Genomic DNA, 57,671 nt, shown 5'->3' with positions numbered 1-57,671 from the left:
CGATCGGCAGGTAGAAGTGGCACCCGGCCAAACACTGCTGCAAGCCATACAAGCCGACGGCATCGACTGGATGCACGCTTGTGGAGCGAAGGGGCGCTGCACCACCTGTCGCATTGTCGTGCAGGAGGGGCTGGAGCACTTCGGGCCCCTTACCGAGAGCGAAGAACGCTACCGGAGCAGAGGCCGCCTACAGTCTAACGAAAGATTAACCTGCCAGTGTACATTGGTGAGCGGAGACGCCAAGGGACGTGTGCCCCGGCAGACCATGCTCCCGCACATGAAGTATAGCAACTAGCCAATTCAACTATTTAGCCATTCAGCAATCACAGAGTAGTACATGTTTATAGAACCGCGCGTAGGGAATGAAAACCACGCAATCAGAAGAGGGTGGATAGAGGTGATCTGCGGATCGATGTTTTCGGGAAAGACAGAAGAGCTGATCCGGCGACTGAACAGGGCCAAAATCGCCAGACAGAAGGTAGAGATATTCAAGCCAACCATCGACAAGCGATACCATGAAGAGGATGTGGTGTCGCACAACGCCAATGCGATACGTTCTACACCGATAGACTTTGCGCAGGATATGCTGCTGCTGGGCGGCAGTTGCGACGTGGTAGGTATAGATGAGGCGCAGTTCTTTGACGACGGCCTGGCCGAGGTATGTGTGAAGCTCGCCAACAGCGGGGTACGTGTGATCGCCGCCGGTCTGGACATGGACTACCTGGGAAAACCCTTTGGCCCGATGCCGGCCTTGATGGCGGTTGCCGAGTATGTGACCAAGGTCCATGCTATCTGTGTGCAGTGCGGTGATATTGCGACTTACTCTTTCCGCAATGCCTTATCAGAGCAACAGGTACTATTGGGGGAAACAGAGTCTTACGAAGCCCGCTGCCGCCACTGTTTTCAGGAAGGCATTAAACAAAAGAAGTAACGTTGATGCTATACCGGTGGCTTGCCTGCTGCAGTGCCTTTTGTGTGTTAACTGAACTGATTAGAGTGAATCATTCCTAACCTCTATACCTGTGCCGAAACTGCTTATGTGTCTGCTATACCTTTCGGTACTCTTGCTCGGATGGCCGGCACTGGTGCAGGCGCAGAGCCCGGTAGGTATAGGACAGTGGCAGCTACACGTACCTTATACACAGGGCAGGGCCGTAGCCGATGCCGGTGAACGGGTATACCTGGCCGCTGATCAGGGTCTTTTCTATTATGACAAAGCGTTCCGGAATGTGCAGCCTGTCACTCGCATCGACGGACTGAGTGAGCAGCGCATCAGCACCATCGCCTACGACCCTGAAACAGCCACGCTTGTCATTGCTTACGCCAACGCCAACATCGACCTGCTGCAGGAAAACCGTATCGTTAACCTAACCGCTTTGCTTCGACTGGCCATCGACGGTGACAAGTCCATCCATCACATTCTCGTCCATCACAAAACAGCCTATCTCTCCACCTCTTTTGGTGTGGTGGTGGTTGATTTGGCTCGTCAGGAGATAAAGGATACTTATACCAACCTCGGACCAGGTGGTCAGCGCATGGCGATAAAAGCGAGTGCTGTGCAAGGCGACTGGCTATACCTGATGACGGACCGGCAGGTATGGCGCGCCAACCGATTGACGAGCAACCTCAAGGATTTCCGCAGTTGGCAACTTGTCTCGACTGGCCTTCCGCAGAATACTACGCTTACTGCCATGGCCGCATTTCAAGACCAGCTATACCTGGCGGCGGCAGGTCACGGCCTTGGTATACTCCGACAAGACGCTCTACAGCCGATAGTTATACCTGATGTTGGTACTATTTTTCATTTACAAGCTTCCGCCCAGAGCTTGCTTGGCGCTGCGGAGCAGGGCGTTCTGCTGCTGGACAACCGTGGCGTAGCTTCCTTGTTGCAGCACCCTAATGCACAGGCACCGCGCATGGCAGTGCAGGACGCCAACGGCACGACCTGGGTAGCTGACAGGTATAATGGCTTAGTCGCTTGGGGGCTAGGAAGTGATGTAGTGGCCTTTGCGCCTCCGGGCCCTGCGTCGAGCAACAGTTTTCGGGTGGCTGCTGGCAATGGCGTGGTCTACGTGCTCAGCGGAGGCTACAACGAAAATTACCAGCCGCTGAACCGAACAGAAGGCTACTATAACTACAAGGGAGGGCAATGGTATAACTACAGTCCCATGCTGTCACCGGCAGGAGGGATGCCGCTCCGTGACTTTGTGGATGCCGTCTATAATCCGGTGACGGGGCATGTCTACATGGCCACTTACGGACAAGGCTTGCTCGTCTGGAAAGGAGAGGAGCAGCCGCTGCTCTACAATGCCACCAACAGCACCCTGCTCAGCACACAGCCAGCCACCGACCGCACCGAGCAGGTACGCCTAACGGATGTGGACGTGGATGCTGCCGGACAGGTATGGGTTGTAAACCGCCATCGGTTAGCTGGTGCGCCGGGCCTGTATGTGCTGCGACCTGACGGGGAGTGGCAAGGCTTCAGCATACCAGGTATAGCCGATAACAACAATCTGGAGCGATTGGCGATAGATGACAACGGGTATAAATGGCTCAGCATTAGTCGGGAAGGCAATGTGCGAAACGGCTTGCTGGTGTATGACGAAGTCAGGCAGCAGGCACGGGAACTCAGGGCCGGAGCTGGCAATGGCAACCTGCCGAGCGGAGCCGTGTACAGCATTACCAAAGATAGGAATGGCGACATGTGGATTGGGACTGCATCTGGAGTCGGGGTATTCTATAGCACGGCTGCTGTGTTTGCAGGTCAGGTATACGATGCCCGCATCCCAATCATCGAAGGGCGACCGTTGCTGGGCGGGCAACTCGTGCGCGACATTGCCGTGGACGGCGCCAATCGCAAATGGATGGCAACTGACAACGGCTTGTGGCTCTTCAGTCCGGATGGTGATCGCTTGTTGCAGCACTTTACAGCCCAGAACAGTCCTTTGCCTTCCAACAAAGTATTATCGGTAGCCATAGAGCACCGCTCCGGTGAAGTGTTCGTGGTGACAGATGAAGGAGTCGCTTCTTATCGAGCCGGGGCGACGATCACGGAAGGAAAGCCTGATTGCGCCCAGGTATACCCGAACCCGGTACGGCCTGATTATACTGGCCTGATTGGCGTATCTGGATTGCCGAACAATGCTGATGTGCGCATCACCGACATCAACGGCACATTGGTGTACAAAGCAAAAGCTACTGGCGGAACCCTCACCTGGGATGCCCGCGGGTACAACGGCAAGCGTGTCAAAGCTGGCGTATACCTGGTCTTTGCCGCTGACCGCGATGCACGCCAAACCTGTATCACTAAAATAGCCGTACTGGAGTAAATGTTAGTCAAGACAAGAGGCATCGTACTCAACTATATCAAGTTTCGCGAGTCGTCGATCATCGCCAAGGTATACACCGAGCATTTGGGCGTGCAGTCGTATATCGTGAACAGCGTGCGCAAGAAGGGCACAGGCTCCCGCATTGCCCTGTTTCAGCCTTTTACGCTGCTGGATATGGTGGTCTATACCTCGCATAAAGGCGGTCTGACGCGCATCTCAGAGTATAAAAGTGCCTATCCTTACGCCACCATACCCTTTGATATCCGCAAGAGCAGTATTCTGTTGTTTCTGTCTGAAATGGTGTCGCGCACGATTAAGGAAGAAGAAGAAAATCCAGCCTTGTTTCACTTCCTGTTCAATGCCATCATCGAATTTGACGAGTTGCAGGAGCATTTCGAGAACTTTCACCTGATCTTTCTGTTGCACCTGAGTCACCACCTGGGTTTCGGGCCGAGCAGCGGAATGGAAATTGTAGAGCAAGTGGCCTTCTCGCCTAATGCACAGTCGCTCACTGACGCCCCGCCGGTACTGGCGCTTCAGGCTTACGAGCAACTTTTTGATCAGCTACTGCATACACCAGCGCAGGCGGCTATACCGAACGGTAAGGTGCGTCGCGAAATGCTTTCCATTCTGATCCGGTATTACCAACTCCACGTAGAGCGGCTGGGCGAGATAAAATCACTGGCTATCCTATCAGAAGTACTTAGCTAAAAAACAGAAAAGGCGATGCATTTGCATCGCCTTTTCTGTTAGTATTAAAATAGCTGTTAGCGTACCTGCAGTACATCTATCTCGAAGATCAGCACGGAGTTTGGCGGAATACTGTTGCTACCATAGTAGCCATATCCCAGGTAAGATGGAATATACAGGTTCGCTTCCTCGCCTTTACGCAATTGCTGAAGTCCTTCATCCCAGCCCTTGATCACCTGACCAGCACCTACCAGCACCGAAAAGGGTTTACCTGTTCTGAAAGAGCTATCGAACACATCGTTGCTGATGTTTCGACCAATGTAGTTGACCTCTGCATACTGCCCTGCCTTGATCTTGTCTCCTTCACCTTCTTTCTTAGTTAGGATATAAAGACCGCTGTTCAGGCGCACTACCTTGGTTGTGTCTACATTGTTAGTCCTGAAATACTTCCTGATCGTCTCCTCATCTATTTTTTTCTGCGCTTCAATTTGCTCAGGCGTTACATAGTAAGGGTTCCTGTTATCTTCTTTGCAAGATGCAAAAGAGACCAGTACAACGAACAAGAAAAGAGCTTTTGCAAACCATATGCTCAGTTTCTGCTTTTTGTGTGTCAGGTTCATGATATTCAGGTTAAAGGTAATCTGATATTAGTTTTTAATGTCAACAAGCTCCACGTCGAAGCGCAGAATCGAGTTAGCTGGCATTTGTTCGCCACGAGCCTGCTCGCCGTAAGCCAATGTAGATGGAATCAACAGGATAGCCTTGCTACCTTCGTTCAGCTGCGCGATGCCGTCATCCCAGCCCTGGATCACCTGACCCTGGCCAAGCGGGAATGTAAATGGCTGACCGCCGTTCATCGGGTTGTCATAAGAAGACTCCAGCTCTTTGCCATTCAGGAAAGACAGCTTGTAGTGTACCGATACGTTGTCACCAGCTTTGGCCTTCGGGCCTTTGCCAGGCTGTGTTACCACATAGTATACACCAGCATCTGTTTTCTGTACATTTGTCAGACCCTTCTCTTTGATGTATTCCTGAATTTTAGCATCATCAACTTTGATCTGCTCCTTAGCGCGTTCCTGCTGGCCGAGCATCTGCTCTTCAAACATCTTCTGCTGATCCGCAATCGCCTCTTCCTCAGACTGAATTTTGTCAGCTTTCAGGAAGAAAGTGAAATGCGTGCCCGGCTTGATGAACGGAGGCATCGGCTGGTTGAATGTGTTAGCGAATAGGGAGTCTACGCTGATCTTGAATACGCCACTGTCACCAGCACGCATCATCGTCAGGGCATCCTCAAGGCTACCTTTGAAAGTTGGCTCCATTACCGGAAGCATTACCGGCTGGCCCTGCTGACGAGAGTCGAACAGCACAGAGTCATCTGCCGTGCGGTACGACATGTGCATCGTGATCACCTGACCCAAGCGTGCGCCAGTTGTGTCGTTTGCATCAATCTCGCCACGGTTCACATACTCACCGTCTTTCTGCTCATATATTTTATAAGCCAGGCCGTCGGCCGTCGTGCGAAACTCGTCGTTTTTGTTTTTGTCGCCACAAGATTGCAGCAACATAGCACCGGCTAGTACCGGCAGTAAGAACTTTGATTTAAATAGCATGGGTTATAGGTTGGATAAAATGTTTTTTACTAAACAGAAGCCTGCAACTGCTCTTTGTATTGTGGCAGCAGGCTTTCAAACTTGGCCACGGTGGTCTCGAGGTTATCGAGGGACATGCCGCCGGCTGCATTCTTGTGACCACCACCATTAAAGTGGGCGCGGGCAAACTCGTTAACAGAGAAATTGCCTACCGACCGGAATGAAATCTTCACGGCCTGCACACGGTCAATGATCACGGCTGCAAAAACAATGCCTTCGATAGACAGGGCGAAATTCACCAAGCCTTCGGTATCACCAGTCTTGGAGTCGTAAGCCTTCAGTTCCTCTGCCGAAATAGCGATGTAAGCTGTCTTGTATTCGGGGCGTACCACCAGCTTGTCCTTGAGGGCATAACCCAAAAAGCGTAAACGCAGTTCCGAAGAGCTGTCGTATATCAAGCGGTGAATATTGGAGGTGTTCACCCCGATGTGCAGCAGGTCAGCTATGATCAGGTGAACATTCTTGGAAGTGCTCGGGTGGCGGAAAGAGCCTGTGTCGGTCATGATGCCGGCATAGAGGCACTCGCCTATACCTGTGTCGATCTTGTCGCCATCGCCCAGTGCCTTGATCAGGTCATATACCAGTTCGGCTGTCGCGGCGGCCTGTGGGTTAGAGAAATCCAGATCAGCAAAATCTTCTGGCTGCAGGTGGTGGTCAATGAGTACCTTGGTGCCTTTGGCATGGCGGATATACTCACCCATCTCGTTGATGCGAGACAGAACGGAAAAGTCAAGGCAGAAAATCATCTGCGACTCTTCAATAATACGGCGCACTAAGGCGTCGTTTTTCTCGGAGTACACAATTACATCGTCGTTGCCCTCCATCCAGGTCAGGAAGCTCGGATAATCGGAAGGGGTGATCACAGTAACACGGTGTCCCAGTTTTTTGAGATAGCCAGCCAGACCCAGTGACGAACCCAGTGCATCGGCGTCCGGTTTGTGGTGTGTGGTGATCATCACCTCATTAGGTTCTCTCAGAAGCTCTTTGAGAGCATTAATATCGTGCATAAAGCTTGTTATAAATCCGCTGATTAATAGGGATATAAGGCGCGAATTTCTGAAAAAATAACTTCTAAAGCAATAAAATAGCGTTTTAAGACGCCGTAGGGAGACCTGGGAACAAAAAGCAGGCATTACTTACAGGTATAGCATAATGCTCGTCAGCATAAATATTTGCAGAAAGTATAGCCAAAGTGCTGCTATAATTAAGCTAAATGCGCTAATTTTGCACCTTCAATACGAAACATACACACATTAACAGAATAGACATGGCTGGAAACATCACATTTACCATGATTAAGCCGGATGCGGTTGCAGATAACAACATCGGTGGCATTACTAAAATGATCGAAGAAGGCGGCTTCCGCATCGTGGCGATGAAGAAGACAAGACTGACTGAGGAGCGTGCCGGCAAGTTCTACGAAGTACACAAGGAGCGTCCTTTCTACGGAGACCTGGTGAAGTACATGTCATCTGGCCCAATCGTAGCCATGATCCTGGAGAAAGACAACGCAGTAGAAGATTTCCGCAAGCTGATCGGTGCTACAAACCCAGCGCAGGCTGAGGAAGGCACGATCCGTAAGGTATACGCGAAGTCTATCGAGGCCAACGCTGTACACGGCTCTGACTCTGACGAGAACGCACAGATCGAAGGTGACTTCTTCTTCTCTGCTGACGAGCGTTTCTAAGCAAATAAAGAGTACTTATTGATTTCTCAAAAGCCCGCCGGACTGTATGTTCAGGCGGGCTTTTTTGATTATGTTTGCCGCCGGAATTTATTCTTTTATGAAACACGCTATACTTTCTGTTTTCTTTATGCTATGGCTAGGTACAGCCTATGGGCAGCAAGAAAAGATCATATTCTACAACACGAACTGGTTAATCACAAAGCAGGAACATGCAGCATTTGCCCGCTCAGTTATGATGCCGGACACAGTAGCCAAACTTAAGACATTGCGAGGTTTTAGCTTTGATGGCGATGTGATTGACTACTATTCGAACGGCAAGGTGCTGGCAAATGGCTTTTATGATAAGGGGGTAAAGAGAGGACACTGGCAGTTTTTTCATTTTGATGGAAAACCAGAGAGCAGTGGCGCTTACGAAAATAACCGTCGTGCAGGTGAGTGGAAGTTCTGGTGGCCCAACGGCCAATTAATGAATGTGCTGCTGTACGATAGCCTGGGTGTAAAAGTGATACACAGCTGGAGGGAAACCGGTGAGCAGTTGGTGCAGAATGGGAACGGCAAAGTTACCATCAAACTGGAAGAGGACGAAAACAGCAAGGCAATGTTAGAGGGGAGCTACTGCAACGGCCTGAAAGATGGACTTTGGCGCAGAACCAATAAAAAAGGACAGTCAGAGATAGAGCAAGTATTCTCTAATGGAGAGTTAGTAAATGACCAGAAATTCAAGCCAAGTTTGGCTTATCTTAATTCGGGCATTGATAGATTTGAAGTAGGAAATGAGCCTTACTACTTGCACAAAGTAGAGAGGTGGATGGTTGATCCGCAAATATATGCAGGGAATTATCCTGTAGTAGCTAGCGTGATGGGATGGGAGGTAGAAGCTGTGAAAGTTAAATCGAAGCCGGACTACTATAAGGTATATGCGCAACTGGAGGGCAAACCATTCATATATGAAGAGCATCCAACAACAGCGCCTAAGTTTCCGGGTGGTGATAAGGCTTACCAGAGTTACATGAACAAGTACATCATCAACCCTTTGAAACTATCAGGGGTTAAATTTGAGAAGGTAGTTTATGTAGACTTTGATATAACGGATAAAGGGAAGGTAGAAAATGTGATCCTTCCAAAAAGTCTTCAGGAAGAAATAGTAAAAGATATCATCACAAAAGGGTTTACTGCAATGCCTGTATGGAAACCGGCGACCCGTAACCTTGAACCCATTTACACGCGGTATAGGTATCCGCTCAATCTTTAAAAAACAAAAACAGCCGGCATCTGCAGAAGCCGGCTGTTTCTATTTTATAGCAAATGCTGTTTAGGTTCTCGGAATTCTAAAGCGCTGTCCCGGACGGATCAGGTCTGGATTTCCGCCGATAGTATCCTTGTTTGCTTCATATATTTTGTTCCAGGCGTTGGCATCACCGTAGAGTTTCTTGGCGATCTTGGAAAGTGAGTCGCCACTCTGCACGGTGTATACATCCTGGTTGGCACTTGGATCTGTTACCTGCTGCTCGTCTTTGTTGGTAAAGAACTTATGGTCCTCGGACTGGCCGGGCACCTTGTTTACCTGGTCAGAGCTTTTCTTGACAGGCTCTTGTTCCCCTTTTTTAAAAAAATCACGCAATCCCATATCTTAATTTCTTATGATGTCAGTAAATAGTTTTCGGTTGCAGCCATAAAAGCGCAGCTGCTTAAATAGATACGCCAAATGGTGCGCATAGTTGTACCGCCAGATGACAGGTATAGTGTATCAACTTTCATGTACTTTAACCGTAATCAATGCACGTCTCTTTGCATAAGCAGGCGCAGGTATGTATAACTATAAACTATGAATAAAATGAACAGGAATCTGAAACAGTTAAAAGGTCTCTTTACTTTTATGATGGCCTTCGTGCTGATGGCTTTTATGGCGAGCTGCGGCGGCGACAAAGACAATGCCGGCAATGCCAACATGATCTCAGGTGGCAGCAGCAAAACCTGGAAAGCTGACAAAGAGTTGACAGCCGCTGGCGACAAAGACAAGCTGACACAGGAAGAAAAGCAGGAAACGATGCAGTTTTACTCGGACGGCCGCTTTGCGATGGGCGGTGGTGGCTCACTCCAGACGGGCACCTGGACCTATGACCAGGCAGGCAGACGTTTATCCCTTACTTTTGAAGGCGCCGATGTATCGCAAAACTTTACAGTAGAGAAGCTGACAGACAAAGAAATGCACCTTGTGGCGGGCGATGGCTCGAAAATGGAGCTGAAGGCCGAATAAGGTACAGACTTCAAGTATATTTTGAACAGGAAAGCCGGTCTGTCATAGGGCTGGCTTTTTTGTTGGGTAGACAAACAAAAGGTATAAGCTTTCAAATCAAGTGTAGCGGTGGAAAGGCATTGCCTATTATACCAAGCGGCGTAGTGCCAGTAAACCAAGCGCCGGACCGAAGGCCAGCAACGCGAAGGTATAGTACAATGGCATTTGTGTGAGTAGAAAGCCTGTTAGTTGAATGCTGACTACTGTAATCGCAAAACCAATGGCCACTACGATGGTCAAGGCTGTGCCAACTAGCTGGGGAGGGGCAGTCTGGGCGGTTAGAGCTGAGAACTGCGGCGAATCCCCGGCCACTACGATTCCCCAGAAAAGCAGAAAAGGAATGATCAGTTGCGGCACATCCAGCTGCAGCACGACCAAGGAAAGCAGGCAGCACAGACCGGAAAGCAATAACTGCACAAAAGCTACCCGGGCACTTCCCCATACCTGTGATAGATAGCCCCCACCTATACAGCCTACGGCCCCAGCTGCAATCACGGCAAAGCTATAAGCCGACACTTCACTGGTGGTAAGCTGTGGAACTGCCAGCGTCAGAATCAGGGGCGTGAAAGCCCACAAGGTATAAAGCTCCCACATATGGCCAAAGTACCCAAAAGCGGCCGACCTGAAGCTGGGATCCCGAAAAGCCAGCAGCATATTGTCGATTTTGAAGGTGGCTCCTTTCTTCAGGTGCGGTCCGTCGGGCACAAACAGGTATAGTAGCAAGCCGCCTGCCACTGCCAACGTGCTTACTGCAATCATGACCTGCTGCCAGGGCAAGTCAGCGCCCAGTGCCCGGATCAGATGAGGAAAAGCAGTCCCCAGTACCAATGCGCCTACCAGGTAACCAATGGCCTTGCCCAATCCGGTACTATACCAACTGGCTGCTATTTTCATTCCGACAGGGTAGATGCCCGCTAAGAGAAAACCAGTCAGCGCCCGCAATAGCAGGACAGCATATAGGTCTTTGGCGGCAAACACGACCAAGACATTGGCTGCAGCGCCCAGCAAAGCACAGAGCATAAAGAGCAGTCGTGGCGATACCCGGTCGGCCAGCGAAAGAAAAGCGAACACGACCGTGCCCGCTATAAAACCCAGCTGTACCGCCGAAGTCAACAAGGCCAATGCGCCATCCTGCAACTGCAAAGAAGCCTGTAGCTCGGGCAGCACAGCATTGCCGGCAAACCACAGCGAAGTACCCGCAAACTGCGAAAACACAATGGTAGGAAGAATGCGGGAAGGAGGCATGGGGAAGTTAAAGAGTTTTGGAGTTGAGGAGTTTGAGGGTTAAAAAGGTAGAGCGTCCGGATATTTACATAGGGGCCTTATCCCAAAGTATTTTCAGGATTGTTAATGCTGGGGGAGTAGTTCTAAAGGTCTACTATGGCATATTGAAATTTGGGGTTGTTTCATTTTGATGTCTTCGTGCCGCGTTGCAATCCGGTTTCCGGGACCTACCAATTCGTGCTCCCAGCAGTGAGCTATTCACTCAATCTACCACTCACCCGTAAATGGTTTCTGCGAATTTCTCAAGCGCTTTGCGGGTTTCGTAGGTGCGCTCGAACATGCCCATATGACCGGTTTTGCCGAGGAAATAGACCATGCTATTGTCTGGCAGATGACATTGCTCCAAGGCTTTGTCTAATGGCACAGCACCGTCGTCTTTTCCGAAGATGAACAGGACAGGAAACCTGACCGCTGCCAACACATCTGTTCTGTCTTTGCGGTCGCGCATAGCTGCAAGACCTTCGGTCACGCTCTCTTTTGGTGTATTGGTGCCGATTTTCTTCATCAGCGCGATTTCCTTTCTTAGCCTGTCACGATTTTCGCTGTAAAAGAGTGGCTCAATAAAGGACTGCATGAACTTCTCGACACCGTGTTTCTCCACAAAATCAATGGTCTTGTTGCGGTTTTCTTTCTTCTCGTCGGTGTCGGGGAGGGCAGAGGAGTGGAAGAGACAGAGGCCGCTGAGCATGCTGCCGTACTTCTCCGCAAAGGCCATGCTCACATAGCCGCCCATAGAATGGCCTACCAAGATGCACTTTTTCACGTTGAGCTCATCCAGCTTTGTTTTCACATAGTCGGCCATACCTTCCATGCTATAGTCGGCTATCTCTTGGGTGTTTTCACCGAAGCCGGGTAAGTCTAAGGCTATGGTCCTAAACTTCTGCTGCAATGGTTTGCTGAAGTCAGTCCAGACCTCTGTGCTCTCGCAGAAACCATGCAGAAAAACAAGTGTGTCGCCAGAGCCAGCGGAGGTATAGGTGGTATGCTTTGTCATAGTTAGTGGTAGTCATGTGTAGGGACAGGTCGCGACCTGTCCAAATCGTGCACAAATATGCTTGGTGGTATAAATGTATAGGTTGGAACGTGTATCGCAAAGGATAATTTCTTGTTTCATCAAATAGGCTATACCACGGACAGGTCGCGATCTGTCCTTACAGCAGAGGCGGTTCATTCTACTTTTTTGTCATCCCAGAGGGATCTTGGTTGAGAGGCCCCCTGCCTCCGGACGTAGCAATGGCTTAACCTCCTTGGGGTAGAAGCCCTATCTTTTAACCAAGTTTCTTTACAGAATGGCAGTGAGTTTTGAGCCTATTCCCCCAAGAAAAAATCGGACCTGTCCCTACAGGAGAATAAAAGACAAACCCCGCAGCTCCTAATGAACTGCGGGGTTTGTCTTATGTCTTTTATAAAAGAACCGTTGTCTAATTTAAACCTTTACCGCTACACCGATCATTTCTCTGACAGTGTTCTCTATAGCAGTTGGGTCGAAGCCGGCATCGCGGTGCAACTCCAGCTGTGATCCATGCTCGAATATCTGGTCAGGCATGCCAAGACGCTTCACCTGGGAGGTATAGCCGTTGTCTACCATGAACTCCAGTACAGCGCTTCCGAAACCACCTTGCAGACAGCCGTCTTCCACGGTGATCACCTTGCTATATTTCTGGAAAATGTGATGCAGTAGCTCCTCGTCCAGCGGCTTGCAATAACGCATGTCGTAATGGCCTGGGTTGACGCCTTCGTAGCTCAGTTTCTGACAAACGTCGACAGCGTAGTTACCGATGTGACCAAAAGTCAGGATCGCTACTTCTTCGCCTTCCTGCACGGTACGGCCTTTGCCGATTTGCTGCAGTTCCAGCGGAGTGCGCCACTCTGGCATTACACCCTCGCCACGCGGGTAACGGATCGTGAACGGACCAGCACCTTCCTGTGAGGCCGTGTACATCATGTTGCGCAGCTCCTGCTCGTTCATAGGGGCAGCTACCACCATGTTCGGGATGCAGCGCATGTAGGCAATGTCGTAAGCACCGTGGTGCGTCGGGCCGTCGGCACCGGCAAAACCGGCACGATCGAGGCAAAACACCACATGCAGGTTCTGAAGGCACACATCGTGCACCACCTGGTCGTAACCGCGCTGCATAAACGTGCTGTAGATGTTGCAGAACGGCACCAAGCCTTGCGTGGCTAGGCCAGCAGAGAATGTCACCGCATGTTGTTCGGCTATACCTACGTCAAAAGCACGGTCCGGCATGGCCTTCATCATAATGTTGAGCGAACAGCCAGACGGCATCGCAGGCGTTACACCCATGATCTTGTCGTTCTGCTCGGCCAGTTCTACCATGGTATGGCCAAACACATCCTGGTACTTTGGAGGCTGTGGGGTGTCGTAATGTTTCTTATAGATCTCGCCTGTAATCTTGTCGAACAGACCTGGCGCATGCCATTTGGTCTGGTCTTTCTCAGCGAGGGCAAAGCCTTTTCCTTTCGTAGTGAGTACGTGCAGGATCTTCGGACCAGGTATACGCTTCAGGTCTTCCATTACCGACACCAGATGGTTGATGTCGTGCCCGTCGATTGGGCCGAAGTAGCGGAAGTTAAGACCTTCAAACAGGTTGCTCTGCTTCGATAGCGTGGCTTTGATGCCGCTCTCGATCTTAGAGGCAATGTGTTGTGCGTTGGGACCGAATTTGCTGATCTTACCCAATACATTCCACAGCTCGTCGCGTAGCTTATTGTAAGTGCGGGAGGTGGTAATGTCGGTCAGGTATTCTTTCAAAGCACCCACATTCGGGTCGATGCTCATGCAATTGTCATTGAGGACAACCAGCAGATTAGCATTGGTAGCGCCGCCGTGGTTGAGGGCTTCAAATGCCATACCACCCGTCATAGCACCATCGCCGATCACGGCAATGTGGTGACGGTCTTCTTCCTGCTTGTATTGGGAGGCTACAGCCATACCCAGCGCTGCCGAAATAGAGGTGCTCGAGTGGCCTACGCCAAACGTATCGTATTCGCTTTCTTTTCTTTTAGGGAAACCAGAGAGTCCGCCGTACTTGCGGTTCGTGTGAAAATTATCGCGGCGACCAGTCAGGATCTTGTGGCCGTATGCCTGATGTCCTACATCCCATACCAGTTGATCGTAAGGGGTCTGGAACACATAATGCAGTGCTGTAGTCAATTCTACCACCCCAAGGCTGGCCCCAAAATGACCGCCGTGGATCGATACCACATCGATGATGTATTGCCTTAACTCCTGGCATACCTGCAGCAGTTGCTCTGGCTTCATTTTGCGCAGGTCAGCAGGTGTGTCAATGGAGGCAAGGAGCTCTCCTGGTTTGATGATCATAGAAATGTCTTTATTATAGACTTCCAACAAATTTTTCGGGCAAAAGTTTGCATTGCGCAAAATACAATCGGCCGGACAAAACGTAAAGTTAGCAAAAATCAGAACACAAGCTGCTATTTCTCCTCCCTATCCTGTCAGGGCAGCCCACGGTGGTGTATGGTGTAAGAGTGGTAAGTGGCTGAGGGCCAAGAATGATTGCGCCCGATGGAACTTAACAGCAATCATGCCACTTGATAATGCTACACTTATACAGTTGTAAGTTTATTTTGTTCGGAAATCAAGCTGGTGTGACCCTTACAACGTGTCCGGTGAGCTGCTATTTCATCCGAATAAATTAGTATTTTTGTCCATCTGCTGTGATCAGCGCATTAACCAAAGGCCAGAGAAGTGAGTTTCGAAATAAAATTACCGTTGTTTGAGGGGCCATTTGACCTGCTGCTCTTCTTTATTGAGCGTGACGAACTGGACATTCACGATATTCCGATCTTCCAGATCACCAACGAGTTCATGGGCTACCTGCGGGAGCTGGAGCAGCTCAACATTGAAGTAGCGAGCGACTTTATTTTGACAGCCGCCACTCTCATGCGCATCAAGGCCAAAATGCTACTGCCCCGCACCGAAAAAGACGAGCAAGGTAACGAGATTGACCCGCGTCAGGAACTCGTACAGCACCTGTTGGAGTACAAGAAGTACAAAGGGATACTCGGCGACCTGGGGCAGATGGAAGATACCCGCCTGGCACAGGAAAACCGGGGCAATGTGCACGAGGAACTGCAGCAGATCGCCAATGCCAACCACTTTGAGTACGAGCTGCAGGACTTGAGCCTCTACAAACTAATGCGGGTGTTCGACAAAGTAATGCACCGTTTTGAAGAGGAGCAAAACCGACCGAAGCACACCGTACTCACCTATCCTTATACCATAGAGGAGCAGCGCGATTATATTAGCCGTGTGATCGAGGAGAAAAACCAAATAGCTTTCTCAGAGATCATTTTGGCCTTCCCTGATAAGATTGGTATGATTTTCAACTTTCTGGCGATCCTGGACATGCTGCAGCTCAACCTGATCGGTATAGAGGTAGGTGATGGCTTCAATGACTTTGTGATCACCAAAGCAGAAGGACAGGCAGCCCAGGTGACACAGCTCATACTGGAGTAGCAATTCTTTAAAATCCTTAAAAAGCCGAACTGTTTGCCCCGAGTTGCCGAATAGTTAAGTAGTTTTGCACGTCAGCTGCTAAGAGCAAGCGCCAAAGAGCTGGGTTACGATTGCCTGCATGGATCAGAATAAAAAGACCATACTTAAGAACTTCAGTCCGATCAAGATCCTGATTCCAGTGCTACTGGGTTTAGGCGCTACGGCCTGGCTGTTCATTAAAGACGATAGGCTCAGTGATCTGAAAGGTATAGCCGACGCTAACTGGTGGTGGCTGGCCGCTGCGCTGCTCGTGCTCGTGATCCGCGACCTGGGCTACATGTACCGCATTCGCAGCCTCACCGACAAATTTCTGACCTGGCGCAACAGCCTGGATGTGATCATGCTCTGGGAGTTTGCCTCGGCCATTACCCCCTCGGTAGTGGGCGGCACCACCATTGCCACCATCGTGCTCAACAAAGAAGGTATACCGCTGGGTAAATCGCTGGCCTACGTGATGCTCACGGCCGTGCTCGATAACATGTTCTTCATCATCGCGGCCCCTATCGCGCTGCTGGCTACGCAGGGGGAAGTATTTCCTGACTTTGGCCTGTCCGCTTCGGATGTCAATGCACTCAAGACCGCCTTCTACATCAGCTATACTCTTATTGCCGTCTATACCTTTATCATGATCTATGCCCTGTTCGTGCGTCCGCGTGCTTTCAAGTGGATCCTGCTGAAACTGACTGGCTGGAAACTGCTGCGCAAGTGGCGTGTGAATGCCTTCCACCATGGCAACGAAATTGTTTGGGCGTCGCAGCAGCTTCGCGGTAAAGATTTCAACTACTGGGCACGCGCCATTATCTCGACCATCTTCGTGTGGAGTGCCCGCTACTTCCTGCTCAACTGCCTGATCGCCGCCTTTACAGACGTGACGCTGGGTGAGCACATGCTTATCATTTCCCGCAACCTCATCTTCTGGATCGTGATGCTGGTGGCTATAACCCCGGGAGGGGCCGGCATAGTCGAGATGGCTTTCCCAAGCTTCTTCGGCTTGTTCCTGGGCCGCTTCAGCAATGTTGTGGTAGTGCTCTACCGTCTTATCACTTACTACCCATACCTGGTATTGGGCTCTATCTTCCTGCCGAAGTGGGTGGCGAAGGTATTTGGCCGCTCTTCAGTGGTAGAAGAGGAGGTAAGCTACCACGACGCCTCTGCCAAGTAAGTTTTTGCTTGACAAAAGATGCCTTGGAAACCGGAAGACTTGCTTAAAGCTAAGGTTGTTTTTGAGAAATCTCTCTTGTAAAGTAGTCCCTCGACAAATCAAATAAGCCGCTTTTTTTGTTCTAGCAGTATACACTAAGATAGACAGCTGAAAGTATGAAAGCCATTGTAGTAGGAGGTGGAATCGGAGGTTTGTGTGCGGCCCTTGCGCTGCAACAGGCAGGTATAGATACCGTGGTATACGAAGCGGCACCCAGGTTCAAGGGGCTGGGGGCAGGCGTAGGACTGGCTGCTAATGCGATGCAGGGGCTCCAGAGGCTCGGCGTGATGGACGATGTGGTGGCAAGGGGCAAACAGCTGGATGCACTCGTGATCTTCGACGAGCATGGCCGTGAGATCAGCAACATGGACACCCGCCGCCTGAGCAGCAAGTATGGGATCAGTAATTTTGTGATACACCGTGCTGACTTGCATGAGGTACTGCTGAGCCACCTCCAACCTGACACCGTGGTGCTGGGCCACCGCTGCGAGAACATAGCGCAGGAAGGAAACAAGGTAGTCGCTTTTTTCACGGATGGAAGTCACGCAAAAGCCGATCTGCTTATTGCCGCTGACGGTATCAGCTCCGTAGTGCGACAGCAACTTATACCTGAGAGCATACCCCGCTACGCCGGCTATACCTGCTGGCGTGCCGTGATTGATAATCCGGGTGTGGAGATCAACAACATGATATCGGCTGAGACGTGGGCGCCCCAGGGCAGGGTAGGGATAGCGCCACTGCAGGGCGATAAAATTTATTGGTATGCCTGCATCAACGCTCCGCAGCGCGACGAAAAAATGCGCCGCATGACCCCCGAAAAACTGGCCCGCCATTTCGAAGCAGTGCATTCGCCTGTAGAAGCTATCCTGGCCTCTACTTCACAAGACCAACTCATCTGGAACGACATCGCTGACCTGAAACCATTGAAGCACTTTGTGTATGGTCGTATTGTGCTGCTGGGTGATGCCGCGCACGCCACCACACCTAATATGGGGCAAGGCGCTTGTCAGGCCATAGAAGATGCGGTGGTATTGGCACAGTGCCTGCGCCAAAATCCGGAGTTAGCGATGGCTTTGAAAAAGTATGAAGAGCGTCGCAAAGCCCGAACCACGAAGGTTATTGAAATGTCACGCAGGCTGGGTGAAGTTGCCCACTGGCGCCATCCGCTGCTAGGCAAGCTCCGAAACACGCTTTTCCGTGCCATGCCTGGTTTTGTGACGCAGCGTCAAATGGAGGATTTGTACCGGGTGGATTTCTAAGGTATTCAAGTGTGAAAGAGCTGCTATTTCACCAGAGAGGAGGGGCTCTGTAATATCTAATCCTGCGTATACCGGGCTGCTGGAATCGCTATCTATATACTTCGTATGCAAGTCGACTTAAATGCTTTAGAATCGCAGGCCATTGATAAACCCAGTTTTAAGGAAGCTTTCTTCTTTTGGCTAAAGCTAGGCTTTATCAGCTTTGGCGGACCAGCAGGCCAGATTGGGATTATGCACGAGTTTGTGGTAGAGCAGAAAAAATGGGTATCAGATTCCCGCTTTCTACACGCGCTGAACTACTGCATGTTGCTCCCTGGCCCGGAAGCGCAACAACTGGCTACGTACATTGGCTGGCTGTTGCATGGCGTGCGGGGTGGATTGGTGGCAGGTATTCTCTTTGTACTTCCTTCTGTGTTCATCCTGTTGGGGCTGAGCATTGCCTATGTGACATACGGCAGCATACCTTGGGTAGCTGCTCTGTTCTATGGATTGAAGCCAGCAGTAGTAGCTATTGTTGTGCTGGCTTTGCTTAAAATTGGCAAAAAGGCGCTTGTCAGTTGGCTGCACTATGTGCTGGCATTGCTCAGCTTTGTCCTGATTTACTTTCTCAATATACCTTTCCCCTTCATCATTTTGGGTGCCATCCTGGTTGCGGTGTTAGTGCTGCGCTACTTCCCGTCCGTGCTTCGGCAGCGTGGTTCTGAAGAAAAGAGAGCCGCAAATGAATCCGGCTATTATATCAATGCCACTACTTTAGAACAGGGTAAGGCGTTTAACTGGCGCCATACGGTGATTCAGGTGCTGAGTGCCTTGCTACTCTGGGCCGCGCCGTTTGCCGTCTTTCAGCTTGGCTTTCCTGATGCCGCATTCTGGAATAAGCTCTCCATTTTCTTTACGCAGGCTGCACTGGTTACCTTTGGGGGTGCCTATGCAGTGCTGCCCTATGTGGCGCAGGTGGCCGTAGAAAAGTTTAACTGGCTCAGCAGCCTGGAGATGATAGACGGACTGGCACTCGGCGAAACCACGCCCGGCCCCTTGATTATGGTGTTGGCCTTCGTGGGTTTTATGGCAGGGTATAATCACTTTTCCAGCTCCCTACTCATGGGCTCGCTGGGGCTGTTTGCGACGACGTACTATACCTTCCTGCCTTGCTTTCTTTTCATCCTGGTAGGGGCGCCTATCGTGGAAAGGACCCATAGCAACGCCAATGTAAAGGCGGTGCTGAGTATCGTGACGGCTGCTGTGGTTGGGGTTATTCTTAACCTGACAGTCTATTTCGGCAGAGCTGTAGTGATAACAGACGGAGGTGCAATGTGGGGTATCGACTTCTTTAGCCTTAGTTGGATTCTCGTTTCCATAGTGGCTATGTATCGTTTTAAAATAGGTATGATCACTTGGATAGCTGTGAGCGCCTTGGCGGGTTTGGCGATGTACCTGGTAGGTTATTATCAGCTTTGAGCAAATATATTTTTAGCTGATTCTCACAGTTTCTAATCATTTAAAATCTAAGCGCCAAGCTTGTGGAGAAGGGGAAAGAATGCTACTGCAGCGTGGCAACAGGTATACCTGCTTTTGGGTGCTCCAGCTTCCAGTAAATGACTTCATCATCTCTGACCAGTTCCTGCATGCCTAGTTTCTCGAGTATCCGGATAGAGGCCGTGTTTTCTAAGAGGCAACTGGCCGTCACTGCTTTCACCCCATTTTGCTGGAATGCCCAGTTCACCAAGGCCTGCGCCGTTTCCATGCCATAGCCTCTTTGGTGCTCTTGTTCAATAATGGAGTACCCGATATCAACCACACCTTCGGCATTAGGCGGTCCTTTAAAGCCCGCGTCACCTATCACAGTGCTATTGCGTTTCAGCACAATCATCCACGATTCAAAACCGGTTGGCTCCTCCACCTCCTGCAATCTTTTGATGATCCGGGGCAAGGTATCCATGCTTTCCTGATCCGGCCAATAAGGCGTAATCTGCAACCCAAGATATGCAAGCACACCATTGTCACGGGCATAAAGCGTTCTGGCCGCTTCAAGCGTGAAAGGTATCAGCACGAGCCTTTCGGTGTGGATATATTGGAGTTTCATGGTAAGAGTGACGTGGCTGTTTTGGATTAGCGACCCAAACATTTGTAAGTACGGATTGCAAACCACGGAGACAAGAATTTAAGTTGATCTCTCTTAATCTTTAAACTTATTAAAATAAGACAGATCAACTTCATAAACAACTTTAGGCTTGAGCCCAAGTTCAACCTTTTCAAACATCTTAATCAGTTTCTGCCCATCAACAAGTTCTATCTGTGGTGCTCCGTCTCTATTGGCCTCTTTTACAGCTTCGTTTGTAAAGGTGCCAGTTGTCATGATGATTCCTTTTTCAGCTCTACCGATCATAGCGTTGCGGAAATCGCCAACATGCGCTCTTGATACAGAGCCCTTATACCTTTTACATTGAAAAAGGACTTTAAAGCTTACGAAAGGGTTAATTTCCAGAATGCCATAGCCATCAATTCCTCCATCGTGTGAACCTCCTGTGACTTCTACCTTTTCAAAGTCATGCTCTCTAAGAAGTTCTTTACATACTCGTTCAAATCCTGAAGGAGACAGACTTTGAAGTACTTCTAGTAAATCCCCCTCCGCATTGAGTTCAACTTCTTCAGGTGAGTGTTCTTGCTGTTCTACAATAACGTCAGCTTTGTTTTTGTTTTTTCTAGCCTGCTGATTTATTTCTACCCACTTAAGGAAGATTTCATGTGCCTGTTCGTAAGTTAAATGTGTATTCTTGCCTTTGTCTGTTAATTTCCAAGTGCCTCTTATTGAGGAGTCAAGCAATCCTTCCCATATAAGATACTGCCTTGACCAAGCTACCTGATTGTGGAACCTATTAGTGCCTGACTTCAGTGTTTCATCCAAAAAGGCATCATCTAGTTTAAGCATTTCGGCAATTTTAGTTGACACTTCTTGTGGCTTACCTGAGTAACCAAGTTCACGAAGGGCATCTAATAATGGACCAAACCAGCGAACAAACTCCGCCTGCCTTTTAGATTTCCCTTTTTTAGTACGAGGTTTTATAGATGCTTGAATGCTCATTTTCGAAGATAAATGATAGGTGAAAGTAATATAGGAATAATAAGTTTTACTTGAATAGGCTTTACGAGAATTTGTTGTTCACCTTTAAGAAGCAACAAAAAATGGGAGCCTTTAGAGCTCCCATTCAAATAAAGACATTATTTTATTTTCTAATACTTTATACACATTTTGTGAAATGCTATTATACCTAAACTAGTTCGTGCTTCACCAAATACTCCGCAATCTGCACGGCATTGGTGGCAGCGCCTTTGCGCAGGTTGTCCGCTACAATCCACATGTTCAAAGTTCTTGGCTGAGTTTCATCCAGGCGCACGCGACCTACGAGCACTTCGTCTTTGCCGTGAGCATCTTTCGGCATCGGGTATTGTAGGTTTTTCACGTCGTCCACCACTTTCACACCTTCTGTCTCGCTCAGGATGCGGTATACCTCATCCAGTGTGAAATCCTTCTCGAACTCCACATTCACCGACTCCGAGTGACCACCCATTACAGGTATACGCACCGCAGTGGCTGTTACCCGGATAGAGTCGTCGCCCATGATCTTCTTGGTTTCGAGGATCATCTTCATCTCCTCTTTGGTATAGCCGTTGTCCTGGAACACATCGATGTGCGGCAATACGTTCAGGTCGATGGTATACGGGTAAGCTTTCTCGCCTTCCTTGCCTGCACGCTCGTTCATCAACTGCTCCACTGCTTTCACACCCGTACCCGTCACCGACTGGTAGGTGCTCACCACAATGCGCTTCGCCTTCAACTCTTCGTGCAGCTTGTTCAGGGCCACTACCATCTGGATGGTCGAGCAGTTCGGGTTGGCAATGATCTTATCTTCTTTGGTCAGCTCTTTGGCGTTGATCTCAGGTACCACCAGTTTCTTGGTCGGGTCCATGCGCCAGGCCGACGAATTGTCGACTACCACAATGCCTGCTTCGGCAAACTTAGGAGCCCATTCAGTAGAAGTACTTCCTCCGGCTGAGAAAATCGCTATTTGCGGGGCAGCCGCAATCGCGTCCTGCATCCCGATCACCTTTATCTGTTTACCCTTAAACTCTATCTGTTTACCAACAGATCTCTCAGAAGCAACCAACAATAATTCCGTTACCGGGAAGTCACGCTCCGCCAGTACTTTCAAAATCTCGCCGCCCACTAGTCCAGTGGCGCCTACTACTGCTACTTTCATTGTTTAGGGTATATATATAATTGTTAAATATGTGAATTTATGGGAGTTAAGTGGCTGCTTATAGTCTGTTGCTGTGCGAAGGCTATACCTAAAAGCAAACAAACACAAATCGTCCGCCTTCGTGTTACTTGCTAACTCCCAAACTCTTAAACTCCCCTAACTAACTCGTTAAGGTCCCGTAAAAGTTCTACATCTTACAAAAGTGGCCAGCTCCAGTGTCTTCACATTTCGCTGAGCTATTCCTTTTGCGGCTGCGAAGTTCGTAAGTTTTCACCACAATATCTGCGCATGAAACAAACTTTACGCCAAGCCCTTAACAAAATTATGAAAGCCATTCTCTACCTGATTTCCCCTCTTCTCACTCAAAAGGGAACAGTTGTAGCGCTTCTTCTACTCTTGCCATACCTTGCTTCCGCCCAGCTCCAGGACGATTTCTCTGATGGTAACTTCACGCAAAGCCCCACCTGGACGGGAGATGTGAACAGCTTTATCATAAACGCCCAAAACCAACTACAAAGTAGTGGACCAGCGGTGACGGGTACTGTGCTATACCTGGCCACGCCCTCTCAAGCAGCAGTAGGCACGACATGGGAGTTTTGGGCCAATTTGCGACTCGCTACTTCTGCCAGCAACTATGCCGACATCTACCTGATGGCAGACAAAGAAGAGCTAAAAGCCGCTGATGTAAATGGCTATTTTGTACGCATCGGTAATACGGCTGACGAGGTGAGCCTTTTTCGGAAAGATGCCGGCCGCACGCCCGTTATGATCATCAATGGTGAGGACAAGACCGTAGCGACGTCCAACAACATCGTGCGGGTGCGGGTAACAAGGAGTCTGGATTATACCTGGCAGTTGGAGATCGACGTGACCGGATCGGGGCAGAGCTACAGGAGCCAGGGCACGGTAACAGATGCTACACATAGGCAATCGGCTTATTTCGGGGTGCTGGTCAGGTATAGCTCAGCCAATAGCCAGCGGTTTTACTTTGATGATTTCCGGATAACAGACACAAATCCACCGGTACCGGAGAGTGCCCAGCCACTAAGCACGCATACCTTGGAGCTGCGCTTCAACGAACCGCTGTCGCAGCAGCAAGCCACTAATCCCGCCAACTATACCTTGAATGGTGCTGCCAAACCTACTTCAGTTGAGCTCACAGCAAGCGGCACCATACTTCTCTCTTTTGCGCAGTCGCTGCGGAATGGTCCCAACTCGATAGCGATTGCAGGTATAGCCGATCTGTATGGCAACACCTTGCCAGGTCCAGTGGAGCTGACCTTCCAATATGCACTGCCGCCCGTGTTACCGGGGTATAACGAGTTACTGATTACTGAGATCATGGCCCGCGAAACGCCGGCCATTGGCTTGCCTGCCGTAGAATATATTGAATTGCACAACCCAACCGAGAAAGTACTTACGCTGCAAGGTATACGCTATTCTGATGCGACCTCCACCACGACTCTGCCAAACACACTGCTGCAGCCCGGCGAGTATGCGGTCGTCGTACCCAACACGCAGGTAGCGAACTTCTCGCAATATGGCCGCGTGATTGGCATTAGCAACTTTCCGAGCCTCAACAATACCGGCGAACTTTTGCAACTGCGTCAACCCAATGGCCGCCTGGTCTATGCCGTGAGCTATAATGATGCGTGGTACCGCGACAATACCAAACGCAACGGCGGCTGGAGCCTGGAGATGATTGATGTAAGCAACCCCTGCACTGGTGCCACTAATTGGATTGCTTCTGTCGACCCGCGCGGTGGTACACCCGCTCAGCCCAATTCTGTAGCAGCTTCTATACCTGACAACACACCACCTATTTTGCTTAGTGTGACGGCACTTGCACCCGAACGGCTGCTACTCCGTTTCAACGAACGCCTGGATAGTGCACAGGTCGCTGACGTGAACCGCTATACCTTGAGCCCGTCAGGTCAAGGTATAGCTAGTGTCCAGGTCGGTTCGCCCATGTTTGAGGAAGTGATCTTACAACTAGCCAGTCCCTTGCAGGAGCGGCAGCGCTATACCTTGACCGCCACAGGCATACGCGACTGTGCTGGCAACCTGAGTTCAGGCTCGCTCACGGCTGCGTTTGCCTTGCCTTCTGTGCCGGAGCCTGGCGATGTGGTCATCAACGAAGTGCTGTTCAACCCCAGACCTGGCGGAGTGGACTTTGTGGAAATTGTTAACCGCAGCGATAAATTCATTAATCTGCAGAACTGGCAACTGGCCAACATTAGTAATGATAGTGTGGCTAACAGAAGAGTGATCACAACAACCCCCTATGTACTGGCTCCCGGACAATATGCGGTGCTCACCATCAACCCGGAGAATATCAAAGCCAATTATCCTGCAGCACGTGAAGAGACATTCCTGCGGATGGCTTCGCTGCCTACTTACCCAGACGCTGCTGGTTCTGTTGTGCTGTTGCAATCTGACAGCCGTGTGGCCGATCGCTTTGACTATAACGAGCGCATGCACTTCAGCCTGATCGATGACCGTAACGGCATTTCACTGGAGCGCATCCGGTTGGATGGGCCAACCACGCCTGCCAATTTTCATTCAGCGGCTACTTCTATGGGGGCAACGCCTGGCTATCTGAATTCGCAGTCGCAGCCAGGTATGGCAGCACAACGCATGTTCACGGTTGAGCCCAGGGTTTTCTCCCCTGATGGCGATGGTTACGAAGACTTTACCACCATCAACTACAGCACTGACCAGACAGGCTTTGTGGCAAACATCACCGTGTTTGACGCACAGGGGAGGGAAGTGCGTAAACTGGTGCGAAACGAACTGCTCGCTTCCAATGGCTTCTTTCGCTGGGACGGCACCCGGCAAGACGGTACCAAGGCAGGTATAGGCTATTACCTATTTTACATCGAGCTGTTTGGCCTGGACGGACAGAAAAGTGTGCACAAAGAACGGGTGGTGATAGGGGGAAGACTCTAGTGAGTTAGAAAGTTGGGAAATTAGAAAGGTAGAAAGTTGCCTGTAGTGACGATAGACCATATTGTCTTGATGGGATGGCAAACTGCTTTTTAAGCAGGTATACAAGCTACCTTTCAAACTCCAATTTTAACTTCTTAAACTAACTTTTTTAGAGTGCAGCTAAGTGTGTTAGCAACTTTGTTGATAACACACACTTATCCACATATGTTTGCTACTTTTTTTAGAATATCGGTTTAGTCTTGCTGCATATTGCCGGCTGACCAGTAAAGCTGCGCTTTGACCTTGGCGTATTTGCTGCGCATATCATAAAGCTTGATCTGTGACTCTAATAGCTTTTGCTCGCGGGCATTGATCAGAAAGATAGAGCTTTCACCTGCCCGAAATTTTGCAATTTCACCCTCTTGTAAGATCCGGGCATTTGCTACCATCTGCTCTTGCAGCGCAATCTGCTCCTCTAATGCCAGCCACTCATTGTACACCATCTGCACTGCGTTTTCAATAGCCCGCAAGGTAAACGACTGTTGAAAACCTACTTCCTGCTGCTTTATTTTGGTGAGTTGCAGCTTTCCTCTTTCCTGTCGCAAAAAGAGCGGCTGGCTGAAGCTAATGCCCACTTTGTAATTGTTGCGCATATAAGGAGCCTGGAAAGCTTCTCCGTTCATAAAAAAATCGCTCTGTAGCAGGTTGTACTCGACATCCAGTTTCGGCTTGAGCTTGTCAGCAGCAAAGCGGCGCTCCACTTCCAACTGCTGTCCCTTCAGGTCTAGTTTGACGATGTCGGGGTGGTTGACCTTGGCTAATGCAACTAACTCTTCCAGGTCCTCAGGGCTGAGTGGGTCCAGTTCGGTGCCGGCTGCAGAGGGTACTGCATTGGCGGCAAGGGCCAGCGGCTGATTGCCCTCGCTCCAGAGGTGCATTTCGACCCTCAGCTTGCTGTTGTAGTACTGTTGCAGGGCAGCGCTGAGCAATACCCGTCGGTTCAGTGCCTCAGTTCGTGCCTCTACTGTATCAATCGCGGCCAGGTCGCCCTGACGTGCCCGCTCGTTCACAGCAAGTGTACGGACCTCTGCAAGTTCCAGCGCCTCGCGGTATACCTGCACTTCATTGTAATAATAAAGCCAGTCCCAGTAGTCTTTGGCAACGTCGAGTAGCAACTTGTTGACCAGCTTGAGCCGATCAGCCTCGGCCATCTGAGGGAGCAACTGTGCCTGCCGCACAATGGCGCGTCGCTCGTCCATGAACAAGCCCTGACCTAAGGGAATGGCTATACCTGCGTAGCTAAGTCCATTGGATGGGGTGTACTTTTCCGGGTTCAGGTAGGGGCCATCGTTGCGCTCATATCCGGCCAGCAGCTGCGGACCGAACCAAAGCGGGACACGCAAGCTGTTGTTCCAGTAGGTATAGTACTCCTTGTCCGAAAACTGCTTTTCGCCATACTTGCTGCTAATGACAGGATCAAATCCACCACGGGCCATGCGTATTTCCTGGTCGGCCTGGCGGGCGAGTAGTGCTGCCTGAGCCGCCAGTGGGTGATGGGCCAGTACTTGCTCATAAAGCGAATGCATAGTCAGTACCCGCACTGAGTCAACTGACTGGGCTTTGCCCGTTCGGGCTATACCTGTCAGGTAAAGCAGCAGCAGCGAAAAGACTAAAAAATGATATCTCCTCATGTACTTATTTCTCTTCTTTGGTCTTGGTGTTAGCACCGTTTACTGGAAGGGATCCCGTATAGTCAGGCGGGAATCCGTTGAGCTGACGCCACAGTTCGTACCAGATCGGCACCGTGTTCAGCATAGCCCAGCCCTGTACGCCCGAGCCAATACGGATCGCCTCTGGCCATTCTTCCTGTTCCGGGTCCTGCACTACCAGCATACGGTACAAACCATTGGTAGCAGTATTATCGATTACAGCCACTTTGCCACCGAACGTACCGAAGCCCAGGTTAGGCCAGCCCGAGAAGACGAGCGCCGGCCAGCCATCAAACTGCAGACGTACCGGTGCGCCACGGTAAAGCAGGGGCAGGTCCATGGGCTGAACATACAGCTCTACTGCCAGGCGCGGGTCCTCAGGCATGATAGTGGCGATGGCTTCCCCTTCTTTGATGTTTTCCCCTATACCTGCACGGAGCGTTCGCACGAGATAGCCCGTTTGTGGGGCAACTACCTCGTAAAAAGTGCTGCGCACCAGCGTGCTGCTGTATTCGCTCCGCAACTTCGATAAATCCCCGATCGTGCTGTACAGGTAAGCCTGGTTAGAATTAAGTTCCGACTCTGCCTTAGCCAGCTTATCGGCATACTCCGCCTGTAATGAGTTGAGCTCTGTAAAGGCATTCAGGAGCTCTGCCCGGGAACTGCCCAGTTTGTTCTCGTTGGCGATCAGCTTGGCCTCTGCCTCCTGTAGTTTCAGTCGGCGGGCTTCCAGCTCGGTCAGCGATTTCAGGCCCTGCTCATAAAGCGCCTCCTGTCGGGCGTACTGGTTGCGGGCTATTTCTAACTCTACCCGCTGTGCCACTACATCCGCACTGTCGCTCTGCACTTTCAGGCGTGTCTGGGCTATTTTATTGCGGCCCTTTTGTAAGCTGAACTGCAAACCCTCCCGCAGGGCCTGTATTTGGTCCTGCAGTGCTTCGGTTTTGGCTCTGGTTGCAGTGGCCGCTCCTTCTTTGGCCTGTACCTGTTCGTCCAGGCGGTCGAGTAGCTGGGGGTCAAAGAACTTCTCTTTCACCTCCGACAGGCTTACAATCGTGTCGCCTTTCTGCACCAGTTGGCCTTCCTGCACATGCCAGCGCTCTATGCGGCCGGCTATGGTGCTCTGCACGGTTTGCGGACGGTCCTCTGGGTTAAGGGCTGTGAGGGTGCCGCGGGATGATATATTCTGCGTCCACGGAAGGAACAGGATCAGAATCATAAAAAGCACGATACCCGATATCCAGTAAGCCAGGGTGCGTCCGAGCCTCGGTGTGCGCACCATCTCCATTGCTTCCATGGCCCTGTGCTCCCGCGATGGGGTATAAGGATCTTTCTCTTTCATGTTTATACAGTCAGATTGGCCAGTTGCTGATAAGGTATACTGTTGCTAATCTCTTCGAAATTGCCGTTTGCCACGAGCTTACCTTCTTTTAGAAGAAGCGTCCGGTCGCAGATGGCCATCACTTCCGGATCGTTTGAAATAATTAGGAGCGTCCAGCTGAATTCCTGTGATGAGAGCATTTGAATGAGGCGTAGCTTTTCGTGCTTCTCCATGCCTCCCCAGAAATCGTCGAGGAGCAGCATTTTAGGGCGTAGCACCAGGCAGCGGGCCATGATGATCTTGCGCGACACACTGGCCGGGAGCCGGATGCTGCCACCCGTCAGTTCAGTCTGAAAGCCGTCAGGCAGTTCATGTATAAAGTCAGTCAGGCCTACGTTGTCTGTTGCCCAGATCACGTCCTCAATCGGCACATCAGGTATACCCAGCGTGATGTTCTCCAGAATAGTACCGTCAAAAACCTGCTCTTTGGATGTGTTGTCACCGATCAGGCGGCGCATGCTGTTTTTGTCGAGGTCACGCATCGAGAGGTTATTGTAAGCGACGCTGCCTTCGTAGCTCTCATACAAGCCAAGCAGCAATTGGCTAAGCGTGGACTTGCCAGACCGGTTGAAGCCCGCGATACATATCCGCTCAGAGGCCAGTACATCAAACGAAACACCGTCAATGGCATATTCTTCTACACCAGGGTAGCGGTAGCGCAGGTTCTTTACCTGTATCGATAGTCCTTGTCCTTTGTTTGGCATGGGCACACCGCGCTCTTCTTCCAGCGGCATATCGGTTACCTGTCCCAGCTTATCGAGGCTGGCAAGCATGTCATAGATCGTGTCGAGTTTGATGATGATCTTCTCCACGGCTGTCATGATAAGGATGATTACGATCTCGGAAGCCACAAACTGCCCGATGTTGATCTCCCGTTGGATAACAAGGATAGCACCCAGCACCAGCAAGCCCCCTGTAATCACGGTTTTGAAACCCACAAAGCTAAAGTACTGCGTCATCAGTACCCGGAAGTGCTGCTTGCGTGCCTTGAGGTAGCTGGTGACAAAGCCATTGGTTTTCTCGGTAGGTAGCTCTGACTGACCGCCTAGCTTGAAGGTGTTCATGGAGCGGGCCATCTCCTGAAGCCAGGCAACCAGCTTATACTTGTACTTTGACTCCGTAATACTGGTATCAACGCCGCGCGGGCTGGTGAAGTACAGGATACCGATCAGCACAATGACCAGGATCATGCCGAATACAATGAAGTAAGGATGGTAGAACGACAGCAGGATAAGTCCGAAAACGATCTGTATGGCGGAAGTCGTGAAGTCAGTCAGCAGCTTGGCCATGGACTTCTGCAACGAGACAGTATCGAAGAAGCGGTTCATCAATTCCGGAGGGTAGTAGCGGTGCAGGGCTTCAGACTGCAGGCGAGGCACGCGGTGGGCAAAGTCGAAAGCCGTACGCGCAAAAATGCGCTGCTGGATATACTCCACCAGCCACAACTGCATGATCTGCATACCACCCACAATGAGCAAGCCCAGTACGATCAGGGTGATCAGCACAACGACTGAAACCGTGATCTGACCACTCGAAATAAAAGCGATGATACTCTGAATCCCCAGCGGCAGCGAAAGACTGATAAGACCAGCCACGATCGCGTAGATGTACAGGTAGACGATCTCCCGTTTCTCTGCAGCAAGAAGCTGCCAGAAACGCTGCATCGGGGTGTAAAGTGGTTTATGTTTATACGCTTTGTTCATGTGTCTGCATTATCTTTTCTGGTCAACTGCCGCGAAAACCAGATGTTTTAAAAAAGTGGCTGTTTCTACAGGGCACCGCTGTGCACCCCTGATCTCAGTAAGCGAAGGCAGATGCTCGGCAAAGAACACTTGCTGGTGAGCTGCCTCCATGATCGTGCTGATAAGGGAATGCGGATAAGGGTAGTCTGGGTTGATATCCAGTACCATCCCGGCTATGTGGTGGCACAGGCGCTTGTACTCCAAAAAATAACCGTCCTTGTTATCATCATCCACTTCCTTGGTCAGGTATACCTTGGAGGCCTCCACTATCACGATCCTGTACAGGGCGCTCTCGTTGATGTGTGGTGTAGCAGGGTTGTCAATGCTGGAGGATGTGATCACGTCTATGGCCCGGCTCAGTCGCTCCCTGGGGTCAGCTATGTTGTTGGTGTGGAACAATACAAAGTGGTCGAGCCAGGCCCAGTGCCACGACACCAGGTATACGAGCAGCTTGTGCTTGTTCTCAAAGTAACGGTAGATGGAGGCTTCTGTAGAACCCGTCTCAGTAGCCAGCTTCCGAAACGTAAACTGCTCAAAGCCCAGTTCGTCGATCAGTCGGATGCTCTCATTGATGATACGGCGGCCAAGCTCCGTATGCTCCGGGTCGCGCACATAAGCCTTGTGTGTGAGGTTTATTTTAATGCTGCTAGTGTTCATGGATCGTTTTCATTTGTCGGGTATAGGCTGCAGTATCTGCCTAAGGTTGCATTCAGTCTCGAACTAACCTGTATTCGAGATTCAGTACTGCAAAGTTATAACAACTTTCTTTTATAATAGTAACACTATCAAAAAAGTTTATATTACTTATGATTTTATTTTGTCCTGTAGGCAGTCAATCTTCAATCAACGTATAATAGCAGGTATAGCCTTCTCTTGATATGTGTAATCTTTAAAGCCTTTCGCTATGGTCTCTATTCATGAAATTGCACCGGACGTATACCGCATTGGAGTGTATGTGCCTGATTATAACATGCAGTTCAATCATTTTCTGATTAAAGATGATGCGCCTATGTTGTATCACACAGGTATGCGCATGATGTTCCCGATGCTGAAAGAGGCTGTCGCCAGCCTGATAGATCTGAGAAAATTGCGCTGGGTGGGCTTTAGTCATTTTGAGGTGGACGAATGCGGCTCGCTCAATGACTGGCTCGAAGTGGCGCCGCATGCACAGGCAGTTTGCAGTGAGATCGGGGCAATGGTAAACATGGGCGATTTTGCCATCCGGCCAGCCAGAGGGTTAAGCAAAGCCGATGTGCTGGAGACAGGCCAGTATAGCTATCGGTTTATACCTACGCCCCATCTGCCGCACGGCTGGGATGCGGGCGTGCTGTTCGAGGAAAAGAGCAAGACCCTTTTCTGTTCCGACCTTTTCCATCAGGATGGTAACGGAACAGCGCTCACCGATCATGATATATTAGAAGAAGTGCGTGCCTCGCTTCGGGCGGGCCAATCCTCCCCGCTGCCTGACTACATGCCTTATACCCACAAAACCAAAGGGATGCTGCAGGAGTTGGCCGATCTGAAACCTACTACGCTGGCCATTATGCACGGGTCCTCTTACCGTGGTGATTGCGCTAAGGCTTTGCAGGAACTGGACGGCATTATGAAAGACGAACTGGGGCCAGGAGAGTTGGCTGGCCAGCAAGGGGAGGCTATGCCTGAGACTGGTGCCTCATTTTAGGCAGTCGCAGCAAATCAGAAAAAGAAGCCGTACCTTTGTAATTCGCTGCGGCCTTACGTAATGGTCTTAGCCTATTAGCAACACAACACCATGAAGTTCGAAGATTACCGCATATCCGACGAGATCAAGAAAAGCCTGGACAAGCTTGGTTTCCGCAAACCGACCGATATCCAGTTTAAAGCCATACCACCCATCATGAAAGGGGAAGACGTGCTGGCCATTGCCCAAACGGGTACGGGAAAGACCGCGGCCTTTGCTATACCTATACTTGACAGGTTGCAGTACGCCGTCAACCGGCGCCGCTCCGACGGAATCAAATGCGTAGTGATGGTGCCAACCCGCGAGCTGGCGGTGCAGATTACAGAGGTTTTCGAAGAGCTGGGACGACATACCCGCGTGAAGACTTTCTGCGTGTTCGGTGGCGTGGAGCAAGGACCTCAGATCGCCAAGCTCGAAGCAGGTATAGATATTCTGGTAGCCACCCCCGGCCGCCTGTTCGACCTGGTAAGCCAGGGTTACATTAGATTGGAGCGTGTGGAAGTACTGGTGCTCGACGAGGCCGATCATATGCTCGACCTAGGTTTCATCCACGACATCCGTCAGCTGATCACCAAGCTGCCCCGTAAGCGCCAGACACTGTTCTTCTCGGCAACGATCAATGAGAAGATCAAGGAACTGGCCTACTCCCTGGTGAACAAGCCCGTGCGTATCCAGATTTCTCCGAAAGATCCCGTATCCAAGAACGTGGATCACTCGGTGATGTATGTGGAGATGGACGAAAAGCGTTTCTTCCTGGAGCGAGTTGTGAAGGAAAATCCGGATAAGAAGATACTGGCCTTTGTGCGCACGCAGGTACGTGCCGAGCGTGTAGTAGCTGCTATGGAGCGTGTAGGTATAGAGGCACTGAGCATACACGGTGGCAAAGAACAAAAGGACCGCACCGACGTGATGAAGCGTTTCAAAAGAGGGGATGTCATGCTGTTGATCGCTACTGACGTGAGTGCCCGTGGTATCGATATTCCGAATGTGGACTATGTAGTGAACTACGACCTGCCCGATCAGCCTGAGAACTATGTGCACCGCGTGGGCCGTACGGGTCGAGGCACCGCCAAAGGTATAGCCGTGTCATTCTGCAGTTCCGAAGAGAAGCCGATCCTGGACGAAATTCAAACGTACCTCACCAAAGATATTAAAGTACTGCAACTCGACCCGGAAGACCGTGAAGCCACCATCGACTTCAGCCCCGAGGCCAAGTTCGACTGGAAAGCCCTGATGAAAGAAGCAGAGGAAGCAGAGTCGAAGGTGAAAGCCGCTAAATCGAAGAAAGCGAAAGCCAAAGCCAAGAAGAAGAAATAGCGAGTTATTGCTGATAAGTTAATGAAGCGTCTCAAGATGTTCCCTCTTTTTTCTTTTTGGCTTTGCGCTGTGCTTTGATGTAAGCCATCAAGTCATCCATTTCATCTGATGAAATAACCTCCTTCTTAAAGGCGGGCATAGCACCTAGTCCATTTCTGATCTGGAACCTGATCACAAATCCAGGAGCAGGCTTATCGTTTATGGCAGGTCCCAAGCCGGTTTCCCCACCCGGGTGACAAGCCTGGCAGTAAGTATTGAAAACAACCTCCCCCCTTGCAATGGCAGGCTCTGATGTAGGTACGGGTGCATAGGTGGGTTCGCCTCTTTTTGTGGTACCACAGGCTACGACGAACAGGATACTGAATAGGAGCAATAAGGTATAACGTAGTTTCATAGCTGTCTTTTATCTGTTCTGCTTACTTTCCAGATAACACCCGTCTTTTGTTGTGGGGCAGGTCCCTGCTCTGTCATTTGCATCACACCGAAGTCCACGATGTACAAGCTCTGTCCATCCGGTGAGAACTTAACGGCGATGGGTCTTTCGAGACCTCCATGTTTTAGCTTGGAGGCAGGCCCGTTTTCTTTGCCCTTGTTCACGGCGAAGTCTGTAATGTTGCCGTTACTGACGTCAACCCGCACTACTTTAAAGCCCACAGGATCCAGTACTTTCCCCACATTTGGCGCCATGTCGCCAAACTGAGCAATAAAAGCCTGGCCCTGATACCCAAAGCTCCCGTTTCTTGAAAAATCCATGCCGTTAGAGGAAGAATGCACGCCGAGTGTGGCTGTGGGCCTGGGTAGTTTGTTAGGGTGCCTGGCGAGTAAAGGTTTAGGAGCCTTTCCTCCGGGTTTCCCAAACTTTTCGCCGTCGAATGCCAGTCCGCCCGAGTAATCAGGCCAGCCGTACCAAGTGCCGGGCTGTACCTGCCAAAGATAATCGCCGGTTCCCCAAACGGGACGGCTACCTCTGTCGTCGTAGCTGTTATCGGTCACATAAAGCTTACCATCAGGGGCAAAGGCAATACCGAAAGGGTTGCGGAAACCCCATGCAACGAGCTCGGGAGTCCCACCTTCCAGTGGCACGCGCATGACCGCTCCGGAGCAAGGTACACTACCCTTGATCACCTGGCCTTCCGTAGTAGGTGAGCCATAGGGCGAGTAGGCACCTGTCACTTGTTGGCCTGGCTTATCGGGTAATGGACTCTCAGAGGTGAAGTTCTGCCCTGTCAGCGTAACATCGTCGCAAGGCACATCATGGTAATCAGGAAACCGTTTCAGCCATCCAAAATCAGCATTGTCGGTTCCCACTATACCTGCGTTTGTTGCAGTGCCCTGTCCGAAATAGATGTAGCCATCAGAGCCAACCACTAAGGCATCCGTATGATGGTCTCCAAGAGAAGGCATGCCTGCTGCTATCGTAGTGATTGAACCGTCAGGTGTTATCCGAAGAATTTTTCCGCCTTCCAATTGGCCGCCCTCTGACACATAAAAGTTTCCATTGTGAAAAGTGACCCCCGTCCAAGGACCGTTTTTCTGACCCGTCGCTATTTGTGTCAACCCGCCTCCTTGTTCCAGGCGCAGGAGCTTTGGCTCCAGAAAAACTTCACCATAAGCATAACCGGCTTCTATCACATAGGCCACGCCTTGCTCATCAAAAGTTACACTAGTAGGAAAGGTAAGTCCTGTAGCCACTGCTTCAGCTGTATAACCAGCGGGTAGTACAATGTCTGTCGCATTGACTGGCCTTGAGTCTGTTCTGATATCTCCCTGACCTCCGCCTTCAGACGATAGCATGCTATAACAACTACTCAGCCCAATAAGCATTACTAAAGGAATTGCGTAACGTTTTATCATAAATTTATGGTTATTGAATAGGATGTAACCAATTATAACGACTTGGTTTTTATAAAGTTGGAGCCTCAAATTTTGTAAATCTGAATCTTGTAATTCAGTGAAGTCGATGGGCGTCTAATACGAGAAGTGCTGGAATACAATTAAGGGTGTTTGTTCTGTCCTCCATGAAAAGAGACTAAATGGTGCACTAGTAGGAAGTGGTTGGTAGGACTACAAGCTATAATGGTGACTCTTGTAATAAATCCTGTAATAATAGTCTGATATAGTGTTGTTTACGTATAACAGGGTATAAACTATTCGTTAATGCGTAGCGGAGAGGCCGCTACTTAAACAGAAAGGAGTGTGAGAGATGAGAAGACATAGAAGAGGCTACCTTTCAGGATTATTCTTTAATACTGGAAACTACGACGTTAGATCAGAGGAGAACAACTTTGGATTTACCAGACAATTCTCTGAGGCGATTAATCAGGAAATGATGGATGATGAGCGGATTGAGATAGAGCACAAAAAAGCCGAGGAGCTAAATAAGAACCAAGCGGAGCAAAACCGGGATAACCAGGACTTGCCCAAAGCTTCATAATTAACCCCCAGAAGCGATTTTATGTATCCTACACAATTCTTATTGAAAAGGTAAGTAACAACACCCAATAACATCAACATCAAACTTAACAGAAGAGCCGGGCCCCGATCAGGACCCGGCTCTTCTTTTGTTAGCAACTATACCTTACCTGTAGAAAGCCGTTTCGATATAGCTTATTCTCAGTTGGAATTAGTTTTAGTTTGTGTTCCTGCGTCTCCTCCGAAAAGAGCGGGATGCCCTTGCCCAATATAATAGGTATATAAGTCAGAATGATTTCATCCAGCAGGCCAGCATTTAGGAGGGTGGCATTAAGCTGTCCGCCACCAATAAGCCAGATATCCTTGCCGGGTTGTTCTTTCAGTTGTTCTATGAAGTCCACTACGCCTTCCTTTACAAAAGAAACATGCTCCGTGTCTTCCTGTTCGGAGCGACTGAATACATAGTTTTTTAAGTCAGGGTAGGGGAAGGGCATGTCGAAACCCATGACCTCCTTATAAGTATTGTGCCCCATGAGAGTAGTATCAATGGTCTGCAGGAAAGCAGTATAGCCAAAGTCCTCGTCTGGAATGTTGTATTTCTTGTCGTGGAGCCAGTCGATATTCCCGTCAGGGCGGGCTATAAACCCATCGGTACTAGCCGCAATGTATAGGATGATCTTTCTCATAGCGCTATAAATACGTAAAGCCAGCCTCCAGGTATAGCAATTGACGTATTATAATATTATAGAACAGCGCTTTTTACACGATGCTGCTCACCCGCACAGCCGTTATAGCCAAGCGCTTGGTTGATGGGGCAATAGCGCAGCATACCTGTAACAATAGGTATAACCCCCACAGCGGATAGGGCTTTAATATTATAATATGCTCCTACACCAATAATAGCAAGGCCTGCTAATACACGCAGTTTCTGCTCTGTCAATCCTACATTACATTCCATCCTTCTGTCTCCTTAGTCTTGTTGATATTAAATTCCTTTCAGTATCATACGTGTTAAAAGCGGGGTGATGTTATAATTTGAATACATAAAAATTTGCACATGCACGATATAAACTATACCTTATAGGTGTAATGCAAAGGATGAACCCAAATAGTGCCGTGTATGCAGCCCGCCATGCAGTTCCTGAGGCTTGCTGCTGGATACTAGGCCTGCTTTTACTTGCTTGTATGGATCCTGCCGGAAAGCATTTGTTTAGCCTGTGTCCTATAAGCTGGGTTTGGGAGGGAGGATGTCCGGGTTGTGGGCTGGGACACAGTATTGCTTATTTGTTCAGGGGAGACCTCGCGTCTTCCTGGCAGTCACATCCTTTGGGAGCACCTGCACTTCTCATGCTCTGCTGGCGAATAGCAGAGTTGTTGACCCGATCTCGCAACTTATACCTCCATCATTCTAAACTATAAACTATGGCCAATGTATTTAACCTGATGCCTGAGCTCGAGCCTGATGAGATGGCTTATGTACAGGGATTGCTGAACGCGATGTCGGACCACGAAGCACAACAGTTTGTGTCAGTATACAGAGCCCGCAGGCGCGAACCGTTGCTTGTTCTCATCACAGCTGTTATTGGTTTCTTTGGTGTTGCCGGTGTGCATCGTTTTGTGCTCGGACATATTGGGTTTGGGTTGCTTTACCTGTTCACCGCTGGCCTGTGCTTTATCGGTACTATCGTTGACGTGATCAATTATAAGCGACTGGCATTTGAGTATAATATTAAGGAAGCCCAACAGGCACATGCCATTGTAATGGCTCAGTCAGGTGCCTACGGTGGGCACAGCGATTATGGCATATAGCCCTTGTTACAGATGCAGCCTTTGCTTTTATAACACCTTGTGTATTTAGAGATGCATACAGCGCATCTTTTTTTGCAATCCTGTTCTCCTGTCAGGCGTTGCGGTGTATTAGATATATTTCAAAAAAATATATATTTTCTTAAATGATGTGGCCTTCAACGCATTATAAGCGGTGTTTTATGGCTTTCATCATATCTAGAGGGTTTCAAAAGGGCAGAAAAAAATATTACGAAGAATCTGTGTTAAGGTTTTGTTAAATGTTTTTAATGCCTATATTTGGAGATAAAACTATTCTATTATCTAATCTATTTTCAACAACCTAACAAAACAAGTGTAGTTTATGAAGAAAGTATTACTACTTAACTTCTTGTTTTTGTTTGCGCTTTTGGGTCAAGTAACAGCCCAAAGTCGGACAATAACAGGTAAAGTTACTGGGGCAGGGGACGGAGCACCTCTACCAGGTGTGTCTGTAGTTGTAAAAGGTACCACTACTGGTACTGCTACTAATGCAGATGGTTCATTCAGTGTAAACGTACCAGATAATGCGAACACATTGGTGTTCCGTTATATCGGATACGTGGCAAAAGAGGTGGCGATTGGCGCAAATACTTCTATCAACGTGGCATTAGATATTGATAGCCAGCAGCTGTCAGAGGTTGTGATCCAGGTGCCTTACGGTACTATTGCGAAAACAGCCTTTACTGGTGCTGAGTCAACTATCACGACTAAAGCGATCGAGAGACAGCAGGTAACATCTGTTACACGTGTACTTGAAGGCCTGGTGCCAGGTATCCAAACTACCAACGGTGGTGGTGCTCCTGGTTCAAACGCATCTGTGCGTGTTCGTGGTATAGGTTCTATCTACTCAAGCAGTGAGCCGCTTTATGTGGTAGACGGTGTTCCTTTCAGCGGTACGCTCCAGTCTATTTCAACTGACGACATCGCGTCTGTAACAGTATTGAAAGATGCAGCCGCATCTTCTCTTTATGGTTCACGCGCTGCTAACGGTGTGATCATGATCACAACTAAAAGAGGTAAAACTGGCAAGCCTAGCATCGCCGTTAACCTGAGAAGAGGTATTTCTGATCGTGCTATTAAAGAGTACGAGCGTGTAAACGAGCAGGAGTACTATGAATTGATGTGGGAAGCAATGCGTAATGCAAAGCTTGGTGGAGCGCCTACTGCTGGCAAAGATATAGCTGGTGCTAACCAGTTTGCTTCTGATAATATTGCAGGTGGTAACGGTCTTGTTTACAACCCATTCAACGTTCCTGGTAATCAGGTAATTGATCCGGCTACTGGTCGTCTGAACCCAGCTGCTCGTTTGCTTTACAGCGATTCTTGGGCTGATGAATTGTTCCAGCAGTCTAACCGTACTGACCTAAATATGAACGTGTCTGGCGGTGCTGAGAAGAGCGATTACTATCTGTCAGTTGGTTATATCAAAGAAGAAGGTATTGCTAAATTCTCAGGTTATGACCGTGTGAATGCGCGTGCAAGCATCAATACACAGGTAACTGATTGGTTAAAATCAGGTATCAACATTGCTGGTAACATGTCTGAGAACCAGGGTAACTATGCTACTGGTACTGCTACATCAAACCCATTCTACTACTCTCGCTACATGGGTCCTATTTACCCAGTATGGCAGCGTGATGGCGAAGGTAACTTCGTAACAGATCCTATCCGTGGTGGTAATGCTCTTGATTGGGGTAATGCTAGCCAAATGGGTGCCAGACCATATGCTCCTAACTCTAACCTGCTTGGTACACTGGCTCTTGACGAAAGATCTATGAGAAGAAGCGAGGCAACTGTAAATACATTTGCTGAGGTTAAGTTCCTAGAGGACTTTACTTTCAAGACAACTTTCGGTGGTAACTACTATAACGGTTTCGGTACTACTTTCCAGAACTCACAGTTTGGTGATGCGCAGAACGTAAGTGGTCGTTCAACTAAGTCTGACAGAAGAACTACATCTTACACGTTCAACCAAGTATTAACTTGGAACAAGCAATTCGGTAACCATAGCCTGCGTGCATTGGCCGGTCACGAAAACTATGATTGGGAGAGTAGAAACGTGTCTTCTACTAAAACTGGCTTTGCCTTCCCTGGTACAAACGAGCTTGCTTCTGCAGCGACTTTGACTGATGGTACTTCAGATTTTGAAGATCACAAAATCGAGTCATACTTTACTCAGTTAAACTATAGCCTTTCTGATAAATACCTGGCTTCTGCCAGCTTCAGAAGAGACGGATCTTCAAGATTCTATAGAGATACACGTTGGGGTAACTTCTTCTCTGTTGGTGCAGGCTGGAGAATTTCAGAAGAAGACTTCTTCAACGCTGAGTGGGTTGATGAATTGAAACTGAGAGGTAGCTACGGTGAGCAGGGTAACGAAAATACCTTGAACTTAGATGGAACGCAGAACTATTATGCTTGGCAAGGACTTTACTCACTGGGCTGGAACAACGTGAATGCTCCAGGTGCACTAGTAACTTCGCTTCCAGCAATGGATCTGCAGTGGGAATCTAATGCCAACTTTAACATTGGTGCTGACTTTAAGTTCTTCAATAAGGTAGAAGGTACTGTTGAATACTTCGAGCGTATCTCTAATAACCTATTATTCCTTATTCCACTTCCTTACTCTACAGGTGGCCTAGGTAAGTGGGAAAACATTGGTACGATGAAGAACAATGGTTGGGAGTTACAGTTAGGCTACAATGCTATCTCTACTGGTGATTTCGACTGGAGAGTAGACCTTAACCTAACTAGCTACACCAATAAGATTACAAAAATGCCAAATGGTGATCCTATAATCAGTGGTACAAAGCGTTATGCTGAAGGTAAGAACATTTATGAATTCTGGTTGCGTGAGTATTATGGTGTAGATCCTAACAATGGTGATGCCCTGTACCGTACAGACAATACATTGTACAAAGCAAACAATCCAGCTTACCAGATCATCGGTCAGGATACAGTGACGAACAACATCAACAACGCCACTTATGCTTACCATGGTTCTGCGATCCCTGATCTAATGGGCGGTTTCTCAAACTCGTTCCGCTACAAAGGCTTTGACCTTGCAGTATTGCTGACATACCAGGTTGGTGGAAAGTTCTACGACAGCAACTACTCTGGCCTAATGCACAGAGGTACCTATGGTACACACTTCAGCAAAGACATGTTGAACCGTTGGACTCCAGAGAATACAGACACAGACGTGCCTAGACTGCAGCAAGGTTTAGCTACTCAGGATGGTGCTTCTACAAGATGGTTATTCGACGCATCTTACCTGAACATCAAGAATATCAACTTAGGCTATACACTGCCTAACACGTTGACTTCAAGAGTAGGTGTAAATAACATGCGTGCATTCTTAGCTGTTGACAATGCCAAAATCTTCACAAAGAACGAAGGTATGGACCCACAGCGTAGCTTCAATGGTACATCAGACTTCACTTATCCAGTGATGCGTACCTTCACGCTTGGTCTAAACGCTAACTTTTAATTAGGAATATTATTAGTATGAAAAATATAGTTAAAAAACTAGCTCCGCTGGCACTGGCTGTTTTAGTGCTGACGGGTTGCGAGAAAGAGTACTTGGAGACAACTCCTAAGTCTCAGGTGCCAAATGATTTGGTGTTTGCTTCTACAGAGGGAGCTACTGTAGCATTGAACGGTATTTACCGTTCAATGTGGACATCAATGGATGGTAGCCACGGACACTTCGGTCAGAAGTCTTATGACTTGACTATGGACATGATGGGTAACGACGTAATTACGCCTGTGCGTGGTTACGGTTGGTTTGTAGCAGAGTATAACCACTCTGCTTACGGAACTGCTACACAAACATCACGTTCTGGAGGTACCTGGAGATACTACTATAGAACCATTAACAATGCTAACCTGATCATCGCTAATGTTGATGGAGCAACAGGGACACAAGCTCGTAGAGATTATATAAAGGGTAATGCTCTTTTCCTGAGAGCTCACTCTTATTTCTACCTGGTTAACTTGTTCCAGCATACTTACAAGGGCAACGAGAACGCTCCAGGTGTGCCGGTTTACACAGAGCCAACTACAGAAGGTAAAGGCCGCGGTACTGTACAAGAAGTATACAACCAGATCATTGCTGACCTTGATGCTGCTGAAGCATTGTTGGAAGGCAAAACGAAAGATCACGTATCTCACATCAACCAAAAGACTGTTAAAGGTCTTCAGGCTCGTGTAGCTTTGCAGATGGAGAACTGGGAAAGAGCTCGCCAGAAAGCTAACGAAGCTCGTCAGGGTTATACCCTGATGAACGCAGCTACTTACAAAGCTGGTTTTGGTACTGCTAACAGTGAATGGATGTGGGGTCTTCAGATTCCTAACGACCAATCTACTATATATGCTTCTTTCTTCTCGCATATGGCTAACACTGCTGCTGGTTATGCCGGTCTTGGTAGCCAAAAGCTTGTAACTAGAGAGCTTTATGAGAAAATGGCCGCTACTGACGTTCGTAAGGAAGTTATTCAGGCTCCTACCGCCGATAACAAAGGTACTTACTACAACTACAGCTCGCTGAAGTTTAAACTGCCAGGTGCAGGTTCTTGGGCTGCTGACTATGTGTTGATGAGAGCTTCTGAAATGTTCCTGATCGAGGCTGAGGCGCTTGCAAGACTTAACAGAGGTGCTGAAGCCGTAACTGTACTGGAGACACTTGTTAAAGCAAGAGATCCTCAGTACGTAGCTCCAGCTACTGAAGGCCAAGCTCTGATCGAAGAGATTCTGATCCAAAGAAGAATCGAACTTTGGGGTGAAGGTTTCTCAATCCTGGATCTGAAGCGTCTGAACAGACCAGTTAAGAGAATCACTGGTACTGCACCTAACGGTGAGCACGTTGAAGCGCTTATCCTGGTAAAAGAGCGTTCTATCACGGATCCACAGATCCTGTTCAGAATCCCTCAGGACGAGATCAACAACAACAAAGCACTGTCTGCTGGTGATCAGAATCCATAACAGATTCCTCAATAGGTAGAATCTAACAATAGACCGCCCCTTGCTATGCAGGGGGCGGTTTTTTTGTAACTATTATTGAAAGAGCCAAAGGTATAAATGAATGATAATTGCTAACTTATAGGTCAGAATAACTGATCAAATGTTTTCATGAAAAGATCTTACACCTATACAGTAGTTGGTGCCGCATGTTTCCTGTCCGGAGCATTTGTAATGAAGGTAGCCGATGATAAAATCACAGTAGATGTGCTTAGAAATGCACAGCAAATGATTGGGCTGAAATTTTCTGATGCGCAGCTTGACTCTGCCACGGCAAATGTGGCAGACTTTAGAAGCAGCTACCAGCGCATCAGAGAGCAGCCTTTAACGAATGATGTATCGCCTGCGCTGCAGTTCAACCCAGTGCCTGTAGGATTTGAGTTTGAGCAGAAACGGGAGAAGTTTGAGGTCGAGCGCATAAAAGGGATAAAACTGCCAGCCAATAAAGAAGAGCTCGCTTTTTATTCTGTACCGCAACTCGCAGAATTAGTGCGTACAAAACAGATCAGCTCTGAAGAACTTACCAAATTCTTTCTGGGGAGACTAAAGCAGCACGGACCTACTCTGCAATGTGTAACTAGCCTGACGGAGGAGCTTGCCTTGGAGCAGGCACGACGAGCTGACCAGGAGATCAAAGCCGGCAAATACAAAGGCATGCTGCACGGTATCCCTTATGGCGTAAAGGATCTGTTAGCAACCAAAAGATACAAAACTACCTGGGGCTCCGTTCCATACAAAGACCAGCAACTAAACCTGGATGCGACCGTCGTAGAACGACTGGAGCTGGCAGGTGCCGTACTGGTTGCCAAACTGACACTCGGGGAACTTGCCATGGGTGATGTGTGGTATGGCGGCAAAACCAAGTCACCCTGGGATTTGACCAAAGGCTCCAGTGGTTCCTCTGCCGGATCAGCCGCAGCAGTAGCAGCTGGATTGCTACCGTTTGCCATCGGAACAGAGACGTTAGGCTCTATAGTGTCACCTTCAACCGCGTGTGGTACTACTGGCCTTCGACCTACATTTGGGCGGGTAAGCAGGCATGGGGCCATGGCACTGAGCTGGTCGATGGATAAGATTGGACCTATTGGCCGATCAGCCGAAGACTGTGCCATTGTATTCAATGCCATTTACGGTCCAGATGGAAAGGACTTGACCATTGTGGATGCTCCTTTCAATTACAATAAGAACATTGACGTGCGCAAGTTGCGGGTAGGCTATCTGCAGAAAGACTTTGAACGGGAATATCCTTTCAAAGAGAATGATAAAGCAACGCTCGAAGCTCTTAAGAAAGCAGGTATAGAACTGGTGCCAATCGAGTTGCCCAACCTACCGGCGCGTGATCTAACGATGACCATTTCAGTAGAAGGAGCAGCCGCTTTCGATGAGTTAACACGTAGCGGCCGTGATAGTAGCATGGTGCAGCAACACAAGAACGCTTGGCCCAATATATTCCGGGCAGGGCGGTTCGTAACCGCCGTGGAGTACCTGCAGGCCCAGCGGGTACGCTCCCTGATTATACAGCAAATGCACGAGAAACTGAAAGGGATAGACGTATACCTGAGTCCATCTTATGCAGGAAGTAACCTGGTGATGACAAACCTAAGTGGTCATCCCTGTGTAGTGCTTCCGAATGGTTTCCAGAAAAACGGCATGCCAACTACGATCACCTTTATGGGGCAGCTCTACGGAGAAGCCAAAGTGTTGGCATTGGCCAAACTGTACCAGGACCTGACAAACTTTGATGAGCAGCATCCTCCCATGGCGCTCAGCACTTCTAAATAAGTTGAACAGTTCCCAGAATGCAGTAAGGCTAAAGTTCTGATTTGGTAAGTTTAGCTTTAATAGCTTAAATTTATCTCAAACAACAATCTAATCTAAACAAAACATCTATTATGCTTTTTAAGAAGAAAGCCATACTCCTGATGTCGTGGCTGGTGCTGGCAGGCGGTGCTACGCAGGCGCAGGAAAATAGTAGCAAGCTGAGTGTGGAGAAGATCATGCGCGATCCAACCTGGATCGGTACTTCTCCCAGCAATGTATTCTGGTCAGAGGACGGCAAAAAAATCTATTTCAGCTGGAATCCAGATGCTAATCGCAGGGATTCCCTTTACAGTGTATCAGCTAACGGCAGCAACCTGAAGAAGGTAAACGCCCAGGAACGCCGTGCCCTGCCTGGCACCTGGAACGCCCGTTATAACAGAGCGAAAACCCAGAAGGTATACGAGAAGAACGGTGACCTGTACCTGCTCGATATCAAGAGTGGCAAAACCCAGCAAATCACCAATACGGTAGAGCGTGAGAATAGCCCGTCGTTTAGCCATGACGAAAAAAAGGTAGCGTTCGTGAAAGACGGCAACCTATACCTATGGACGATTGCCAACGGCCAACTGGCACAACTGACTGACTTCAAAAAAGGGAATAAACCAGGAGAGGAAGGCAAAAACCCACAGCGTGATTGGTTGAAAGAACAGCAGCTTGCTTTGCTACAGATTGTGCGCGATCGTGAGGCGGACAAAGAAGCGGCCACAAAGCAACAGAAAGCGGACAGCCCGGCCCGACCAAAGGAGATTTACATAGGCGATAAGTCGGTTGACAACATTGTGCTAAGTCCCGATGAGCGCTATATCAGTTACCGCATGGCTACAAGGCCTAAAAATGCCAAAGTAGCCATAGTGCCTGATTTTGTAACTTCATCAGGCTATACAGAAGATATCAACACCCGCACGAAAGTAGGGGACGCTCAAGCTACATTTGAGTCGTATGTGTACGACATCAGACGCGACACTACCTATGCGCTGCAAGTAGGCGGCATAGAAGGTATAAACGACCAGCCAGCCTATATCCGCGATCGCGACACGAAGGCAAGTACGGCTAAAGAACCGGCTACGAAGACTACTAAAGCAGAAGCACGTGCTGTGACAATGTTCGGGCCTGTATGGTCAGACAATGGCAAGCACGCTGTCATGGTAGCCCGCGCAGCTGACAACAAGGATCGTTGGATACTAAAGCTGGACCCGGCCACAGGAAAGCTAAGCACTCTTGATCGCCAGCGCGACGAGGCTTGGATCAGTGGACCAGGTATAGGGTATGGTACAGGAGATATCGGCTTTATGCCAGACAACGAACAGGTATGGTTCCAGTCAGAGGAAAGCGGATATTCACACCTCTATACTGTAAACCTGAACACCGGCAATAAAAAGGCGCTGACAAGCGGCAAATTTGAGGTTTCCGGGCCTCAGATATCCAATGATAAAAAGAACTGGTATTTCACAGCCAACAAAATTCACCCAGGCGAGAAGCATTTTTACAGAATGCCGATCAATGGAGGAGAGATGACCCAGCTGACAGCTGGCACAGGTGCACATGAAGTAACCCTATCACCGGACGAGAAGAACCTGGCTATACGCTACTCATATAGCAACAAGCCTTGGGAGCTCTTTGTACAGGATAATAAAAAAGGGGCTAAGCCGCGTCAGGTTACTCAATCGCTCACGGATGAGTTTAAATCTTATAACTGGCGTGAACCAGAGGTGATCAGTTTTAAGGCGAAAGATGGAGAGGACGTGTATGCTAGACTTTATCGTCCGGAAAAAGCCGTGGCAAACGGGCCTGCTGTGGTCTTTGTACACGGTGCCGGTTATCTGCAGAATGCTCACAAATGGTGGAGCTCCTATTTCAGAGAGTATATGTTCCACAATTTCCTGGCCGATAACGGCTATACCGTACTGGATATTGACTACCGTGGCAGCGCCGGCTACGGCCGTGATGTGCGTACGGGCATCTACCAGTTTATGGGTGGTAAGGACCTAAGCGATCATGTGGATGGTGCTAAGCTGCTTGTCGATAAGTATAATGTAGATCCGAAGCGTATAGGCATCTATGGCGGCTCTTATGGCGGTTTCATTACCTTAATGGCCATGTTTACCGAACCTGATGTGTTTGCAGCTGGCGCAGCGTTGCGATCTGTAACGGACTGGGCGCATTATAACCATGGCTATACCTCTAACATCCTGAACGTGCCACAGCTTGATAGCCTTGCCTACGCTAAGAGCTCACCGATCTATTACGCGGAGGGTCTTAAGGGAGCACTCCTGATTTGCCACGGCATGGTGGATACGAATGTGCATTTCCAGGATGTAGTGCGCCTGACCCAGCGTCTGATCGAGTTAGGTAAAGACAATTGGGAACTGGCAGTATACCCTGTAGAGGACCACGGCTTCACAGAGCCAGCCAGCTGGACTGATGAATACAAGCGTATCTACAAACTATTTGAAGAGAACCTCAAGAAGTAACTTGTCGATGAACAATAAAAAAAGCGCAGGGCAATCGTTGCCCTGCGCTTTTTTCATGCCCGTACCTATAGGTATTGGGGACAGTTATTACTAAAAGGTATAGCTCAGATTAGCACCTTGCGAGGCAGTGCCAGCGAAGGTGGGGATGATGGTGGGACTCAGAGAGAATCCACTCGTGTTGGACTTCTTATGTAATTGTGGCACGACAATACCGACAGCCGCCCCCACTGCATATCCCAGTAGGTTATCGCTTAGGAAGTGCTTACCAGCTCTCAGTCGCAAGTAACCTACAGCTGCAGGTACTGTTGCGGCGCCAAGCCACACATAAGTACGGGCAGGAGAGTCTGGGTTGAAGTCATGGAACACCTTGGCAAAGAAAAACGAAGCCGCGGCAGCCGCTGTGGTGTGGCCAGCATAAAATGAGTTGCGGGCATTAGCGCGCATTTTCTCATCCATCTCTACGTCCGGACTATACACAAGTGGTCTGGTACGCGGGTTAAAGGCACTTGTCATTGTGAACAGGGCACCCGTCACAGCCATGGTCTGCACATAAAGCCCAAATACCTGGCCGGCGTTGCTGCGCACATCCTCGTTTAGAGCTAAAATGAAAGGCAGTGCAAAAGAGCCGTAAAAAGGAATGTCACTGATTTTCTTAGCCTGTTCGGAGTCATAACCCGCAGAGAAGCGATCGAAGCTGTTTACCTGGCTTCTGTTCAGGTTAGCAATTTGCTCTTCTGTAAGACCGTCCTTATCCTGCATACGGGTAAGACCATAGTAACTAAGGCCCATTCCGGCAACCGTAATAGGTGCGTCTATTGCAAATTTAGTTTTGTAGGGAGAGTCGCTTTGAGCCTGGCTGACTTGCATTGTCATAACCAGACACCATATCATTAGAATATACTTTTTCATCATTGAGTCTTAAATGTGCAATTTTAATGATTGAAACGATGCTATATATAAAAGGTTTTGTATAGAAAATTTTTAGTTCTAATGGTCTAAGGCTATACTTTGCCTATCAGGGGCTTTGCTGTAGATCAGCTAGTTTTTATTTGTTAGATACAATTTTGTTGAGTGATTGTTTAGCAAAGCAGATAGATTTTAAATGCAAGTAAACCTAGCGTAAATGATCGTTTTTATTGTGGTGGAATTGCCGTAGCTTTGCAAACGCTGTCGTTACCGGCAGTTGGTTTATACTTTGTACCTAAACCCACTATTGAAATGCCATATTTGTTCACCTCCGAGTCTGTATCAGAAGGACACCCGGATAAAGTAGCGGATCAGATATCTGATGCCCTCCTAGATGAATTTTTAAAGCAGGACCCACAGTCTAAGGTGGCTTGCGAGACGCTGGTAACAACAGGACTTGTTGTACTGAGCGGAGAAGTGAAGACTGAAGCGTACGTAGATGTGCAGAAGGTCGCCCGTGAAGTGATTAAGCGTATAGGTTATACCAAATCAGAATATATGTTCGATGCCGACGCCTGTGGTGTGATTTCGGCTATACACGAACAGTCTCCGGACATTAACCAAGGGGTAGAGCGTACCAATCCTGAAGATCAGGGCGCTGGTGACCAGGGTATGATGTTCGGCTATGCCACCAGCGAGACGGACAACTATATGCCTTTAGCGCTGAGCATTTCGCATTTGCTGCTAGAAGAACTTTCCGCTATCCGCAAGGAAGGTAAGGAAATGACATACCTGCGTCCGGATGCCAAGTCACAGGTAACCATTCGCTACAGCGACAACCACGTACCAGAGAAAATCGATACGATCGTGATCTCAACCCAACACGATGAGTTCGTGTTACCGGAAACAGACAGCAACGAAGCAAAGCTGTCTGCCGAGAAGCAGATGGTCGCTCAGATCAAGGCTGACGTAGATAGCATCCTGATCCCACGTGTGCTGAAGCAACTGCCGGAGCGCATTCAGAAGCTATTCAACAACGAGATCACTTACCACATCAACCCAACGGGCAAGTTCGTGATCGGTGGCCCGCACGGCGACACGGGACTGACAGGCCGTAAAATCATTGTAGACACTTACGGTGGCAAAGGTGCACACGGTGGTGGTGCATTCTCTGGTAAGGATTCCTCTAAAGTAGACCGTTCTGCCGCTTATGCAGCGCGCCACATCGCCAAGAACCTGGTGGCTGCCGGTGTAGCAGATCAGGCATTAGTGCAGGTAGCGTACGCTATTGGTGTTGCTAAGCCAGTAGGCCTTTATGTAACCACTTATGGTTCTACCAAAGTAAAAGACACTAACGGAAACGTGATGAGCGATGGTGAGATTGCTGAGAAGGTGAACAAGCTGTTTGATATGCGTCCTTACGCGATTGTGCAGCGTTTTGGCCTGCAGAACCCAATTTTCTCTGAAACGGCTGCTTATGGTCACATGGGCAGAACACCAGGCAAGAAGACGATTGAAGTTTCTGTGAACGGCCAGAAAGAAGTAAGAGAGTTCGAAACTTTCACTTGGGAGAAGCTGGACTATGTAGACAAGATCAAGGCAGAGTTTGGTTTGTAACCAATTTATACCTTGCGTCATAAAAAAGACCTGCTGATTGCTCAGCAGGTCTTTTTGTTTTATACCTGTGTCAGGTACAGCGGGAATCAGTTTGGCTTAATGGTGTGCCAGTTGTTTCTCCTTGAATTTTTTTAGTTGTCTGCGCATTGCGTCAACAGCTGCATCAGCGGCGGCTTCAAAGGATGGAGCGTCTTCTTTTGAAAACAGGGTGGAGCCTGGCACAAATAATTTAATCTCTACTGTCTTATTAGCTGTTCCGTCGTTGTTGTTATGTTTAAGAAACACCTCGCCTTCTACAATGCGGTCGTAGAATGTTTCCAGTTTGTCTACTTTCTGCTGGATGAAATCGGTTAGCTGTCTGTCAGCCTCGAAGTGGATGGAATGCATCTGTAGCTTCATAATCGTAACATTTTATGGTTAAACTTTATGCTTTTGGATGAGCCTTCTCGAAAATCGATTTGAGCTTCTCTATTGAATTGTGGGTATACACCTGTGTTGCAGCCAGGCTGGCATGCCCTAGCAGGTCTTTGATGGCATTAAGGTCTGCGCCATTGTTGAGCAGGTGGGTAGCGAAGGAGTGTCGCAGCACATGCGGGCTGTTATGTTCGGAGGTGGTAACCAAGCTGATGTACTTTTTAGCGACACGATAAACGAACTTCGGATAGAGAGGTCGTTCTTTATTAGTAACGAGTAGCCTTTCCGAATTGTTATTGCCAAATTCGCTTTTCTTGTGCTCTGAATACTGCCTGATAGAATGCACCAGTGTATCGTTCAGCGGGATGATGCGCACCTTGTTTCCTTTGCCCAGTACACGCACCGTTTTGGCATGAAGGTCCACGTCTTCAGGCGCTATCCCGATCAGTTCGGCCAGTCGCATACCTGTGCCATACAGGAACTCGAGTATCAGGCGGTCGCGCTGTCCTTCGAAGTTGTCTTCAAAGGTAAAGCTGTCCAGAAAGCTGTTGAAGGGCTCCTCTGGTACAAAGGCAGGTAATTTCTTAGAAACTTTGGGAGCCTTGATGCGCAGCATCGGGTTGGCGCTGATGCGCTGTTGGCTCAATAAGAATTTGTAGTAGGAGCGGAGGCAGGCGATCTTCCGGTTAACGGAACGAGCCTCCAGGTTTTTGTGCACAAGGGTCAGGATCCAGGACCGTATGATGGAATGGTCCGCCTCAGCGGGATCGGTGATCTGGTAGGTGTCCTGCAGGTACTGCGCGAACTGTCCCAGATCAGTGTGGTAAGAGGTAAGGGTGTGCGGACTGTACCGCTTCTCGTACTCGAGATACTTAAAAAATAATTCCATACATTGGTATACCTGATGTGTTCCTCAGATATACTAATGTATGGAAAAATAAAATATCTTTAAAGAAAGACTAGTAATTATCGTTCGCGAAAAGCTGCTGCTTGTACTTCGCTCTTTCTTTTTGCTTTCTCTTAGAAACAGATGGTTTCTCGAAGAAAGTTCTAGATCTCAGTTCTTTCAGAACACCAGTTCTCTCGAATTTCTTCTTAAATCTCTTAAGGGCACGGTCTACAGACTCGTTATCTTTTACGTTTACAATAATCATATTTTTGCTTTCTTCTTCTGATATTTAGGGATGCAAATTTACTTAATGTTTTGCTTAAAAATCAATAGTTTGATGAAAATAATTCCGCAAACCATTGAAAAAAAGATGCCTATAGTGGAGAAACCGACCTATAGGCATCTTTAAAATGCTTTTCAGCGTCTCTTTATTTTAGGATAGCTCTAGAGATAACAAGCTTCTGTATCTCACTTGTTCCCTCACCGATCGTGCAAAGTTTGGCATCGCGGTAGTACTTCTCAGCCGGGTAGTCTTTTGTGAAGCCGTAGCCACCAAAGATCTGCACACCTTCGTTTGCCACTCTCACCGATACTTCAGAAGCATACAATTTCGCCATGGCAGACTCCTTGTTCACGTTCAGGCCACGGTTCTTCATGTCTGCTGCCTGGTAAGTGAGGAGTGCCGCAGCTTCGATCTCCGTAGCCATGTCGGCCAGTTTGAAAGAAATGCCCTGGAAGCTGGAGATCGGCTTGTTGAACTGGCTGCGCTCCTGTGAGTAAGCCAATGCGGCATCAAATGCTCCTTGTGCTATACCTAGTGATAGGGCTGCAATCGAGATGCGTCCGCCGTCCAGCACTTTCATTGCCTGAATGAAGCCTTCGCCTACATTGCCCAGCATCTGGTCCTTGTGCACACGGCAGTCTTCAAAGATCAACTCTGTGGTCTCAGAGGCACGCATACCTAGCTTGTCTTCCTTGCGTCCTGCGCTGAAGCCCGGAGTGCCTTTCTCGATGATGAAAGCCGTCATGCCATGGGAGTCACCTACTTCGCCAGTGCGTACGATCACAACAGCTACGTTGCCGCTCTTGCCGTGTGTGATGAAGTTCTTGGCCCCGTTGATTACCCAGTGGTCGCCATCCTGCACCGCTACGGTACGCATGTTGCCGGCATCGGAACCTGTGTTTGGCTCTGTCAGGCCCCAGGCACCGATCCACTCGGCAGTAGCTAATTTTGGAAGGTACTGCTTCTTTTGTGCTTCGTTGCCGAATTGCAGGATATGGCCAGTGCAAAGGGAGTTGTGCGCCGCCATGGATAAGCCAATAGAGCCGTCGATCTTGGAAAGCTCCGCAATAGCCGTTACATATTCCAGGTAGCCAAAGCCAGAGCCGCCGTACTCAGTTGGTACCAACACGCCCATCAGGCCCAGTTCGCCCAGCTTCTTGAATACCTCTACCGGAAATTCCTGACTTTCGTCCCACTCCATCATTTTTGGTTTGATGTGTTTGGCTCCAAAGTCCCGAATCATCTCGGCGATCATGCGCTGGTTTTCTGTGTAGTTAAATTCCATTTAAGTTTAGTTGTTAAAGAGTCGCGTGTATTAAACTGATAAATGAATAAAGGGTTTACAAAGCTAACTAAATAAGCCTGATTGGCAAATTCGGAGTTTTAGTTTGATTTAGTCGATGTATGTGCTTACACACAATGACAACAGTCAGTTGCACATAAAAGACAGACCGCTTCAGGTTTTATACCATCACCTTATATTAAACCCAAACGGACTCCGTTTATTTTGATAGCGTATAATAATTGCGTTATTTTGATGTTGCGTTGCCGTGTTTGGCAACGTTTGTGTTTTGTGCCGTGTACATACGGTTGAATTGAGCAAATGATAAAATTTTTCCAGAATCTGTTTGGCAAGGAGGAGGTGCAGGTCGAGTCGCTGGGTATACTTGGCGTGGACATGCACTCGCACATACTGCCAGGTATAGACGACGGCGCCGCTACGCTGGAGCAGTCGCTGGAACTGGTGCGTGGCATGAAGGAGATGGGCTATCGCAAGCTGATCATGACACCCCACATCATGAGCGACTTCTACCGCAACACGCCAGAGATCATACGCACGCAGTTGAAAGTGCTGCAAGATGCCGTAACGGCTGAAGGGATAGAGATGGAACTGGCCTGTGCCGCCGAGCACTACCTGGACGAAGCGCTTTTGCAGAAGCTGGAGGACAATGAGGAATTGCTCACCTTTGGGGATAAGTATTTACTGTTTGAGACTTCTTTCCTGAACGAGCCGCTTAACCTGCGCGAAGCCATTTTCCGGATGCAGTCCCTGGGCTATAAGCCGGTGCTGGCCCATCCGGAGCGCTATACCTATTTCTATGGCAAGTTTGATGACCTAGTAGGCTTGCGTGAGCAAGGTGTGCTGTTGCAGCCAAACCTCAATTCACTCACAGGCTATTACTCGCCGGGCGCCAAAATGGTCATCGAGAAACTTATTGACGCCGGCTTGGTTGATTTTCTAGGCTCTGATGCACATAGCCTGAAGCACATTGCTAACTTGCAGAAAGTGCTTTGCTCGAAGTATCTGGCGAAAGCCCTGGAACTTCCGCTACTCAACAGTAAACTATAATCCCTTAACTTCTCCTATACCCATGTCGATGGTTTTCGTGACAGGCGGCAGCGGCCTGATTGGCAGCTATCTTATACCGGCACTTGTCGCGCAGGGTCACCGTGTGCGTGCGCTATACCGGGGGCAGGTGCCAGCTGTTGCGCAGGCCGACCAGGTAGACTGGATGGAAGGTGATGTCCTGGATATTGCTTTGCTTCGAAAAGCATTGAAAGGTGTGAGCTATGTGTTTCATAGCGCCGGTCTGGTATCGTATGCGCCGCAAGACACGCCTCTGTTGCAACAAGTGAATGTGGAGGGCACCGCCAATATAGTCGATGCCTGTTTGGATGCAGCGGAGGAAATCAAGCTGTGCCATGTCAGCTCAATTGCAGCCATTGGCCGCACCAAGGAAGCAACCCTGCTCAACGAAAACAGCAAGTGGGATGCCGGCGAGAAGCAATCGGCCTATGCCGAGTCGAAGCACTATGGCGAACTGGAAGTTTGGCGAGGTATAGCCGAAGGGTTGCAGGCTGTAATTGTGAATCCTTCCGTCGTGCTGGGCCCATCCGACTGGAATCGAAGCAGCACGCGCCTGTTCAAGTATGTATACCAGCAACGGTCCTTTTATACGCCGGGTAGCGCCAATTTTGTGGATGTGCGCGACGTAGTGGAAGCCATGCTCCGCCTGACTTTCTCTGAGGTTTCCGGTGAAAGATTTATCCTTAATGCAGGACAACTCACTTACAAAGCGTTTTTTGAGGAGGCAGCCCGAGGCTTCGGCAAGAAAGCCCCTTCTATCAGGGTTTCTCCGGCACTGGCTGAGGTGGTATGGCGGCTGGAGCATGCCCGTGCCTGGCTCACAGGAGGGCGTCCGCTTATCACCAAAGACACCGCCCGCGTGACAACCAAAAGCCACCTGTTTGACAATCAGAAAGTTCGGAAAATAACAGGTATAGAGTTCAGGCCATTGACCGAATCCATTGCCTGGACGTGTCAGGGTTTGCTGCAAATAACACAGAATCAGAGAGGTCCGGAACTGACCCGCGCAAACTAAACTTTTTGCAGTTTATAAATGTAGTTAAAAGACAAGAGCTGCCTTTTTGCAGCTTGTGGGATATAGGAGATGAAAGAGAATTTTGACGAGCACAGCGAGGATTCTGAACTGATCATCCGGTTCGAACAGATGCTGGGAACAAACGAGACCGTTTTTTTTGACCTGACCGATTTTGAATATATCATAGACCACTATACCGCTAACTTTGACTATAAGAAAGCGCTGCTGGCCTGTGATTCCGCTATAGCACAATATCCTTTTTCGACCGGGCTTCAAATAGACAAGGCACAGCTGCTGGCAATGTCCGGCAACTTCGATGACGCTATGGTGCTCATCGACCAGGTGGCCGAAGTGGAGCCTCAGAACCCAGATGTGCTTCTGACCCGGGGCATTATCTTTACACAGCGCGGCGAGTACCGCGATGCGGTAGACCATTTCAAAAAAGCCCTGGCCTTTGCCGAGGACCGCGACGATATTTATTTCAACATAGGACTAACCTATCAGAGCTGGGGCAAGTTCAGCTCGGCCATCAAGTACTACAAGAAGTGCATTGAACTCAATGTAGAGAATGAAGCTGCTATGCAGGAAATCATCTACTGTATGGAGATCACAGGCTCGATGCGTGAGGAGCTACCATTCTTTCAGGAGTTTATAGACAAAGATCCCTACTCGTATGTAGCCTGGTTTAACCTGGGCAATGTGTACAACAAGCTAGGCTCTTACGAAAAAGCTATCGCCGCTTACGACTACGCTACCATTATCAAGCCTGATTTTATCACGGCTTACAATAACATGGCCAATGCCTATGTGTTTTTAGGGCAATATACCAAAGCCATCGATGCCTTTAATGGGATGCTGGAGCATGGCTCACCCTCGGCAGAGGTGTTTTGCAACATAGGGGAGTGCTACGAAAAAATGCAGCAGTGGGACCTGGCCCGTCGCTATTACCAAAAGTCCATTGACCTGGATCCGGATATGGATGAGGCCTGGTTTGGGATAGGCGTGGTGCTGGATGCACAGGGTAAGTGGTATGAGTCGGTACATTTCTTCAAGAAAGCCGTCACGCTTTACGACGACAGCGTGGATTACTGGGTGGCGCTGGCATCGGCTGAGTACCATGTGGGCCATGTGGTATCGGCGCTGGAAAGCTATGCACGTGCTGCTGAGATTCAACCGGAAGACAAGGATATTTATCTCAACTGGTCCATTATCCTATACGAGCAGGGTAATTTTGAAGAAGCGACCGAAATAATTCTAAATGCGATTGAGCTGCAACCTGACGAGGCAGAGCTGTATTACAGAGCTTGTGCTTACATGCTTTCGGCAGGAAAATACCGCGAAGCTTACAATTATCTGGAAAATGCGTTAATTTTGGACTTCGACAAACATAAGCTGTTGTTTGAGTTCTTCCCTGAGCTTGAGTCACAGCGCGCGTTATCCCGATTAATTGACCAATATCGCAAATAATGACCAACAACTATAATCTGAACAGCCTGCCTGAGCGCGAGGCGAAGCCGCGTGATCGTGGCTTTACCATGGCCATGGACAAGGGCCTGAGCATTCGTGAAGTAGAGGACTTCCTGGAGGTAGCAGGTGACTACGTAGATATCGTGAAACTGGGCTGGGCTACATCGTATGTGGTGCCTAACCTGCAGAAGAAGCTGGATGTTTACCGCGCAGCCGGTATACCTGTCTACTTTGGGGGTACTTTGTTCGAGGCTTTCATTGCCCGCAATCAGTTTGATGATTATCGCCGTGTGCTGGATAAGTATAACATGACCTTTGCCGAAGTATCGGATGGATCACTGGAAATGTCGCACGAAAAGAAGTGTGGCTACATCCGGACGTTGTCTGAGCAAGTGACGGTACTGTCAGAGGTTGGCTCTAAGGATGCAGAGAAGATCATTCCACCTTATATGTGGATCAGGCTGATGCAGGCCGAGCTTGAAGCAGGTGCCTGGAAAGTGATCGGGGAGGCCCGTGAAGGAGGTAACGTAGGTTTGTTCCGCTCTACCGGTGAGGTACGCAGCGGCCTGGTGGAAGAGATCCTGACACAGGTGCCTTTTGAGAAGATCCTGTGGGAAGCGCCACAGAAAGCACAGCAGGTATGGTTCATCAAGCTGTTAGGCGCGAACGTAAACCTGGGGAACATTGCCCCGAGCGAAGTTATTCCATTGGAGACCATCCGACTAGGATTGCGTGGCGATACGTTCAACCATTTCCTGAACAACGGACAGCCAATCATAGACGCTTAATACAAAACAGATAATGAAAATTGCCCATCGGTGCCGCCGACGGGCAATTTTTTTGTGCTTAGCCAAATCCAGACTTCTAAAAGCATGAGACGACGATCATTAAAAGAATACCTGCTGCTGTTTTCCAAAGGCATGGGGATGGGGGCGGCCGATGTGGTGCCAGGCGTATCGGGAGGCACGATCGCCTTCATTACGGGCATTTACGAAGAGTTGCTTGACTCTATCCGCTCCGTCAATGGAGAGGCCATGCGCCTTCTGGCCCGCTTTGACCTCAAAGGTTTCTGGCGACACATCAACGGCACCTTCTTGGTTGTGCTGGTGACAGGTATACTGTTTTCTATCGCTTCTCTTTCGCGCCTGGTGATTTACCTGCTGGAGAACCACACCGTGTTACTCTGGGCATTCTTCTTTGGTTTGATCGTAGCCTCGGCGCTGGTTGTTGGAAAAAAAATAACGAAGTGGCGCCCCATTGTGGTACTTTCTGGGCTGTTAGGTGTCGCTATCGCCTATTGGGTGACGATTGCCGTGCCGATGCAGACGCCGGAGGCCTACTGGTTCATTTTCCTGTCAGGTGCCATCGCTATCTGCGCTATGATCTTACCTGGTTTGTCGGGTAGCTTCCTGCTGTTGCTGATGGCTAAGTACGAATTCATGATGAATGCGCTCAAGGAGTTTAAAATAGATATGATTTTGGTATTTGCCGCTGGCTGTGTGACGGGACTTCTGTCTTTTTCGCATTTGCTCAATTGGATGCTCAAAAATTACTACAACATCACCGTGGCTATGCTGACCGGTTTTATGGTAGGCTCTCTCAACAAGGTATGGCCTTGGAAGCACACTGTGCAGACCTATACAGACCGCCATGGTGTGGAAAAACCGCTCTTGCAGGACAATGTCTTGCCGTCTACTTTTGCGGAGCTGACCGGTCAGGATCCCAATTTGCTGTATGCGATTGTCCTGGCTATTTTCGGATTTCTGCTGGTATACCTGATCGACCGTTTGACCGACGACACGACAGCTGACAGAATATAAGTATGCGCAAATTCGGACTCATCGGCAAAAAGCTCGGGCACTCTTTCTCGAAGCGTTACTTCTCGGAGAAGTTCGAGAAGCAAGGTATAGCAGATGCTGCCTATGAGCTCTATGAATTGTCCGAAATCGCTGAATTGTCTGAGTTGCTGGCGAGCGAACCTGAGTTGGTTGGACTAAATGTGACAGTGCCTTATAAAGAGGCTGTTATCCCATACCTGGATGAGCTAGACGAAAGCGCTGCAGGTATAGGAGCCGTAAATACCATCAAAATTGAGGGAGGGAGAACCAAGGGCTATAACACCGACTTCATTGGCTTCAGGGATACGCTTCAGCAATTCTATCCGGATGTAC

At 49.1% G+C, this 57,671-nt stretch carries 51 protein-coding genes (2 of these 51 only partly in view); 28 read left to right on the top strand and 23 right to left on the bottom strand.

Annotated features, from left to right (window positions below; all coding sequences use genetic code 11):
• From AC5FX6_RS16885 to recO, 4 genes are all read left to right on the top strand, one after another.
• A protein-coding gene (locus tag AC5FX6_RS16885) for a 2Fe-2S iron-sulfur cluster-binding protein (RefSeq protein ID WP_493598133.1) crosses the window boundary here: on the top strand, positions 1-295 show its 3' portion. The gene continues 29 nt to the left of window position 1, outside the view; 295 of the gene's 324 nt are visible here — the last part of the coding sequence; its start codon lies beyond the left edge, outside the window; the stop codon is at positions 293-295.
• Between the two features lie 42 nt (positions 296-337).
• Positions 338-931, top strand: coding sequence for a thymidine kinase (locus AC5FX6_RS16880; protein WP_493598132.1), 594 nt, complete (start codon positions 338-340; stop codon positions 929-931).
• Positions 932-1,022: 91 nt separating this feature from the next.
• Positions 1,023-3,329, top strand: a complete 2,307-nt coding sequence (gene porZ, locus AC5FX6_RS16875; RefSeq protein WP_493598131.1) for a type IX secretion system anionic LPS delivery protein PorZ — start codon at positions 1,023-1,025, stop codon at positions 3,327-3,329.
• Positions 3,330-4,040, top strand: a complete 711-nt coding sequence (gene recO / locus AC5FX6_RS16870; RefSeq protein ID WP_493598130.1) for a DNA repair protein RecO — start codon at positions 3,330-3,332, stop codon at positions 4,038-4,040.
• 56 nt (positions 4,041-4,096) lie between these two features.
• Here recO and AC5FX6_RS16865 read toward each other — a convergent pair whose 3' ends face one another.
• The 3 genes from AC5FX6_RS16865 to AC5FX6_RS16855 are packed head-to-tail and all read right to left on the bottom strand — an operon-like array spanning position 4,097 to position 6,675.
• Complete coding sequence (locus AC5FX6_RS16865) at positions 4,097-4,639, bottom strand: FKBP-type peptidyl-prolyl cis-trans isomerase (RefSeq protein ID WP_493598129.1); 543 nt, start codon at positions 4,637-4,639, stop codon at positions 4,097-4,099.
• A 27-nt stretch (positions 4,640-4,666) separates the two neighbouring features.
• Positions 4,667-5,629: an FKBP-type peptidyl-prolyl cis-trans isomerase gene (locus AC5FX6_RS16860; protein ID WP_493598128.1), complete on the bottom strand. Its 963-nt coding sequence runs from the start codon at positions 5,627-5,629 to the stop codon at positions 4,667-4,669.
• A gap of 29 nt (positions 5,630-5,658) precedes the next feature.
• Positions 5,659-6,675 carry a DHH family phosphoesterase gene (locus tag AC5FX6_RS16855; RefSeq protein WP_493598127.1) on the bottom strand — a complete coding sequence of 339 codons (1,017 nt, stop codon included), beginning with the start codon at positions 6,673-6,675 and terminating at the stop codon, positions 5,659-5,661.
• Positions 6,676-6,935: 260 nt separating this feature from the next.
• On the opposite strand from AC5FX6_RS16855, the gene AC5FX6_RS16850 reads away from it, so the two are divergent.
• Both AC5FX6_RS16850 and AC5FX6_RS16845 read left to right on the top strand, forming a co-directional pair.
• Positions 6,936-7,355, top strand: coding sequence for a nucleoside-diphosphate kinase (locus tag AC5FX6_RS16850; protein ID WP_007654671.1), 420 nt, complete (start codon positions 6,936-6,938; stop codon positions 7,353-7,355).
• Between the two features lie 97 nt (positions 7,356-7,452).
• On the top strand, positions 7,453-8,607 hold the full coding sequence (locus AC5FX6_RS16845) for a toxin-antitoxin system YwqK family antitoxin (protein ID WP_493598126.1): 1,155 nt from the start codon (positions 7,453-7,455) through the stop codon (positions 8,605-8,607).
• Positions 8,608-8,667: 60 nt separating this feature from the next.
• Here AC5FX6_RS16845 and AC5FX6_RS16840 read toward each other — a convergent pair whose 3' ends face one another.
• Positions 8,668-8,982 carry a LysM peptidoglycan-binding domain-containing protein gene (locus tag AC5FX6_RS16840; RefSeq protein WP_493598125.1) on the bottom strand — a complete coding sequence of 105 codons (315 nt, stop codon included), beginning with the start codon at positions 8,980-8,982 and terminating at the stop codon, positions 8,668-8,670.
• A 207-nt stretch (positions 8,983-9,189) separates the two neighbouring features.
• Between AC5FX6_RS16840 and AC5FX6_RS16835 the strand changes: the two genes are divergently transcribed.
• Positions 9,190-9,612 carry a lipocalin family protein gene (locus AC5FX6_RS16835; protein ID WP_493598124.1) on the top strand — a complete coding sequence of 141 codons (423 nt, stop codon included), beginning with the start codon at positions 9,190-9,192 and terminating at the stop codon, positions 9,610-9,612.
• A gap of 126 nt (positions 9,613-9,738) precedes the next feature.
• On the opposite strand, the gene AC5FX6_RS16830 is transcribed toward AC5FX6_RS16835, so the two are convergent.
• From AC5FX6_RS16830 to dxs, 3 genes are all read right to left on the bottom strand, one after another.
• On the bottom strand, positions 9,739-10,896 hold the full coding sequence (locus AC5FX6_RS16830) for an MFS transporter (protein WP_493598123.1): 1,158 nt from the start codon (positions 10,894-10,896) through the stop codon (positions 9,739-9,741).
• Positions 10,897-11,149: 253 nt separating this feature from the next.
• The gene (locus AC5FX6_RS16825) at positions 11,150-11,929 is read right to left on the bottom strand and encodes an alpha/beta fold hydrolase (RefSeq protein ID WP_493598122.1); all 780 of its coding nucleotides are present in this window, start codon (positions 11,927-11,929) and stop codon (positions 11,150-11,152) included.
• Positions 11,930-12,361: 432 nt separating this feature from the next.
• On the bottom strand, positions 12,362-14,278 hold the full coding sequence (gene dxs / locus AC5FX6_RS16820) for a 1-deoxy-D-xylulose-5-phosphate synthase (protein ID WP_493598121.1): 1,917 nt from the start codon (positions 14,276-14,278) through the stop codon (positions 12,362-12,364).
• A 387-nt stretch (positions 14,279-14,665) separates the two neighbouring features.
• Between dxs and AC5FX6_RS16815 the strand changes: the two genes are divergently transcribed.
• The 4 genes from AC5FX6_RS16815 to chrA all read left to right on the top strand — a co-directional run bounded on the left by AC5FX6_RS16815 (position 14,666) and on the right by chrA (position 19,393).
• A complete protein-coding gene (locus tag AC5FX6_RS16815) occupies positions 14,666-15,436 on the top strand; it encodes a segregation and condensation protein A (protein WP_493598120.1) in 771 nt (256 codons plus the stop codon).
• Between the two features lie 118 nt (positions 15,437-15,554).
• Positions 15,555-16,637 (top strand): lysylphosphatidylglycerol synthase transmembrane domain-containing protein, encoded by a 1,083-nt coding sequence (locus AC5FX6_RS16810; protein ID WP_493598119.1) that lies wholly within the window; start codon positions 15,555-15,557, stop codon positions 16,635-16,637.
• A gap of 155 nt (positions 16,638-16,792) precedes the next feature.
• Entirely contained in the window at positions 16,793-17,935 is a 1,143-nt protein-coding gene (locus AC5FX6_RS16805; protein WP_493598118.1) for an FAD-dependent monooxygenase, read from the top strand.
• A 105-nt stretch (positions 17,936-18,040) separates the two neighbouring features.
• Positions 18,041-19,393 (top strand): chromate efflux transporter, encoded by a 1,353-nt coding sequence (gene chrA / locus AC5FX6_RS16800; protein ID WP_493598117.1) that lies wholly within the window; start codon positions 18,041-18,043, stop codon positions 19,391-19,393.
• Between the two features lie 82 nt (positions 19,394-19,475).
• Here the strand turns inward: chrA and AC5FX6_RS16795 are convergent, their stop codons facing one another.
• The 3 genes from AC5FX6_RS16795 to AC5FX6_RS16785 all read right to left on the bottom strand — a co-directional run bounded on the left by AC5FX6_RS16795 (position 19,476) and on the right by AC5FX6_RS16785 (position 22,194).
• The gene (locus AC5FX6_RS16795; RefSeq protein ID WP_493598116.1) at positions 19,476-20,018 is read right to left on the bottom strand and encodes a GNAT family N-acetyltransferase; all 543 of its coding nucleotides are present in this window, start codon (positions 20,016-20,018) and stop codon (positions 19,476-19,478) included.
• Between the two features lie 93 nt (positions 20,019-20,111).
• Positions 20,112-21,017, bottom strand: a complete 906-nt coding sequence (locus AC5FX6_RS16790) for a restriction endonuclease (protein ID WP_493598115.1) — start codon at positions 21,015-21,017, stop codon at positions 20,112-20,114.
• A gap of 187 nt (positions 21,018-21,204) precedes the next feature.
• The gene (locus tag AC5FX6_RS16785) at positions 21,205-22,194 is read right to left on the bottom strand and encodes an aspartate-semialdehyde dehydrogenase (RefSeq protein WP_493598114.1); all 990 of its coding nucleotides are present in this window, start codon (positions 22,192-22,194) and stop codon (positions 21,205-21,207) included.
• A 324-nt stretch (positions 22,195-22,518) separates the two neighbouring features.
• On the opposite strand from AC5FX6_RS16785, the gene AC5FX6_RS16780 reads away from it, so the two are divergent.
• Positions 22,519-25,143 carry a lamin tail domain-containing protein gene (locus AC5FX6_RS16780; RefSeq protein WP_493598113.1) on the top strand — a complete coding sequence of 875 codons (2,625 nt, stop codon included), beginning with the start codon at positions 22,519-22,521 and terminating at the stop codon, positions 25,141-25,143.
• A gap of 233 nt (positions 25,144-25,376) precedes the next feature.
• On the opposite strand, the gene AC5FX6_RS16775 is transcribed toward AC5FX6_RS16780, so the two are convergent.
• The 4 genes from AC5FX6_RS16775 to AC5FX6_RS16760 are packed head-to-tail and all read right to left on the bottom strand — an operon-like array spanning position 25,377 to position 30,611.
• Entirely contained in the window at positions 25,377-26,813 is a 1,437-nt protein-coding gene (locus AC5FX6_RS16775; protein WP_493598112.1) for a TolC family protein, read from the bottom strand.
• A gap of 4 nt (positions 26,814-26,817) precedes the next feature.
• Positions 26,818-28,173 carry an HlyD family secretion protein gene (locus AC5FX6_RS16770; RefSeq protein WP_493598111.1) on the bottom strand — a complete coding sequence of 452 codons (1,356 nt, stop codon included), beginning with the start codon at positions 28,171-28,173 and terminating at the stop codon, positions 26,818-26,820.
• Positions 28,174-28,175: 2 nt separating this feature from the next.
• Entirely contained in the window at positions 28,176-29,915 is a 1,740-nt protein-coding gene (locus tag AC5FX6_RS16765) for a peptidase domain-containing ABC transporter (RefSeq protein ID WP_493598110.1), read from the bottom strand.
• A gap of 9 nt (positions 29,916-29,924) precedes the next feature.
• Entirely contained in the window at positions 29,925-30,611 is a 687-nt protein-coding gene (locus AC5FX6_RS16760; protein ID WP_493598109.1) for a TetR/AcrR family transcriptional regulator, read from the bottom strand.
• A gap of 247 nt (positions 30,612-30,858) precedes the next feature.
• Between AC5FX6_RS16760 and AC5FX6_RS16755 the strand changes: the two genes are divergently transcribed.
• Both AC5FX6_RS16755 and AC5FX6_RS16750 read left to right on the top strand, forming a co-directional pair.
• A complete protein-coding gene (locus AC5FX6_RS16755; protein WP_493598108.1) occupies positions 30,859-31,635 on the top strand; it encodes an oxygen-binding di-iron domain-containing protein in 777 nt (258 codons plus the stop codon).
• A 90-nt stretch (positions 31,636-31,725) separates the two neighbouring features.
• Positions 31,726-32,991, top strand: coding sequence for a DEAD/DEAH box helicase (locus AC5FX6_RS16750; protein WP_493598107.1), 1,266 nt, complete (start codon positions 31,726-31,728; stop codon positions 32,989-32,991).
• Positions 32,992-33,022: 31 nt separating this feature from the next.
• On the opposite strand, the gene AC5FX6_RS16745 is transcribed toward AC5FX6_RS16750, so the two are convergent.
• On the bottom strand, positions 33,023-33,385 hold the full coding sequence (locus AC5FX6_RS16745; protein ID WP_493598106.1) for a c-type cytochrome: 363 nt from the start codon (positions 33,383-33,385) through the stop codon (positions 33,023-33,025).
• Positions 33,382-34,785 (bottom strand): PQQ-dependent sugar dehydrogenase, encoded by a 1,404-nt coding sequence (locus AC5FX6_RS16740; protein WP_493598105.1) that lies wholly within the window; start codon positions 34,783-34,785, stop codon positions 33,382-33,384. Before AC5FX6_RS16740 ends, AC5FX6_RS16745 begins: the two co-directional genes overlap by 4 nt.
• A gap of 409 nt (positions 34,786-35,194) precedes the next feature.
• Here AC5FX6_RS16740 and AC5FX6_RS16735 point away from each other — a divergent pair, with 409 nt between their 5' ends.
• Positions 35,195-35,425 carry a hypothetical protein gene (locus AC5FX6_RS16735; protein ID WP_493598104.1) on the top strand — a complete coding sequence of 77 codons (231 nt, stop codon included), beginning with the start codon at positions 35,195-35,197 and terminating at the stop codon, positions 35,423-35,425.
• A gap of 130 nt (positions 35,426-35,555) precedes the next feature.
• Here the strand turns inward: AC5FX6_RS16735 and AC5FX6_RS16730 are convergent, their stop codons facing one another.
• Together AC5FX6_RS16730 and AC5FX6_RS16725 are read right to left on the bottom strand one after the other, a co-directional pair.
• Positions 35,556-36,089 carry a dihydrofolate reductase family protein gene (locus AC5FX6_RS16730; RefSeq protein ID WP_493598103.1) on the bottom strand — a complete coding sequence of 178 codons (534 nt, stop codon included), beginning with the start codon at positions 36,087-36,089 and terminating at the stop codon, positions 35,556-35,558.
• Positions 36,090-36,145: 56 nt separating this feature from the next.
• Positions 36,146-36,361 (bottom strand): YgaP family membrane protein, encoded by a 216-nt coding sequence (locus tag AC5FX6_RS16725; RefSeq protein WP_493598102.1) that lies wholly within the window; start codon positions 36,359-36,361, stop codon positions 36,146-36,148.
• A 131-nt stretch (positions 36,362-36,492) separates the two neighbouring features.
• Here AC5FX6_RS16725 and AC5FX6_RS16720 point away from each other — a divergent pair, with 131 nt between their 5' ends.
• From AC5FX6_RS16720 to AC5FX6_RS16695, 6 genes are all read left to right on the top strand, one after another.
• The gene (locus AC5FX6_RS16720) at positions 36,493-36,822 is read left to right on the top strand and encodes a DUF2752 domain-containing protein (RefSeq protein ID WP_493598101.1); all 330 of its coding nucleotides are present in this window, start codon (positions 36,493-36,495) and stop codon (positions 36,820-36,822) included.
• Between the two features lie 3 nt (positions 36,823-36,825).
• Positions 36,826-37,212 (top strand): TM2 domain-containing protein, encoded by a 387-nt coding sequence (locus AC5FX6_RS16715; RefSeq protein ID WP_493598100.1) that lies wholly within the window; start codon positions 36,826-36,828, stop codon positions 37,210-37,212.
• 340 nt (positions 37,213-37,552) lie between these two features.
• Entirely contained in the window at positions 37,553-40,720 is a 3,168-nt protein-coding gene (locus tag AC5FX6_RS16710; protein WP_493598099.1) for a SusC/RagA family TonB-linked outer membrane protein, read from the top strand.
• Positions 40,721-40,737: 17 nt separating this feature from the next.
• On the top strand, positions 40,738-42,213 hold the full coding sequence (locus AC5FX6_RS16705) for a RagB/SusD family nutrient uptake outer membrane protein (protein ID WP_493598098.1): 1,476 nt from the start codon (positions 40,738-40,740) through the stop codon (positions 42,211-42,213).
• 147 nt (positions 42,214-42,360) lie between these two features.
• Positions 42,361-44,031 carry an amidase gene (locus AC5FX6_RS16700; protein WP_493598097.1) on the top strand — a complete coding sequence of 557 codons (1,671 nt, stop codon included), beginning with the start codon at positions 42,361-42,363 and terminating at the stop codon, positions 44,029-44,031.
• Between the two features lie 110 nt (positions 44,032-44,141).
• A complete protein-coding gene (locus AC5FX6_RS16695) occupies positions 44,142-46,541 on the top strand; it encodes a prolyl oligopeptidase family serine peptidase (RefSeq protein ID WP_493598096.1) in 2,400 nt (799 codons plus the stop codon).
• 90 nt (positions 46,542-46,631) lie between these two features.
• Here the strand turns inward: AC5FX6_RS16695 and AC5FX6_RS16690 are convergent, their stop codons facing one another.
• Positions 46,632-47,408: a phosphatase PAP2 family protein gene (locus tag AC5FX6_RS16690; RefSeq protein WP_493598095.1), complete on the bottom strand. Its 777-nt coding sequence runs from the start codon at positions 47,406-47,408 to the stop codon at positions 46,632-46,634.
• Between the two features lie 351 nt (positions 47,409-47,759).
• On the opposite strand from AC5FX6_RS16690, the gene metK reads away from it, so the two are divergent.
• A complete protein-coding gene (metK, locus tag AC5FX6_RS16685; protein ID WP_493598094.1) occupies positions 47,760-49,064 on the top strand; it encodes a methionine adenosyltransferase in 1,305 nt (434 codons plus the stop codon).
• Between the two features lie 96 nt (positions 49,065-49,160).
• Here metK and hpf read toward each other — a convergent pair whose 3' ends face one another.
• From hpf to AC5FX6_RS16665, 4 genes are all read right to left on the bottom strand, one after another.
• A complete protein-coding gene (gene hpf / locus AC5FX6_RS16680) occupies positions 49,161-49,463 on the bottom strand; it encodes a ribosome hibernation-promoting factor, HPF/YfiA family (protein ID WP_493598093.1) in 303 nt (100 codons plus the stop codon).
• A 25-nt stretch (positions 49,464-49,488) separates the two neighbouring features.
• Positions 49,489-50,367: a tyrosine-type recombinase/integrase gene (locus tag AC5FX6_RS16675; RefSeq protein WP_493598092.1), complete on the bottom strand. Its 879-nt coding sequence runs from the start codon at positions 50,365-50,367 to the stop codon at positions 49,489-49,491.
• A 70-nt stretch (positions 50,368-50,437) separates the two neighbouring features.
• Entirely contained in the window at positions 50,438-50,632 is a 195-nt protein-coding gene (rpsU, locus tag AC5FX6_RS16670) for a 30S ribosomal protein S21 (protein ID WP_299705197.1), read from the bottom strand.
• A 163-nt stretch (positions 50,633-50,795) separates the two neighbouring features.
• Positions 50,796-51,935 carry an acyl-CoA dehydrogenase gene (locus AC5FX6_RS16665; protein ID WP_493598091.1) on the bottom strand — a complete coding sequence of 380 codons (1,140 nt, stop codon included), beginning with the start codon at positions 51,933-51,935 and terminating at the stop codon, positions 50,796-50,798.
• A 318-nt stretch (positions 51,936-52,253) separates the two neighbouring features.
• On the opposite strand from AC5FX6_RS16665, the gene AC5FX6_RS16660 reads away from it, so the two are divergent.
• From AC5FX6_RS16660 to AC5FX6_RS16635, 6 genes are all read left to right on the top strand, one after another.
• Positions 52,254-53,000: a tyrosine-protein phosphatase gene (locus tag AC5FX6_RS16660; protein ID WP_493598090.1), complete on the top strand. Its 747-nt coding sequence runs from the start codon at positions 52,254-52,256 to the stop codon at positions 52,998-53,000.
• Positions 53,001-53,022: 22 nt separating this feature from the next.
• Positions 53,023-54,033: an NAD-dependent epimerase/dehydratase family protein gene (locus tag AC5FX6_RS16655; RefSeq protein WP_493598089.1), complete on the top strand. Its 1,011-nt coding sequence runs from the start codon at positions 53,023-53,025 to the stop codon at positions 54,031-54,033.
• A 69-nt stretch (positions 54,034-54,102) separates the two neighbouring features.
• Positions 54,103-55,500: a tetratricopeptide repeat protein gene (locus AC5FX6_RS16650; protein WP_493598088.1), complete on the top strand. Its 1,398-nt coding sequence runs from the start codon at positions 54,103-54,105 to the stop codon at positions 55,498-55,500.
• Positions 55,500-56,288 (top strand): phosphosulfolactate synthase, encoded by a 789-nt coding sequence (locus AC5FX6_RS16645; RefSeq protein WP_493598087.1) that lies wholly within the window; start codon positions 55,500-55,502, stop codon positions 56,286-56,288. The genes AC5FX6_RS16650 and AC5FX6_RS16645 overlap by 1 nt, the downstream gene beginning before the upstream one ends.
• A gap of 84 nt (positions 56,289-56,372) precedes the next feature.
• Positions 56,373-57,320: a polyprenyl-phosphate transporter gene (locus tag AC5FX6_RS16640; RefSeq protein WP_493598086.1), complete on the top strand. Its 948-nt coding sequence runs from the start codon at positions 56,373-56,375 to the stop codon at positions 57,318-57,320.
• A gap of 2 nt (positions 57,321-57,322) precedes the next feature.
• Positions 57,323-57,671: the 5' portion of a shikimate dehydrogenase family protein gene (locus AC5FX6_RS16635; protein ID WP_493598085.1), read on the top strand. Its footprint extends 398 nt past the window's final position; 349 of the gene's 747 nt are visible here — the first part of the coding sequence; the start codon lies at positions 57,323-57,325; its stop codon lies beyond the right edge, outside the window.

The organism is Pontibacter sp. LHS2, assembly GCF_058932845.1.
Note: the sequence above shows the minus strand (reverse complement) of the source record. Positions and strands in the feature narration are given on the sequence as shown.

What these genes read in the sequence shown, in the direction of transcription:
- AC5FX6_RS16880 (WP_493598132.1), top strand. Translation starts at nt 338, where the DNA reads ATGTTTATAGAACCGCGCGTAGGGAATGAAAACCACGCAATCAGAAGA.
- recO (WP_493598130.1), top strand. Translation starts at nt 3,330, where the DNA reads ATGTTAGTCAAGACAAGAGGCATCGTACTCAACTATATCAAGTTTCGC.
- AC5FX6_RS16865 (WP_493598129.1), bottom strand. Translation starts at nt 4,639, where the DNA reads ATGAACCTGACACACAAAAAGCAGAAACTGAGCATATGGTTTGCAAAA.
- AC5FX6_RS16860 (WP_493598128.1), bottom strand. Translation starts at nt 5,629, where the DNA reads ATGCTATTTAAATCAAAGTTCTTACTGCCGGTACTAGCCGGTGCTATG.
- AC5FX6_RS16855 (WP_493598127.1), bottom strand. Translation starts at nt 6,675, where the DNA reads ATGCACGATATTAATGCTCTCAAAGAGCTTCTGAGAGAACCTAATGAG.
- AC5FX6_RS16850 (WP_007654671.1), top strand. Translation starts at nt 6,936, where the DNA reads ATGGCTGGAAACATCACATTTACCATGATTAAGCCGGATGCGGTTGCA.
- AC5FX6_RS16845 (WP_493598126.1), top strand. Translation starts at nt 7,453, where the DNA reads ATGAAACACGCTATACTTTCTGTTTTCTTTATGCTATGGCTAGGTACA.
- AC5FX6_RS16840 (WP_493598125.1), bottom strand. Translation starts at nt 8,982, where the DNA reads ATGGGATTGCGTGATTTTTTTAAAAAAGGGGAACAAGAGCCTGTCAAG.
- AC5FX6_RS16835 (WP_493598124.1), top strand. Translation starts at nt 9,190, where the DNA reads ATGAACAGGAATCTGAAACAGTTAAAAGGTCTCTTTACTTTTATGATG.
- AC5FX6_RS16830 (WP_493598123.1), bottom strand. Translation starts at nt 10,896, where the DNA reads ATGCCTCCTTCCCGCATTCTTCCTACCATTGTGTTTTCGCAGTTTGCG.
- AC5FX6_RS16825 (WP_493598122.1), bottom strand. Translation starts at nt 11,929, where the DNA reads ATGACAAAGCATACCACCTATACCTCCGCTGGCTCTGGCGACACACTT.
- dxs (WP_493598121.1), bottom strand. Translation starts at nt 14,278, where the DNA reads ATGATCATCAAACCAGGAGAGCTCCTTGCCTCCATTGACACACCTGCT.
- AC5FX6_RS16810 (WP_493598119.1), top strand. Translation starts at nt 15,555, where the DNA reads ATGGATCAGAATAAAAAGACCATACTTAAGAACTTCAGTCCGATCAAG.
- AC5FX6_RS16805 (WP_493598118.1), top strand. Translation starts at nt 16,793, where the DNA reads ATGAAAGCCATTGTAGTAGGAGGTGGAATCGGAGGTTTGTGTGCGGCC.
- chrA (WP_493598117.1), top strand. Translation starts at nt 18,041, where the DNA reads ATGCAAGTCGACTTAAATGCTTTAGAATCGCAGGCCATTGATAAACCC.
- AC5FX6_RS16795 (WP_493598116.1), bottom strand. Translation starts at nt 20,018, where the DNA reads ATGAAACTCCAATATATCCACACCGAAAGGCTCGTGCTGATACCTTTC.
- AC5FX6_RS16790 (WP_493598115.1), bottom strand. Translation starts at nt 21,017, where the DNA reads ATGAGCATTCAAGCATCTATAAAACCTCGTACTAAAAAAGGGAAATCT.
- AC5FX6_RS16785 (WP_493598114.1), bottom strand. Translation starts at nt 22,194, where the DNA reads ATGAAAGTAGCAGTAGTAGGCGCCACTGGACTAGTGGGCGGCGAGATT.
- AC5FX6_RS16780 (WP_493598113.1), top strand. Translation starts at nt 22,519, where the DNA reads ATGAAAGCCATTCTCTACCTGATTTCCCCTCTTCTCACTCAAAAGGGA.
- AC5FX6_RS16775 (WP_493598112.1), bottom strand. Translation starts at nt 26,813, where the DNA reads ATGAGGAGATATCATTTTTTAGTCTTTTCGCTGCTGCTGCTTTACCTG.
- AC5FX6_RS16770 (WP_493598111.1), bottom strand. Translation starts at nt 28,173, where the DNA reads ATGAAAGAGAAAGATCCTTATACCCCATCGCGGGAGCACAGGGCCATG.
- AC5FX6_RS16765 (WP_493598110.1), bottom strand. Translation starts at nt 29,915, where the DNA reads ATGAACAAAGCGTATAAACATAAACCACTTTACACCCCGATGCAGCGT.
- AC5FX6_RS16760 (WP_493598109.1), bottom strand. Translation starts at nt 30,611, where the DNA reads ATGAACACTAGCAGCATTAAAATAAACCTCACACACAAGGCTTATGTG.
- AC5FX6_RS16755 (WP_493598108.1), top strand. Translation starts at nt 30,859, where the DNA reads ATGGTCTCTATTCATGAAATTGCACCGGACGTATACCGCATTGGAGTG.
- AC5FX6_RS16750 (WP_493598107.1), top strand. Translation starts at nt 31,726, where the DNA reads ATGAAGTTCGAAGATTACCGCATATCCGACGAGATCAAGAAAAGCCTG.
- AC5FX6_RS16745 (WP_493598106.1), bottom strand. Translation starts at nt 33,385, where the DNA reads ATGAAACTACGTTATACCTTATTGCTCCTATTCAGTATCCTGTTCGTC.
- AC5FX6_RS16740 (WP_493598105.1), bottom strand. Translation starts at nt 34,785, where the DNA reads ATGCTATCGTCTGAAGGCGGAGGTCAGGGAGATATCAGAACAGACTCA.
- AC5FX6_RS16735 (WP_493598104.1), top strand. Translation starts at nt 35,195, where the DNA reads ATGAGAAGACATAGAAGAGGCTACCTTTCAGGATTATTCTTTAATACT.
- AC5FX6_RS16730 (WP_493598103.1), bottom strand. Translation starts at nt 36,089, where the DNA reads ATGAGAAAGATCATCCTATACATTGCGGCTAGTACCGATGGGTTTATA.
- AC5FX6_RS16725 (WP_493598102.1), bottom strand. Translation starts at nt 36,361, where the DNA reads ATGGAATGTAATGTAGGATTGACAGAGCAGAAACTGCGTGTATTAGCA.
- AC5FX6_RS16720 (WP_493598101.1), top strand. Translation starts at nt 36,493, where the DNA reads ATGCAAAGGATGAACCCAAATAGTGCCGTGTATGCAGCCCGCCATGCA.
- AC5FX6_RS16715 (WP_493598100.1), top strand. Translation starts at nt 36,826, where the DNA reads ATGGCCAATGTATTTAACCTGATGCCTGAGCTCGAGCCTGATGAGATG.
- AC5FX6_RS16710 (WP_493598099.1), top strand. Translation starts at nt 37,553, where the DNA reads ATGAAGAAAGTATTACTACTTAACTTCTTGTTTTTGTTTGCGCTTTTG.
- AC5FX6_RS16705 (WP_493598098.1), top strand. Translation starts at nt 40,738, where the DNA reads ATGAAAAATATAGTTAAAAAACTAGCTCCGCTGGCACTGGCTGTTTTA.
- AC5FX6_RS16700 (WP_493598097.1), top strand. Translation starts at nt 42,361, where the DNA reads ATGAAAAGATCTTACACCTATACAGTAGTTGGTGCCGCATGTTTCCTG.
- AC5FX6_RS16695 (WP_493598096.1), top strand. Translation starts at nt 44,142, where the DNA reads ATGCTTTTTAAGAAGAAAGCCATACTCCTGATGTCGTGGCTGGTGCTG.
- AC5FX6_RS16690 (WP_493598095.1), bottom strand. Translation starts at nt 47,408, where the DNA reads ATGCAAGTCAGCCAGGCTCAAAGCGACTCTCCCTACAAAACTAAATTT.
- metK (WP_493598094.1), top strand. Translation starts at nt 47,760, where the DNA reads ATGCCATATTTGTTCACCTCCGAGTCTGTATCAGAAGGACACCCGGAT.
- hpf (WP_493598093.1), bottom strand. Translation starts at nt 49,463, where the DNA reads ATGAAGCTACAGATGCATTCCATCCACTTCGAGGCTGACAGACAGCTA.
- AC5FX6_RS16675 (WP_493598092.1), bottom strand. Translation starts at nt 50,367, where the DNA reads ATGGAATTATTTTTTAAGTATCTCGAGTACGAGAAGCGGTACAGTCCG.
- rpsU (WP_299705197.1), bottom strand. Translation starts at nt 50,632, where the DNA reads ATGATTATTGTAAACGTAAAAGATAACGAGTCTGTAGACCGTGCCCTT.
- AC5FX6_RS16665 (WP_493598091.1), bottom strand. Translation starts at nt 51,935, where the DNA reads ATGGAATTTAACTACACAGAAAACCAGCGCATGATCGCCGAGATGATT.
- AC5FX6_RS16660 (WP_493598090.1), top strand. Translation starts at nt 52,254, where the DNA reads ATGATAAAATTTTTCCAGAATCTGTTTGGCAAGGAGGAGGTGCAGGTC.
- AC5FX6_RS16655 (WP_493598089.1), top strand. Translation starts at nt 53,023, where the DNA reads ATGTCGATGGTTTTCGTGACAGGCGGCAGCGGCCTGATTGGCAGCTAT.
- AC5FX6_RS16650 (WP_493598088.1), top strand. Translation starts at nt 54,103, where the DNA reads ATGAAAGAGAATTTTGACGAGCACAGCGAGGATTCTGAACTGATCATC.
- AC5FX6_RS16645 (WP_493598087.1), top strand. Translation starts at nt 55,500, where the DNA reads ATGACCAACAACTATAATCTGAACAGCCTGCCTGAGCGCGAGGCGAAG.
- AC5FX6_RS16640 (WP_493598086.1), top strand. Translation starts at nt 56,373, where the DNA reads ATGAGACGACGATCATTAAAAGAATACCTGCTGCTGTTTTCCAAAGGC.